Genomic DNA, 57,671 nt, shown 5'->3' on the forward strand with positions numbered 1-57,671 from the left:
GCGACCCTGAAAAGAATGAAAACGCCGTAAAATACAATTCTCTTTCTTTTGACGAAGTATTCGAGAAAAACCTTAAAGTGATGGATATGACCGCCTTTACTTTAAGCCACGAAAATAAGCTTCCGATCATTGTATTTGATATGAATAAGGCAGGAAATCTTGAAAAAATTGTAGAAGGAGAGAATGTTGGTACTTTAGTTGACCTATAAATCATGAGCCAAGCAGAAAGTCAAAAAAGAGCCAAGGTGATACGGTTGCATGCCGATATACTTTTAATTTTTTTCTTTTAACTTGAATCTTTAATACATGTGTAACCTATCAAATTTTTATTATATAATGGAAGAATTAGATCTTATATTAGAATCTGTAAAACAGGATATGGAAGCTGCTGTAAAGCACCTGGAACACGCTTTTCAGCGCATCAGAGCCGGAAGAGCATCCACGAATATGGTGCAGGATGTAATGGTTGAATATTATGGTGCCATGACACCGATCAACCAGGTAGCCAACGTTTCCGTTCCGGATGCTATGACGATTTCCATTCAGCCTTGGGACAGAAGTGCAATCAACGCCATTGAAAAAGCCATCATCAATTCCAATTTAGGCTTTGCTCCTTCCAATAACGGAGAAAATATCATCCTAAATGTACCGCCTTTAACGGAGGAAAGAAGAAGGGATCTGGCAAAACAGGCTAAAGGAGAAGTGGAACAGACCAAAGTAACCATCAGAAATGCAAGACAGGACGGTCTTAAAGAACTGAAAAGACTGGAAGGTGTTTCTGAAGATGTGGTTAAGGGAGTGGAAGCGGATATCCAGGAACTTACTGACAAATATGTTAAGCTTTGCGACGATCACCTTAAAACGAAGGAAGCTGAAATTATGAAAGTATAATTTCATTTCAGACCATACCATAAAGACGGCGGCTTCATACGGAGCCGCCGTTAATTTTTACAGGCATCCGATTTCCTTCTTTTCTTTTTCATGGCACATGATAGACTGGTACGTTGACATCAGGTCTTTAATGTTGCAGGGGACTTCTTTATTGGATACTGAATTCGGATCCTGATTGCGGGAGCCTTCAGATCTGATCGAATATTGCTTTTCAAGGCATAAAAGAGGTGTATTCGCATTCAGGTATATTCTCTTTTCTGTAATGTCATCTTTGGTAATGGGATGTTCAGGAGTTCCACCGTCAAAATTCCAGGAAGCATCCTGCTGGAAAATAAAAAAGACCTGGTTATTATGGATAAAATACTGCTCCGAAGAGGAGAAGTGGCTGTGCTCGGCATAAAAATGCTTTACGGACCTCAGCGCCCCTTTTTCATAATAGAAGACTACATCTCCGGTGATCTCATCATTGCAGCTGTAGCTGAATCCTGAAGAATCAAGATTTTTGAATTCCAGCAGACTGTTCAGCCGTGCATATTCCTTTTTAATACCTTCTACATCTGAAAGGTTTTTTGAAGCAGCAGCTGAATCATTTCTGATCTTTCTCTGCTGATTGGCATTGCCCATCGGAATATTTTTATTTTGTTGATGTTCGTTTTTCTGGCAGGAAAGGATTAGGACAAGGCTTAGTACAGGAAGGATGTTTTTTATTGGTAATCATGATTTGTAAGTTTCATGCAAATAGTGTGCAGACAAAAAAAGCGGACCCTGAAGGATCCGCTGATGCATATGGTGTCATTGATTATTTGCAGTTCTGGTTATAATCATAAATTACTTCATTGACAATCGAAAGGTTATCAGACATTGCATTATCAATTTCATTTTTGATGAATTTTCCTAATGCGGATCTCTTTTTCGTATCGTTCTTTAACGAACCGTAATCACCGGCAGCAATTTTTCCTTTTACTACCGGACAGTCTGCGACGATCGTCTTTGCCTTTGCTATAGTAAGTTCCTCCGGTTTACCGTTCTTTTTGGAATAGATATAGGACGGACTCTTTCTCAGCCTCTGTGTTTCCTCATCGGCAACGGCTACCTGGCTTCCGGCTGAAAAAGTAGTCGGATAACCATACAGTTTATAGATCTTGATCTTCCCATCTGTTACCACTTCTGCAAACTGTTCGCTTTTCGTCAGGTTATTAAATGCTTTTATCCCTCCGCTCAGTCCGGTAGTTGCCGTATTGAAACCTTCTTTTGTATTGGTATATTTAATGGATTCAAAAAACCTTTCCATATTATCGTCTACCGCCATATATCCTTTAAGGTCATCGGCATCATACGTCTTGAATTTCTGCCTCTTTTTAGACTTGTCGATATCCGTAGCCGCAATAAATTTCACCTTTTTCTGGTTCTGCCAGGGACTCATATCAGAGCCGTTCAGCCTAACGATACCTTCTGTTTTCTTACCGTTTTTCTCAATAATATATCCGTATTTTTCACCGGATCTTATTTCATAATCCGTATTGTCTTCCTGTGCATAAGACAGTGCAGAAATGCCTAGTAAAGCAATGAGTAGTAATTTCTTCATATATTGAATTTTAAATTTTCATAAAGATAATTTTTTTCAGGTAACAGCAGTTAGATATTACCCGAAAATGTGATTTTTTTAAATAATAAACGATATAAGGTGAATAACTTTACAACACCTGGCAGCTGGAACATACCCAGCGGGGCAATTAAAAAAGTCCGGAAACGTCCGGACTTTAATGTATTAATTGAATGATTATTACTGATACCTCTGATGCTCTTTACTCTTGGAGAACCTTTGTGTAATCGGCTTGAAGAATGCTTTGTACTTTTCGGCATCGAAGAGCTGCGAATCGGTAAGCGCTTTATACGTCATCCATACTCCGAACGGGAATAAAATCATATTAGGGATCCAGGCTGCTAGGTAAGGATTGATTTTCCCTGTCCAGGCAACATTCTCTATCCCAACATTAATCACGTAAAAAATAATGAAGATAACGATGGCAATAATCACCGGAAGGCCCATTCCCCCTTTCCTGATGATGGATCCAAGGCTCGCACCGATCAGGAAGAATATGATACAGGTGAAAGAGTAGGTAACGATCCTTTGCTGATAAATGATGACCTTACTGAAGTATTTTACATTCGGCGCTATGTCATTAACTTTATTATCTGCAGTTGTTTTAAGATTATCCAGTCTGTTATAAGCATTGTAAAGAATTTCCAGCTTTTTTTCGCTCTTAACGGTATCCAGTTTCAGCTGGGCTTTGGGAGCGGCTTTGGATTTATTCTTATCCATATAAGTGATTACCGAGTTGGTCTGGTTCAGCACATCACCTGTTACATTGTCAATGAACTTTACGTTTTCTTTTTTTGTTTTGGCAATGGTATTATTGAGCTCACTGTAACTCTGGAAACGGTAATCATCCGTAATCTGTTCCTGCTCAATGGCCCTGCTGATGATTTCACTGATATCAAAATGCGAAGTAAGCGTATCAAATTTAATCGCCTGGTCCGGCTGCTTCAGCCTTGCGTTTTCTCCCTTTCCAGCAAAATCGTCTTCAAACACATAGCCATTATATAAAACCAGCTTCAGGAACTGTTTGTTAGCTGCAGGTAAGAATTTTCCCTTCTCTGCCAAGATGGTCTGCTGGTTTTCATAGGTGCTTGCCTTTCTGTGTACGAATACCCCTTCTATGTTCTCCGCATTTTCCCCGTAAAGCTTGTCGAACTTCACCATATATCCGGGAATCTGGTCGATGAACTGTCCGGGTGTAAAATTCAGAGCAGGTTTTGTCTGTGCAATATTAAAGAGCATATTCCTTGCTTTCCGCTGGAAATCCGGGATAATGTTGTTCGAGAAAAAGTACAGCATGACCGAGAGGATGACGGTAACTCCCAGCAAAGGCATCATGACCCTGGTCAGGGAAATCCCCGCTGCTTTCATCGCCGCCAGCTCATACCGTTCCCCGAATTCACCGAAAGACATGATACTCGCCAGGAGGATGGTCAACGGAAGCACCATACTGATAACGCTGACCCCTAAATAAAACAGAAGCTTGATGATCTGCCAGTAGCTTAACCCTTTTCCCATAAACTGCCCCAGCTGAACCCAGATGATGTTTACGATAAAGATGAAAAACAGTACACTGAATATAAAGAAAAACGGTCCAAAGAAGGTTTTTATGATATATCGGTCTAGTATTTTTAACATGCGCCAAAATTAATCAAAAAAGCCACAAAGTGTACTTTGTGACTTTAATTTTATTATATTTTTATCAGTTTCAGCCGTAGGGATGCATCCGTGCATCTGCAGACTGTCCGCTGACTAAAGTTCGGTTACAATATAGTTTTTGTATTTGCTTTTATCAAAGGTAAACATACTGTCATCGATATTTTGGTTTTCCTTGTAATCCTTGATTGCAATTACCGCGACATCATTGTTGCTTCCGTGTTGCTCCAGCTTTACCATCTGCTTCTTCACCGGGTCTACGAAAAGGTACACATATTTGATCCCGTTGGATTTTACTGGGGTTAGCTTGATGAAATCCGTATTAACGCCATTAACGGATTTTCTACCGTTATAAGTGACGTTATAATCATTTCTGTAGGTGGAAAGATAGTTGATAGGGGAGAACATGGTGCTACTTCCGTTCGGTTTGGCAACCGTTACTTCCATATCGTCTGCATTGATATTGTAGATCTTGTTCCCGTCGAAGATCTGCTCCGTATCCATGATCTTCAGCTTATATTTATCTCCGGAGGCATAATAAATTCCGGGTTCCGTTTTGGTCACCTGGCCGTTGACACCGTTTCCGAAAGAAAATTTAAAGTAGGTGTTTTTCTTGGCCTTGTAATTGGCGGTCACCTCATCCAGTATTTTCTTGGCTTTCGCATCGATCTTCTGGGCATTAACAAGTGTAAGTGCGCCAATGGCAAAACTTCCGAATATGATTTTTGAAATAAAATGTTTCATTGCTTTTTAATGTTTAATACTATTTAGACAACGGGCGGATTCAAAAGTTAAATACGCTTTTTTTTATCTGCGCAGGTCTTCCAAAAACTGTTCCAAAGAATGAAGGTCGCTGATGATCACTTCCCTTGCTTTAGCGCCATTGAAACCGCCGACAATACCGCTGGCTTCAAGCTGGTCCATAATTCTACCCGCTCTGTTGTATCCCAGCTTAAGCTGTCGCTGAAGCATGGATGTGGAACCCTGTTGTGTAGAGACGATAATTCTTGCGGCTTCCTCAAACAGGGCATCTTTTTCGTTAGGGTCAAAAGCACCTACAGAACTGGAAGAATCCTCGGAAACATATTCAGGGAGCATAAATGCTGAAGCATATCCTTTCTGCTCACCAATATATTCCGCAACCCTTTCTACTTCAGGGGTATCTACAAAGGCGCATTGCAGCCTTAAAATTTCATTTCCGTTGAAATACAGCATGTCACCTTTACCAATTAGCTGGTCTGCTCCTGGAGAATCGAGGATCGTCCTTGAATCCACACTTGAAATCACCCTGAATGCTGCCCTTGCAGGAAAGTTCGCTTTGATCATCCCCGTAATTACATTCACGGACGGTCTCTGGGTAGCTACGATCAGGTGGATACCTACCGCCCTTGCCAGCTGCGCCAGTCGGGCAATCGGAAGTTCCACTTCTTTTCCGGCGGTCATGATCAGGTCTGCAAACTCGTCTACGACCAGAACGATATACGGCAGGTAACGGTGGCCGTTTTCAGGATTCAGCTTTCTTTCGGTGAATTTTTTATTGTATTCTTTCAGGTTCTTGCAGAACGCATTTTTCAGAAGGTCATACCGGGTATCCATCTCAATACAAAGGGAGTTCAGGGTGTTGATTACCTTATTGGTATCGGTGATGATCGCTTCATCCACATCCGGAAGCTTGGCCAGGTAATGCCTTTCGATCTTGGAATATAACGAAAGCTCTACCTTTTTAGGGTCTACCATGACGAATTTCAGTTCGCTCGGATGCTTTTTATACAATAGGGAAGTAAGGATGGCATTGATCCCGACTGATTTTCCCTGACCGGTAGCCCCTGCCATCAGAAGATGGGGCATTTTGGCCAGGTCAGCCATGAAAATTTCGTTGGAAATCGTCTTCCCGAAAACTACCGGAAGGTCCATATCCGAATTCTGGAATTTCTGTGATGAAATCACCGAACGCATGGATACCATAGTCGGATTTTTTCTCGGTACTTCGATCCCGATGGTGCCTTTCCCCGGCATTGGTGCAATAATCCTGATGCCTAATGCAGAAAGGTTCAGTGCAATGTCATCCTGCAGCTTTTTGATTGCCGCCACACGGATTCCCGCCTCAGGAACAATTTCGTACAGGGTAACGGTAGGTCCGATCGTTGCTTTGATCTCGGAGATTCCCACATTAAAGTTCTTCAGGAGACCAACGATCTTATTTTTGTTTTCCTCGAGTTCCTCTTTGTTGATCTGGATTTCCTCACTGCCGTAGTCTTTCAGCAGTTCAACCGTAGGCATCTGGAAGCCGGCCAGGTCCAGCTTATGGTCATAAAGACCATGCTTTTCCACCAGTTCCTGGGACTTTTTGTCCGAGTCGTCCAGGATGTCGATCACAGGAGCTACTTCTATATTGAATTTGATTTCTTCTTTTTCAGGAGACTTTGCAGGAATATCCATATCAAAAGCCTCGGCAGGCGTTGACATAGGAACAGCGGGCTTGGAGCTCAGTTTCATATCTATATTCAGCGGCTGCGAAAATGCATCTTTCTCCGGTTCGAATGACGTATTGTTAGGCGTTTCGATAGGAGCGAGGGTTGGAGCTACCGGAACCTCTGGGAAGCCTTTTGGCAGTTCCACGGGCTCCTGGATTTTTTCCGGCTGGGGAATATCGGTTACGGTCACATTCGGTGCGGCTTCCTCTGCTTCTTCAATCAGCTCATCATCAGCTTCAAAATTCTCCTCGGATTTAGGAAGCATGGATTTTACCTTTCCGATCGTATTTTCATTGATATCATCCAGCCTGGATTTGATGGAGCTCGGGCGAAGGTTGAATTCAAGGATAAAATACAGCAGGATGCTTGCGGCAAGCACCAACCAGAGCCCTACAATACCAATCAGTGAATTCAGCGTATCCATGATCTGGTAACCGTATACGCCGCCCAATACCCCTTGTCCTTTGGTGACAGCTCCGAAAAAGACAGGAAGCCAGCAGATAAAGAACAGGGAATGGCCAACGGTTTTCCATGGCTTGAACATTTTTTTCTTCAGGATAATCAGCCCTACCACCAGCAACAGGAATGCAATGATGAAAGAGGCGACGCCGATGCTTTCAAAAATAAAGATATTCCCCAGCCAGTCCCCGACTTTCCCAAAGACATTGGAGGACTGTATGGTTTTGTCCAGCATAGTCCCGGCCTGGCTCTGGTCTGCCTTCCAGTTCATCAGGTAGGAGACAAAAGAGAACGTCAGGACAATCGAAAAAAGAATGAACATGAGCCCGAAAAAAATTCGGGGTTTGGATAAAATTCTGCCCTTTTCAGGTGCTATGGTCTGTTTAGGTTGTGTCTTCTTATTCATAATATGGGTGTAGGCAAATTTAGCGTTTTTTGAATATTGACGCCATCTTTTTTCATGCAAAAAATAAGAGAAAAAAGCAGGCTGACGGGAGCTGCCAGACAATGTCTCAGCCCATGTTTAACCGAATCGCCGAAATTGACAAGTCAATGTACCCTGAAGTACTGTAAACCACTGGTTAAGGATGATTGTTTTCTTGCTGCCGGAAAACCCTTAATGATTTATTCCTGTTTGAAAAGCTGCTTTTAAGCCATAAACAACTGTAAGATCAGAAACACAATGGAAGGAGAATTGATCAGGGTGCTACAGGAAAGCCTTTCTATGCCCGAAGAAAAAGCCTTAGAGCTGATGGCGGCCGGCAGCATAATGACAGTAAAAAAAACGAAGAATTGATTTCACAGGAAGATCGCAGATCATCTGGCATTGATTATTCAAGACGCCATGCGATCTTACCTGATCAGTGAAAAAAGGAGAGGAGATGAATCTATTTCTACATCCGACCAGCTTTTTGTTTAGTGAAGCCTGATTTCAAACAGGCAAACCGTAGCATTGTCGTAATGAGCAGGAAGGCCTTTGGTATTCTTCAGTGTTAAAAGCCCGAGAAATTCGAACCCGCATTTTTCATAATAGCTGATCAGTCCTTTATTTTCCCCTACCGTATCCATCCTGATGAATTTCTTGTTGTTGCGGGATGCATACTCTTTGGCCCAGCGTACGATCTCCGCCACCAGGTTTTGTCCGCGAAAATCCGGATCGGTGGCTATCCGGTGGATATAGACGGCAGGATCTTCATTCCTTTCTTCCCAGATCTGCGGATCGCTGAACGTTGTAGCCCAGACACAGGCTGTTTTTCCGTCTATTTCGATTTTCCACTGGCGGTTTTCGAGGATTTCATTCCTGATCATCTGCCGGTCGAATTCCGGCCAGTGCACGGCTGCTTTTGCTTTCTGGAAATCTGTGGCTATGCGGTAAAGCCTGAAGATCTCATCAAGATCATCTGATGTGCTGTTTTGTATTGCGGTTGTCATAGAACAATCTGTGTTTTTTATTTAAAGGGTATATTTTTGAAATTCATTGATGTCGTGGTAACTGAAGACTTCAATCTCCGGATGCAAAGCGATCAGTGTACGGATCTTATCCAGCGTATGCCTGCGTAAATCATTGTCATCAGCGCTGGCTTCCGTTAATGCATTGACCGGGTGACCTGAATGGTCCAGTTCTTCCCGGAGATAATACGCATCGGCTGCATAGAGCATCCACTGCCCGTTGATCTTCAAAGCGACACCGCAGTGGCCCAGGGTATGCCCAAACATAGGGATGAGGAATATCTCTGTATTGACAGCAGCGGATACCTTTCTCGCTTCAAAGCCGAACCATTGCATATCGGATGTTCCATATGTTTTGATGACGGGACTATGGGATAAAGGTGTTTTCAGATAGCGGGGATTCCCGGACAAATAATTGTCATATTCCTCCTGGCCTACATGTACAATAGCATTCGGGAAATCTGCCAGTCCGCCGGTATGGTCATTATCCAGGTGGGAAATAATACAGTCACTGACCTCATCAGGATGAAAGCCCAAATGTTCGATCTGTCTGATGGCCGTCTGGTTTTCATCAAACCGGTAGCCTACCATATCAATAAGTTCTTTACCTATCCTTTCTTCGGGGTGTTGGATATCCTGGAGCCCTATACCGGTATCAATCAGGACAAGCCGGCAGTTCTCGCGGATCAGCAGGCAGTGCCCGCATACGTTTTCGCTGTAAGGAGAGACGATCCTTACACAATTCAGGTGAAATAATTCTGTCATAATGTGTTTAAATAATGCAGATAAAAATAAGTGTTTTTTCGCAGCTGCGAAAGAAATCCGGCTGTTTTTTCTGTGAGAACTTCGGGTAATAACCGATTCCTGTTTTTATATTTTACCCTCTTTACAACAAAGATAACTACACTATTAAGAATGATTCAAAATAAGGAATTATGCCCTCTGAAGTGATAAATAACAGGTTTTTTTATCCCCCCATTGATTTATCATCCTTATTTTTGCATGTCAAGTAAAACAATTCATGAAAAAACTTCAGGATATTCTTATTTCTACCAGGACAATGGCAGTGCTGTTGCTGGTGTACGCATTTTCAATGGCCTATGCCACTTTCCTAGAAAACGACTACGGAACCCCAACGGCAAAAGCCCTTATTTATGAAGCCAAATGGTTTGAACTGATCATGTTCCTGCTGATTCTCAACTTTGTAGGCAACATCGCACGGTACAGGCTTTGGAAAAAAGAAAAATGGCCGGTACTGGTATTTCACCTTGCCTTTATTCTTATTTTCATCGGGGGTGCCATCACACGGTACATCAGCTTCGAGGGAACGATGCACATCCGTGAGGGTGAAACTTCCAATGAGATCGTTACTGACAAAAACTTCTTTAAAATTAAAATCGAAGAAAACGGTGAAGCACTGGATTACAAAGATATTCCTTACCTGATGTCTCCGCTGCACAAGGATTTCAATGCAGTCTATGATTACCACGGGAAAAAGATCACGGTGGCTGCCAAAGAATACATCCAGCGTAAAAAAGACAGCCTTGTGGCAGATCCTAACGGATCAGAGTACCTGCACCTGGTTTCTACAGGACAGACGGGAAGGCAGAATATCTACATTAAACCGGGCGAAGCAAAATCCATCAACGGGACATTGGTTACGTTCAACAGAGCCATTGACGGAGCCGTTGAGTTTCGCAATGATAACGGGAAGCTGTTTATTAAAACCCCTGTGGATGCCAGTTATATGACCATGGCAACACAGGCTACCGGAAATACCATAAAAGACGAATTCCAGCCATTGGTATTGAGAAGCCTATACAGCATCAACGAGCTTAAACTTGTCGTTCCGGAAGGACTGAAAAAAGGGAAACTCCTGGCTTATGAAGGAGACCGAAAAAAGGATATGAGCGTTCCTGATATGCTTACGATTGAGATTCAGGGGCCTAAAACCAAACAGCTGGTATACCTTTCCGTAGAAAAAGGCAATCCTAACGCCTATAAGCAGGTGGCTATAGACGGCCTGAATATTATGGTAGGGTTCGGACCTAAGATTTACAACACCCCTTTCGCCCTGAAGCTGGATGACTTCATTATGGAAACATACCCGGGAAGTTCTTCACCCAGTGCTTACGAAAGCCATGTAGAGATTATTGATGAAGGGAAACAGACTCCTTATAAAATTTATATGAACCATGTCTTAAACCATAAAGGATACCGTTTTTTCCAGTCGAGCTTCGACCAGGACAGGATGGGAACCGTTCTTTCGGTTAACCATGATTTCTGGGGAACCCTTATTTCCTATATCGGGTATGCATTTTTGTTCATCGGAATGTTCGTGATTTTCTTCTGGAAAGGAACACATTTCTGGAAGCTGAATAAAATGCTTTCTGATGTCAATAAGAAAAAAACGGCATTGATGGTCCTTCTTCTATTGAGCTTCGGGCTGAATGCACAGAAAATTGAAACCCACGGAACCACAGACGGAAGCCGTGAGCATATCCATGTGGAAGGAGACGGACATCATCACGCTAAAGCATCTGATCCTGATATGGCCCAGACGCAGGCGCCCAAACAGAATTCCCTGGCGGCCCCTCTTACTAAAATGAGGTCCATTTCACCGGATGAAATTATTGCAAGAAACAAAATCAGCAAAGAGCATGCAGACAAATTCGGCTATCTTCTGGTACAGAATTATGAAGGAAGGATTGTGCCGATCAATACCGAAGCCCTGGATGTTTTAAGAAAGCTGTACAAAAAAGACGAATTTAAAGGTACGGACGGGAAATACCTGACTGCCAATCAATGGTTCCTTTCCGTGAATACCGATACCCCGAGCTGGACAATGGTTCCTATCATTAAAGTGGGGACAAAAGGCGGGGACGAATTAAAAAATAAAACCAAGGCTGACGAAGACGGCTATACTTCGCTGATGAACCTTTTCCCGGCTGATGCCAATGGAAATATGACCTATATTCTGGAACACGATTATAATATTGCATTCCGTAAGAAACCGGCAGAACAGACCAATTATGATAAAGAGGTCATTGCCGTAAACGAAAGGGTTCAGATCTTCAACGAATTTTTCAGCGGACAGTTTATGAGGATTGTACCGGTGAAAAATGATGCGAACCATACATGGCATTCGTGGCTTGACCAGAAATTCGAGCCGGATATGGAATCGCAGAAAGTAATGGGGCCATATTTCGCAGAAGTACTGTCTGCACAGCAGACCGGAAACTGGAGCAAAGCAGACAAAGAGCTGGAAAAACTTTCGGAATACCAGCAGAAGTGGGGTAAAAGCGTAGTCCCTTCCAAATCTAAAGTAGACCTGGAAGTGTTTATGAATACCCTGAATATCAACTTCAAGCTCCTTATTTTCTATACCATTATTGGTAGCTTATTATTGATCATCGGCTTTGTTGAATTGTTTAAGCCTAAAAAAGTTTTAAATAAAATTATTAAGGTAGTGATTGCCCTGGGAATCGTAGGGTATCTCTGTCACTTTCTTGGCCTGGTAGCCAGATGGTATATTTCCGGGCACGCTCCATGGAGTAACGGATATGAGGCAATCATCTTTATTTCATGGGTAGGAATTACTGCCGGATTGCTGTTGTACAGGAATTCCAATGCACTGATCCCGGCAGCAGGATTTATGGTGGCTGTTATTATGATGGGGTTTGCGCATGGAGGTTCTGCCCTTGATCCACAGATCACGCCGCTGGTGCCTGTCCTGAAATCGTACTGGCTGATCGTTCACGTAGCAATCATTACGTCGAGTTATGGTTTCTTTGCCCTTTCCATGATTATTGCCGTTATCAGTCTAGTGTTTTTCATTATCTCCAATAAGCAGACTTATGACCTGCATCACGATACGACGCTGAAAGAACTGGCCATTGTTTCGGAAATGTCGCTTACCATAGGTCTGTTTGCCTTAACCGTAGGAAACTTCCTGGGTGGGATCTGGGCCAATGAATCATGGGGAAGGTATTGGAGCTGGGATCCGAAAGAGACCTGGGCATTTATTTCCATTATGGTATATGCTTTCGTGCTCCATATGAGGCTGGTTCCGGGCTTAAGGAGCCGATGGGCTTTCCATGTAGCGACTATGTTTGCATTCTGCTCAATGGTCATGACCTACTTCGGGGTGAACTACTATTTAAGCGGACTTCACTCTTATGCTGCAGGTGATCCGGTTCCGGTTCCAGCATGGGTATACATCGGTCTGGCAACAATGATTCTTTTATCCGCTGCATCTTACTTTAAATTTAAAGTACTGACCAAAAAATAATATACGATCAATCTATATATGCAATCCCGGGAAACTTGTTTTCCGGGATTTTTGTTGAGTTAAACAGTATGACCACCAACTGCCAGATCACTTCATAACCCATAACTCATCACTAAAAAAGTTTGCGTATTAAAAAATTACTTAACTTTATGATATCAAAATAATATCATTTTAAAATTATATCTATGGAAAAATCATTAAAACCTATGTCCGGATACCTTACTCTGGTTATCTGCCTTGTGCTCTTTGCAGCTTCACTGTACCTTTTTATCATGAGTACTGAAGGAAGCATCACTTCAGCTGTTATAGCAATGCTGTGTTTCTTACTGTCCTGTTTTTTCCTGAAAGGGCTTATGATCATTCAGCCCAATCATTCCAGGATCCTGAACTTTTTCGGGAAATACGTCGGGACCGTTAAGGAAAACGGGCTCTTCTTTATCAACCCGTTATATTCATCCCAGAAGATGAGCCTGCGTTCTGAAAATATGCAGGGACAGACGTTGAAGGTGAATGATAAAATGGGGAACCCGATTGAGATTGCCGCCGTTATCGTCTGGAAAGTTGGGAATACTTACAAGGCAGCCTATGAAGTGGAACGTTATACCGATTATGTACGGATGCAGAGTGAAGCAGCCGTACGTCATCTGGCAGTAAGCTTTCCTTATGATAACCTGGAGGATGAGCATGCCAGTATCACACTGAGAGACGGTGGCGATCAGGTGAATAAAATCCTGGAACAGGAACTTACAGATCGTCTCGCTCCGGCAGGCATCGTCATTCAGGAAGCACGGATTACCCATCTTGCTTATGCCTCCGAAATTGCAGGCGCCATGCTCCAGAGGCAGCAGGCTACCGCTATCGTGGCGGCAAGGACCAAAATTGTGGAAGGTGCCGTAGGAATGGTGGACCTTGCTCTGAAAAAGCTTTCCGAGGACAATATCGTTGAGCTGGATGATGAACGCAAAGCAGCGATGGTGAGCAACCTGATGGTTGTACTGTGCGGTGAAAAAGCAGCGACACCCATCCTGAATGCCGGAACCTTATATAATTAAAAAACCGACTATTATTTACCTTTAAAATTGTCCAATGAAATCTGATTCCCCTAAAAACTCCCCAGGAAGCAAAGACAAAAAATCCTTCGTAATCAGGATTGATGAATCCACCTACAAGCTGCTGGAAAAGTGGGCCGGTGATGAATTCAGGAGTGTCAACGGACAGATTGAATACCTGCTGAATCAGAGCCTGCTCCAGTCTGGAAGGAAAAAGAAAGACTAACTTTCACTGCAAAAGTAAAAGATATGAATCTTGATATAACAATCCCTTCAAACTTTAGGTCTGAAGGGATTGTTTTGTGCCATTCCGGCTGAAATAATAAAAGCAGGATTTCCCTGCTTTTATATACTATATCAATATATTTAATCAAAAATGGTCGTAAAATAATTGCTGATCACCGTCCAGAAATTTTTTCCCAGAAAATAGATGAGCGTGGAGGTGATAATCCCCTTTACGGTAAAAAAAATGATGCCGCCAATCCCGAAACGCTTGACCCACTGTTTCCATCGGGAGCTTTTCTCTTCTGCAGGCTCATTCAAAGGCTGTTGGTTTTCCATTGCTGAAATTCGGATGATTACTATACAAAGATAAGCATGTTTATAATTAGTCCAAATAAAAAATATGTTAAAAAAATTAAATTTTGCGATTCGCATAATATTTTTAACTTTAGGGGCAAACGAAAAGTAATAGTGTATGTCTAAAAAAGTCAAAGATTTCGGAATTGAAAAAACGCTCAGGAATTTAGGGATAAAAGATGAAAATAAAGGAACATCCGTAGGAGGTGAATATTTTGCTTCCGGGAAAATGATAGAAAGTTTTTCTCCGGTAGACGGGGAATTGATTTCGAAAGTGGAAACCTCTGCTGAAAGTGATTATGACCGTGTCATTGAGACTGCTCAGAATGCATTCAAAGAATTCAGGCTGATCCCTGCTCCAAAGAGAGGGGAACTGGTACGTCAGCTTGGACAGAAACTCAGACAGTATAAAGACGACCTCGGAAAACTGGTTTCCTACGAAATGGGAAAATCCCTTCAGGAAGGACTGGGAGAGGTTCAGGAAATGATAGATATCTGCGATTTTGCCGTAGGCCTTTCCAGACAGCTTCACGGCTTTACCATGCATTCGGAAAGGCCCGGCCACAGGATGTATGAGCAGTACCATCCGCTGGGTATTGTAGGGATTATTACCGCATTCAACTTCCCGGTAGCAGTATGGTCATGGAATACCGCACTGGCCTGGATCTGCGGAAATGTAACCATCTGGAAACCGTCTGAGAAAACGCCGTTGTGCGCTATCGCCTGCCAGAACATCATGATTGAAGTACTGAAGGAAAATAATCTTCCTGAAGGCATTTCCAGTGTATTAGTGGCAGATCATGAGATCGGCCAGAAGATGGTGGATGATAAAAGGGTTTCCCTGGTCTCCTTCACCGGATCCACTAGGGTAGGAAGAATGGTTTCTTCCAAAGTAGCTGAAAGGTTCGGGAAATCAATCCTGGAACTGGGTGGTAACAATGCTATCATCATTTCTAAAGATGCCGATCTGGATATGTCAATCATCGGTGCCGTATTTGGTGCTGTTGGAACGGCCGGCCAAAGATGCACCAGCACCAGAAGGCTGATTATCCACGAAAGCGTGTATGACGAAGTTAAAAACAGGCTGGTAAAAGCATATGGCCAGCTGAAAATAGGCAATCCTCTGGACGAAAACAACCATGTAGGACCGCTGATTGACCGTGATGCTGTAGAACAGTACACAAAATCCATCGAAAAATGCAAACAGGAAGGCGGGAACTTCGTTGTGGAAGGGGCAGTCCTGGAAGGAGAAGAGTATGCATCGGGCTGTTATGTAAAGCCTTGTATTGCCGAAGTGGAAAATTCCTATGAAATCGTGCAGCATGAGACATTTGCCCCGATTTTATATCTGATCAAATACAGTACTCTGGAAGAAGCGATTGCGATTCAGAATGATGTCCCTCAGGGATTATCTTCAGCGATCATGACCCAGAACCTGAGAGAAGCTGAACTCTTCCTTTCCCATGCAGGTTCTGATTGTGGGATTGCCAATGTCAATATCGGTACGTCCGGTGCTGAAATCGGAGGCGCATTCGGAGGCGAAAAAGAAACCGGCGGCGGAAGGGAATCCGGTTCGGATGTCTGGAAATATTACATGAGAAGACAGACCAATACTATCAATTACACCGCTCAGCTTCCCTTAGCACAGGGAATCAAATTTGATTTATAGTTTTTTAAAATAATAGTGCCGCAGTGGGCTGTACATGCTCACTGCGGTAATTTTCGGAATCCTGAATTTCTTAATCATTTAAAATCACAAAAAATGCAACAGATCATCGATATACATCCTGATAAAGTAAAAGAAACCGTAGGAAGGCACGTACTGGCAGACGGCTTTGATTTTGTTATGGATATTGAAAAGTCCCACGGATCTTGGCTGTACGATAAGCTCACCGGCCGTGAATACCTGGATATGTTTTCCATGTTTGCCTCCGCATCCATAGGATACAACCATCCTTACCTGATGGAAAAATCAGCCTGGCTGGGAAAAATGGCCATTAACAAGCCTACGCTGGCCGATGTCTATTCAGAAGAATATGCAAAGTTCCTGGAAGTTTTTGAGCGAGTTGCCATTCCCGACGAGCTGCAATATGCATTCTTTATTGAAGGCGGTACTCTGGCTGTGGAAAATGCGATGAAGGCATGCTTCGACTGGAAGACCAGAAAGAACTTTGCTAAAGGACTGCAGACCGAAGCAGGAATATGCATCCATTTCAGGCAGGCATTCCACGGAAGGAGCGGATATACATTAAGCCTTACGAATACGGCCGACCCGAGGAAATACCAATATTTTCCGATGTTTGACTGGCCAAGGATCCTGAATCCTAAGCTGACTTTCCCGATTACGGAAGAAAACCTGGAGGAAACCATCAAAAATGAAAGAATGGCGCTGCTCCACATCGGGGAAGCCATCCTTTCCAACCCGGATAAAGTAGCCTGTGTCATCATTGAGCCGATCCAGGCTGAAGGCGGCGATAACCATTTCAGGGATGAATTCTTTACTGAGCTCAGGAAGCTGTGTGACGAAAATGAAATTTTGCTGATCTTTGATGAAGTGCAGACCGGAATCGGAATGACCGGCAAGATGTGGGCTTTCGAGCATTTTACGGCGAAACCGGATATCATTTCTTTCGGAAAGAAAACGCAGGTCTGCGGAATCCTGGCCAACCGTGAAAAATTTGATGAGGTTCCGGAAAATGTATTCAGGGAAAGTTCAAGGATCAATTCTACGTTTGGCGGTAATTTTATCGACATGCTCAGGTTCCAGCTGGTGATGGAAGTCATTGAAAAAGAAAACCTCGTAGACAATGCCCGTACCGTTGGAGGATACCTTCTGGAAAGACTGCATGAACTGGCACAGAAATATCCCGATAAAATTTCCAACGTACGCGGGAGAGGACTAATGTGTGCGATTGACCTGTCTTCCCATGAAGAAAGGAATACGCTGAGGGATGAACTTTTTAAGGACGGAATGATCATTTTAGGATGTGGTGAACAGTCGCTCCGCTTCAGGCCGCACCTCAATGTTTCCCCTGCGGAAATTGATCTTGCAATCGATATGATTGATCGTAATATGAACAAAATTTAAAATCGCGATTTGTAATTTTAAAAAAAATATTGTATTTTTAGATACTCAAAAAGGAAAGAAATATGGAAAGAAGTACAAGAGTATCAGTTTTTGAAAGTGATAAGCCGGCAGAAATTCAGCTGATAAAGTCGAAATTAGACGATGCACAGATCGAAAACAGCGTTGAAAACAACTACCTGACTTTCACTACAACCCCCACCGCCACTTCATTAAAAGTGATGGTAGACCTGGAAGATGAGAAAAAGGCATTCGAGGTCATCGATGCTTATCTTCAGCAAAACGAAAATTAATAAAAACAATTTCATAATTTTAAATTTTACTACTTCGAACCGAAAATTAATTAAATTAATTTTCGGTTTTTACTATTTCCCGGTACCATACAGAATCAATAATGATCTGTGAGTAAATGATTCAGCAGAATCTCTGCCGGAAATATGTTCTGTAAAACTAACGTTACACCATTCATATGCAGACGGAAATCACATTAAGAAAAGCACAGCAGGAAGATAAAGATATCATCTGGAGCATTTTGCAGCAGGCCATTGCCCGACGTAAAAAAGACGGCAGCAGCCAGTGGCAGCAGGGATATCCAAATGAAGGTACCGTAGAAACTGATATTGCCAACGGTTTCGGATATGTAATGACGGTGGACGGAGTGATCGCAGTTTATACGGCACTCATCCTTAATGATGAACCTGCTTACAGCACCATTGATGGGGCATGGCTCAGCGAAGGCGAATTTGTGGTTGTGCACAGGGTCGCTGTTGATGAGCGGTTTGCAGGACAGGGAATGGCGAAAAAGCTGTTTGACCATATTGAAGATTTTACCCGCTCCCACGGGATACAGAGCATTAAGGTAGATACCAATTTCGATAATCTGGCCATGCTGAAAATACTGGAAAGCAAAGGCTATTCTTATTGCGGTGAAGTCAGTCTGGCCGGTGGTATACGGAAAGCCTACGAAAAACTGATCCTATAATTTTCAGAAAGTTAAGACAGGCAGCAATTGAATTTATAAAACACAGTCTATTCACAAACTCTATCATATTTGTTCGTTTTGTTCCGAACTAATTTATAATTTTGGCAAAATTTTATACATGAATAAAAGGATAAAAATTGATCAGAAGATTTTCCAGGATGCTGTGAAATTCTATGGCATCATTTTTAATATACCACCTTTGGCTTCAAAGATTTACGCCTACCTTCTTTTTGATTTTGATAAGGAAGGTGTAACGTTTGATGAGTTTGTCGACATATTATCTGCAAGCAAGAGTTCGGTTTCCACGAACATTTCTCTGCTGCTGAACGCTGAACTTATCATAGATCACAATAAAATGGATGAAAGGAAACGGTATTTCTTCATCAATGATCAGTACAAAAAGATAAGGTTTGAAAAAATTGTCAAAAGGATGCATGACGAACTGGAATTGTTCGATGAACTGGACAGGTTTAAAGAACATCAGGGCTATCCGAAGCAGTGCGACGAAAAAATAGAAGAATACAAAAAACTTCTCAATAAAAATATAAAGAATATTCAGGAATCTCTTAATAAACTATAAAATGAATAACAAGTTACTCATACTTTCTGTTGCAGCTTTGTCATTGACAGCTTGTAAGAAAGAAGCCCCAAAGCAGGACGGTCCCAAGCCTTTTCCTGTTGTTTCCGTAGAGACTAAAAATGTTGTGGGTTACCAGACTTTCCCTGCTACCATTCAGGGCAGGGTAAACAATGATGTTCGGGCAAAAATCCAGGGGTATATTACCCAGGTACTGGTAGATGAAGGCCAGTATGTGACCAAAGGTCAGCCTTTATTCCGCCTGGAAACCAATATACTCAATGAGAATGCCGCTGCAGCCAAAGCAGGAATCGGCGCTGCTCAGTCCAGTATAGCTGCTGCTAAGGCTGCTGTTAATGCATCCGAGGTGGAAGTGAATAAGCTGAAGCCGCTGGTGGCTAAAAATATCATCAGCAATGTCCAGCTTCAGACGGCGCAGGCCAACCTTTCCCGTGCACAGGCAGAGTTGCAGCAGGCGATCGCCGCAAAACAGCAGGCTACTGCCAATTATAAAGGAGTTGAGGCCAATATTGAATACTCCATTATCCGTGCGCCTATTTCAGGTGTTGTAGGGAAACTTCCGCTTAAGGTGGGAAGCCTTGTAGGACCTTCCGACCAGACTCCGATTACCACTATTTCGGATACATCAGGAATTTTCGCATACTTTTCCATGAACGAAAAGGAGTATTTCGATTTCCTTGAGAAAGCGCCGGGAGCCAGCATGAAAGAAAAAATCAAAAACCTTCCGATGGTGGAGCTCCAGCTTGCCAATGGAAGCCTCTATCCTGAAAAAGGAAGGATTGAAGCCATTACCGGGCAGATAGACCCTACCACCGGAACCATCCAGTTCAGGGTAGCATTCACCAATGCACAGAAACTCCTGAGCAACGGAAACAGCGGAACGATTCGATTCCCTCAGCGTTATGATAACGTCCTGGTAATCCCGGAAAGCGCCACTTATGAGCAGCAGGGTATTGTTTACGCATATAAGGTTGATAAGGGAGATACCGCCAGAAATGTTGTGGTCAATGTGATCGAAAGGATAGACAATCTTGCCATTATCCAATCAGGACTTAACAAAGGCGAAACGGTAGTAGCTGCCGGTATCGGCGGGCTGAAGCCTGGAACTGCCATCAAAAAGCAGCCCGTGAAGATGGATAGCCTTGTTCAATCAATTAAACCGAAATTTTAAGATGATTAAGAATTTTATTAACAGACCGGTCCTCTCCACCGTAATATCCATCCTTATTGTGATACTCGGTGTTTTAGGATTAGTCTCGCTGCCGGTTACGCAGTACCCGGATATTGCACCGCCTACCGTAAGTGTAACGGCAAACTATACCGGAGCCAACGCAGAAACGGTAATGAAGAGTGTGGTAGTGCCATTGGAAGAACAGATCAATGGGGTAGAAGGGATGGATTATATTACTTCCTCAGCCGGTAACGACGGATCTGCCAACATCCAGATTTTCTTTAAACAGGGAATAGATCCGGATATTGCCGCCGTCAACGTACAGAACCGGGTATCCAGGGCGACCCCTTTGCTTCCGAGTGAGGTAACACGTTCCGGAGTAGTAACCCAGAAGCAGCAGACCAGTGCCCTGATGTATATGTCATTTTACTCTGAGAATAAGGACCTTGATGACGTATACCTTCAGAACTTCCTGAACATTAATGTAATCCCGAATCTGAAAAGGATCAACGGAGTAGGTGATGCCAACGTTTTCGGAGGTAAAAACTATTCCATGAGGGTGTGGCTGGATCCTGCGAAAATGGCAGCCTATGGAGTGACACCAACTGATGTTACCAATGCCATCAATGAGCAGAGCCGTGAAGCAGCAGCTGGTTCTATAGGACAGAACAGCGGAAGCTCCTTTGAATACATTATTAAGTATGTCGGTAAATTCAATGAGAAAGAACAGTACGACAATATTATTATCAAATCTCTGGCTGACGGACAGAACCTGATGCTGAAAGATGTGGCCAAGGTAGAACTGGCAGGTCTTTCATACACAGGGATCGGGGAAAACGGGAATTATCCTTCCATCAGTATGGGGATTTTCCAGACCCCGGGATCCAACGCCCAGGAGATCATTAAAAATATCAAATCCTATCTGAAGTCTGCGGAAAGTACATTTCCTCAGGGAATCAAATATACCTATAACTTCGATACCAATGAGTTCCTGGATGCCTCAATTGAAAAAGTGGTGCATACCCTGATCGAGGCATTCATCCTGGTGTTTATCGTGGTGTATATTTTCCTTCAGGATTTCAGGTCAACGCTGATTCCTGCGATTGCCGTTCCGGTATCCATTGTAGGGGCATTTTTCTTCCTGAACCTGTTTGGCTACTCCCTAAACCTCCTGACACTTTTTGCTTTGGTTCTTGCCATTGGTATTGTGGTAGATGACGCCATCGTCGTCGTCGAGGCCGTCCATGCCAAGATGGAACACGGGATTTCCGATGCCAAAAAAGCAACGGTTGAGGCTATGAATGAAATTACCGGAGCTATTATCTCCATTACCCTCGTAATGGCCTCCGTATTTATTCCGGTAACCTTCATTACAGGACCCACCGGGGTATTCTACCAGCAGTTCGGGGTAACCCTGATTGTGGCTATTTTCATTTCTGCCGTAAACGCATTAACGTTGAGCCCGGTATTGTGTTCCCTGTTCCTGAAACCGAATGAGCACCATCACGCAGAATACAAGAACATGAATTTCCTTCAGAAGTTTTTCTATAAATTCAATCTTGCATTCAAAACGACTACCGAACGGTATGGAAAGGGATTTGTTTTCCTTTTAAGGCATAAATGGGTAACCCTGATCATATTTGCCGTTACCGGAGGAATCCTGTATTGGGCAGGTTCCACCATGAAAAAAGGGTTTGTGCCTACGGAAGACCGTGGGATTATCTTTACCGATGTCCAGCTTCCGCCGGGAGCTTCCATGGAAAGGACGTATAATGCATTGAAGACCCTTCAGAAAAATGCCATGCAGATTCCGGGGGTACAGAATGTTACCATTTCCACCGGTAGAGGGTTCTTATCCGGAAACGGAAGCAACAATGGTCTGGCCTTTATCAAGCTGAAAACTTTTGAAGACCGTAAAAAAGGCGGGCTGAATTCCGAAGATATTACCAAGAAGCTTTTCGGGATTTCCGGGAAAGTACCGGATGCGAAAATCGTATTCTTCCAGCCACCGAGTGTACCCGGGTTCGGGAGCAGCGCCGGTTTTGAAATGGTACTGCTGGATAAATCCGGAGGCGAATATACCGATCTTGACAACAAGACCAATGAATTCATCGGAAAACTGATGCAACGACCGGAAATCGAATTTGCACAGACTTCCTTCAATACCAAGTACCCTCAGTACCAGATGGAAATCAATGTTCCGCTGGCAAAGAAGCTGGGAGTTTCCGTAAGTGATATCTTAAGCACGATGCAGGGGTACATCGGGGGAATCTACAGTGCCGACTTTACCAAATATGGAAAGCAGTTCAGGGTAATGGTCCAGGCACTTCCTGAAAACCGGAAAAGTATTGAAAACCTTAATGAACTGTATGTAAGGACGGGATCTGGTGTCATGTCGCCGATCTCACAATTCGTAACCCTTACCAAAGCTTACGGTCCGCAATCGGTGAGCCGGTATAACCTGTTTACCTCAGTGAAAATTACCGGGGCTAACTCTGCAGGCTACAGTTCCGGGGATGCTATTGCTGCGGTACAGCAGGTAGCCAGCGAGTCGCTGAACCAGAATTACGGAGTAGAATTTACCGGCTTATCCAGGGAAGAATTAGCCTCCGGTTCCCAGACCGCACTGATTTTTGCGCTCAGTCTGATCTTTGTTTATTTCATCTTATCTGCCCAGTATGAGAGTTATATCCTTCCGCTGGTCGTTGTGATCTCACTTCCGCTGGGGGTGATGGGAGCTTACTTCGGACAGAAAATTATGGGATTGGAAAACAACATCTATTTCCAGATTGCACTGATCATGCTTGTAGGGTTGCTGGCTAAAAATGCTATCCTGATTGTTGAGTTCGCCATCCAGAGAAGGCATCATGGTGAAAGCATCGTCATGGCAGCTATCAATGCGGCGAAGGCTAGGTTAAGACCGATCCTGATGACTTCATTTGCCTTCATCTTCGGACTATTGCCGCTGGTACTGGCGAGCGGGATCGGAGCGGTTGGAAACAGGTCTATTGCAACGGGAGCGGCGATCGGGTTGCTGATCGGAACCATCTTAGGGTTGTTCGTGATCCCGGTACTCTTTGTGATCTTCCAGACCCTTCAGGAAAAGGTAAAGCCTATCAAAAAAGAAGAGATCAGTTTAGCAGAATAAAAATTAACCCGGAAACTGCAGCCGTTGTTGTCAACCTGCAGTTTTCGTTTTCACAACGTGTAATTTTTTATCATGAAAAGTGTATTAAACATTATAAAAGGAATAACTTTTTCAGCAATCATTTTGGGAACCGTAGCATCCTGTATGGCAAGACGGGAATATGAAAGACCCAAAAATGTAGTTGATGAAAAGCTGTACCGCACCGATATGCTGTCGTCAGACAGTACCAATATCGCCAATATTCCATGGAAGGATATCTTTACCGATCCTATACTTCAGGGTCATATTTCAAAAGCCCTGGAAAACAATCTGGATATCAGGATTGCCCTGCAGAATATTGCTTCTGCCGAATCTTACCTGAAACAGAGCAAAGCTGCGTATCAGCCGACGCTCTCCGGGGGGCCTAACTATACTTTCCAGACCCAGTCCATCAATACGCAGTTCGGACAGATCATCGGGGAAAGAAGATACATCAACCAGTTTGACATTACAGCCAGCGTAGGCTGGGAAGCGGATATCTGGGGCAGGCTGAAAGCACAGGAAAAAGCACAGCTGGCTTCCTACCTGGGAACCGTAGCTGCCCACAAAGCAGTGAAGAGTGATCTGGTAGCATCCATTGCCACCTCATATTATCAGCTATTAACGTATGATGCCCAGAAAAAGATCATTACGGAAACCATTGCGCTCAGGGAGAAAAACCTGGAAACCACAAGAGCACTGAAAACTGCGGGAACGCTTACTGAAGTTGCCGTACAGCAGAGCGAAGCTCTTGTTTTCAATGCTAAATCTTTACTGATTGATATCGATACGCAGATACAGTTGCTGGAAAACACCATGAGTCTGCTGATGGGCGAGCCCTCTCAATCCATAGCAAGATCCACGCTGGAAAGCCAGAAGTTGCCGATTGATCTTAAGCTGGGGTATCCGGCTCAGCTCCTGGCCAACCGTCCGGATGTCATGAGAGCCGAATACAACCTGATGAATGCTTTTGAGCTGACCAATTCTGCAAAAGCACAGTTTTATCCTACCTTAAGGATTACCGGAAGTGGTGGGGTACAGTCAGTGGATATCGATCATCTCTTCAGTGTCAACTCACTGTTCGCGAACATCGTTTCAGGACTGGCTCAGCCGATCCTGAACAGGAGACAGATCAAAACCAATTATGAAGTGAGCCTTGCCAACCAAGAAAGTGCTTACCTGAATTTTAGAAAAGCTGTTCTTACGGCCGGTAAAGAAGTTTCGGATGCTATAAGAGTATTCTCCGTACAGGATTCTTATATTGAGCTGAAGCAGAAAGAACTGAATGCATACAAAAACTCAGTGGAGTATTCCCAGGAATTGGTTAACTACGGGATGGCCAACTATCTGGAAGTACTGAATGCAAGCGTTAATTCCCTGAATGCGGAGCTGAATATTGCCAATGCGGAGTACAGCAAAATGAGAGCTGCCGTTGAGCTGTATCAGGCTCTTGGCGGAGGATGGAAATAAGAATTAACCAATAAGATAACAACGTATGTCAGAAATGGCATACGTTTTTTGTTGTTAGAGGTTGTATATCAATGTTAAATTTTTTATAAATGTAAAGATCAGTTTGTATATACGTAGTTAACTACGTAGTTTTGAATACAAATAAGCGCATATGAAAATAAACATCCAACAGTTAGATAACACGTATTCTGATGAACTGATCAACTTAATTCTTACCATACAACAGAAGGAATTTAATGTACCCATCACGATAGATGATCAACCAGATCTTAAAAAGGTTGAGGAATTTTATATAGAATCAGGAGGGAATTTCTGGGGAGCTTTTATCAACGGCGAACTGGTAGGTTCAATAGCCCTGGTTAAATTTGATGATAAAGCAGGAGCCGTGAGAAAAATGTTTGTAAAAAAAGAATTCAGGGGAAAAGAGTTTAATATTGCACAGGAGCTCCTGGACGTTTTAATTTCTTTTTGTCGTAAAACTGGCATAGAAAAGATATATTTGGGAACTGTTGATATACTGAAGGCAGCCATACGGTTCTATGAACGCAATTATTTTTTAGAGACTAAAAAGGAAGATCTGCCGGCCCGATTCCCATTGATGAGTGCTGATAATGTTTTTTATTCTTTAAATGTAAACTAATAGGATGAATATAATAGATGAATCCGGCATTCTGGCCATATCGACGAGGCTGCAGCGCCTTAGTGAGCAATTGAGGAAAGATGGAGCCATGATCTACCAGTCTTTTGATATTGATTTTGAACCGAAGTGGTTTCCTGTGATCTTTACTCTTCATCACAAAAAGACAATGAGTGTTGTGGAAATTGCCAACGAAATAGGATATACCCATCCATCTACCATCAGCCTGCTGAAAGAACTTGAAAAACAAAAGTTTATTCAATCCAGAAAAGACAAACAGGATGAGCGCAGAAGATTGATTATATTGTCTCCGAAAGGTGTCCAGCTGGTTGAAAAAATGCAGCCGGTCTGGGAACTCATGTCAAAAGTGCTTGGCGAAATTGCAGATAATAAAAATAACCTTTTACAAGCGATTATTGAAGCAGAAGAAAAAATAGCTGAACAGTCTTTTTATCAGAGAGCATTGAAAACAAAAAAAGAACTTAACTGATTTGATTGCCAGTGGTTTACTCAATACAGGCTTCTTATTTTTATGTAAAAATACTTTAGTGCATCACGGCCGTGATAAAATAGTTAAAAAAAAACTGATAAAAAAGTGGAAAAATATTTGAAGATGCAGTTTAAATACTTACTTTTGTACCGCTTTAAGAAAGTAGGGGAATTAGCTCATCTGGCTAGAGCGTTAGACTGGCAGTCTAAAGGTGACGGGTTCGATCCCCGTATTCTCCACAGTGATAATAATAGAGTTGCATGATTTGAATCTGCAACTCTTTTTTTATGTAAAACCAATATGGATCAGGTTTGATCCTTCACTTTGAATATCCCATTTTGTAAACGTTCTTGTAAATGTACCGGACACAACTTACCCGGTGGTCTCTAAATTCAAATACCAGATAATATTTACGTTTATTTATCATCCCTATTCTATAGCTCCAGCGTTCCGGCAGTTGGGTGCGGGATTCATCAGGTCCCAGCATATTTTCTATTTCCATTCGGGTTTTTCCCGGGATTTCAGGATCTCTGATCAGATCTCTGACGTAGTATTTTCGTAAATCATGCCGGGTTTTCCAGATATGGCTTTTGAAATGCGGATGGAGCATGTACTGTACAGACTCTCTCAGGGCTTTGGCAATCACAATCTCATCATCAGTTTAAGATTATAAAAACATTTTTTTCCATTTTGTTACAGTATTCCGGCTCAGCTTAAAATGCTGGGCCAGCTGGCTGTTGTTCAGGCCGTTCTTTTTCTGGTACTCCAGGATTTCTAAAATAGTCTTCTGATCATAAGATTTAAGTTTCTGGTCGAAATGAGAATCAGTCCTGTTTTTTACACCGCTGATGATCCGGTCAAGTTTGACAACATCCATGATATTGATGACTTTTTTCATGAAGATTTTCTTGCAATCGCAAGCTTTCTCAGGATATTTCATAGTGATCATATCCATGTATATTCTTTTATAGTCTGGCTTTGCATTCATTGCATCAGTTCTTTTTATGGTGTTTACTGATCCATTTATAAATGGTGGTGCGGGGAATTCTGTACTGTAGTATGATTTCAGGTATGGTTTTCTCACCGGTTGTGATGAGTTCCAGGATGAAATCAACAATTTCCTTGGTATAGATATTCTTTCTGAAGACCGGAAGGCTGGAAAGTTTGTTGAGGGCAGACTTGTTTTCATCTGAGGCCGGAGGTGCATAAAGGATCATATGCTGGGTATACAGCCGGAAAAAATCATATTCCAGAAGTTTGCTCCAGCGCAGGAGAAGCTCGGTATCCAGCGATGGTGTCTTATACATTTGAGAGATCTGATCTTCCTCACAGCAGAGGAATTTGCAAATACGGGATATTTCTATTTCTTTTTCAGCAACTTTTTTTTCAATCAGGTTTCCGATATGGATGTTCTTAAAATTCATGGGATAAGATATAGTGTATACTGTTTAAAATCTGTATTAAAAAGTGGGTATACATTCGAAAAAACAAGTAGGTTGACCAGTAAAAGATTTTGATGCAGCAGCGAATAATGATACTCCGGATTTATTTTTAAAAGGATTATGCTGCTATTTTCCACAACAGTCTTACTGCACAGGCCGATTGCACATGCATGAATAAAAATATTTTGCGAATTGAGAATATAGGAGAAAAGAAAGAACAGGAAATCAATCCATGATTTACACTTCGATCTTAAAATAACACCTGAATTACTACCAATATCTATCACACCTTTAACGTCAACTAAAAATAACCGTATCCTGATGGACCGGACTATTTTCAACAAAGCTAGGCGAATGAATGACTATTTGTGAGCGGCAATTGCCTTTCTGCATCATTGGCTTTATATTGTACTGGTTTGGTCATTATTCCGGAGAAACCATGACTGATTAATCTTTAATTATAATATACATAACGTCTTTTATGGATGATATTTTTTCATTGCTTTTTTATTATGGACTGATATCAATAACTTTGATTGCCAATGTCATTGATCATTCCAAAAAAGATCCTGTTTAAAATCAAATTGTAAAAAGATTATTTGATTTCTCTACGATTATAGCCTTGTACATTAAAAAAAATAGGAATCTGAAAAAGAATGCAAGTTTTAAGATAAAATTTCTCAAATTAAAAAATATCCCTATATTTACGCCGTTTAAGGCAATTTGTGAATGATTGATGAGGCTTTAAGGTCGGCTTTGTCATCATGATACGGATTGGAGATTAAAAAATATAATGTCAACAAACTCATTATGGGCGTAATGCAAGCAGAACCGCTCATGAATATAAAATGTAACCCTCTATGAAGAAACTGTTTTTACTTTTTTTAACTGCTTTTACCCTGTTCAGCTGCAGCTCGGATGATGATACGATTTATGACTTCATAGGAACCTGGTCTGGAAGCTATGCCGGAAATGACAAAGGAACCTGGAATATTGTTGTGGCTACCGACGGAAAAGTGACCGGAACTATGCATTCTGACCAGAATAATGAAAATTATAACATTTCAGGGCATCTTACAGAGTCCGGTGAGTTGAGCGCTTCAGTAGGATTACCTTCAGACGGCGAATTCAGAGGGAATTTGGGAAGAGATAAAAAGGCAAGCGGTACCTGGAGGAATTCAGTGCCCAACCCGGATAGGGCTGGTGACTGGACCGGAGAAAAGAATAAATAATTACTGTATACAGCAAGGCTTCATGATCATGAGGCCTTTTTTATGCAGAATGGTCTTCAGACTTAACACGTCTTTATTTTGGCCAATGCTGAGTTTTATCAAAAAATCCGGTAATGGAGGATTCCTGTTATTCGATTCCGGTACCACAATTCAAATTTAAAATTTTATATTTGTACTGACCGTTTCCGTAATAAATACGAGATCACCTATGGAATTGAGATGGAGCAACAGAAAATTGGCCATACAGCACCTAAGCATTCTGATGATTGCATCTGTACTGGCTGTTTCATGCGGGAGTTCTAAAAATATGCCCGTAAAAAGAAAAAAAGTAACGGTAAACGTACCGAGGTCGGAAGAACTGAGGGCTTTAAATTCGGATTTCAGCGGTACCATTCCCAAGTCCGTTGCCGAACTGCTGAAAGATGCGGAAAAGTACCTTGGTGCTCCCTATAAATTCGGAGGCGATACGTCCTCAGGATTCGACTGCTCCGGACTCGCCCTTAAAGTTTTTGAAGAAAATGATTACAAGCTTCCAAGAAGGTCGGCAGACCAGGCAGAAACCGGAAAGCAAATCGATATCCGTGATGTAAAGCCCGGAGATCTGCTGTTTTTTGCTACCGCCGGAGGAAGCAGGGTTTCCCATGTAGGCATCGTCCATGATATCGGAAGAGACGGGGAAATAAAATTCATTCATTCTTCCACCAGCAAAGGGGTTATTATCTCTTCTTTAAACGAAAAATATTGGAATAAGGCCTATCTGCATGCCCAGAGGGTTCTGTAGTGTGCGGATGGGAACATGATCTTTCAGGATACCGCAGCAGTGAAAATATTTTGCTGAACTTTTTTGTATCTTTGGGCGCATAATTTTTTTAATATAAACTAGAAACATGTCGTTACAACAAACAATTGAAAATATCTGGGACAACAGGGACCTATTACAGAATGAAGACAGCCAGAAAGCCATCAGGGAAGTTATTGCTCTGGTTGACAAAGGAGAACTTCGTACGGCTGAACCTACAGGGAACGGATGGCAGGTGAATGAGTGGGTGAAAAAAGCAGTCGTCATGTATTTCCCGATCCAGAAGATGGAAACGATAGAGGTAGGCCCTTTTGAATTCCATGACAAAATGCCTCTGAAGAGGAACTATGCAGAAAAGGGAGTAAGAGTTGTGCCGCATGCAGTAGCCAGGGAAGGTGCATACATTGCCCCGGGAGTAATCATGATGCCTTCTTATGTAAATATCGGTGCTTATGTAGATTCCGGAACGATGGTAGATACCTGGGCAACCGTAGGAAGCTGTGCACAGATCGGCAAAAACGTTCACCTGAGCGGTGGCGTTGGAATCGGTGGTGTCCTTGAACCTTTACAGGCTGCTCCGGTAATTATTGAAGATGACTGTTTCATTGGTTCAAGATGTATTGTGGTAGAGGGGGTACATGTAGAAAAAGAAGCGGTTTTGGGAGCGAATGTGGTTCTTACCGCATCTACGAAAATCATCGATGTAACCGGTGATGAACCAGTTGAAATCAAGGGAAGGGTTCCGGCCCGTTCCGTAGTGATCCCGGGAAGCTATACCAAACAGTATCCTGCCGGAGAATACCAGGTGCCTTGCGCGCTGATCATCGGACAAAGAAAAGAGTCTACGGATAAAAAGACTTCTCTGAATGACGCTTTGAGAGAGAATAATGTAGCGGTTTAATTCAACCCACTAATATCCACGATCTTGAAAGAGAAATTGTTAAAAATAATCCTAAACCCTAAATATATATTTGGGGTTTATCTTATTATATCGGTGGTTACCGCTATTTCCAAATATTTCAGGGGAGATTATGCCATCAATAACTACCTGATATTTAAGAATGTTTTTCTGAACACTCTGCAACAGAAAAACCTGTTCATCCACTATCCGGACCTGTACTTTGACCTGAACCATTACGGTGTTTTTTTCAGCCTGCTGATTGCACCGTTTGCAGTGATGCCGGACTGGTTGGGAATCTCTCTCTGGAACCTGGCCAATACGTTTATCTTTGTCTATGCCATCCACAGGCTGCCGCTTTCCGATCCGAAAAAAGCTCTGTTTGCCTTGTTTTGCCTCCAGGAATACATTACGGCGGCATTAAGCCTGCAGTTCAATATAGCGCTTACCGGCCTGCTCATGCTTTCCGCAATCTTGATCTATGAAAGAAAAGAGGTACAGTCGGTTACAGCAATCCTGGTCGGCGTATTCGTTAAAATTTACGGGATTGTGGGGCTGTCACAGTTCTTCTTCATTAAAAATAAAATCAGGTTTATCGTAGCCGGGCTGGTGATTGCCGTGTTGTTTTTTGTGTTGCCGATGGTATACTCAAGCCCGCAGTTTGTCATTCAGAGCTATGCAGACTGGTTTCAGTCCATCATTGAAAAAAACAATGAAAACCAGGTTTTAGGCAATATGCAGGATATTTCTCTGATGGGCTTTTTCAGGAGGATCTTGGGGGATGCTTCTATTTCCAATCTGGTATTCCTGGCTTTTGGGCTGCCGCTTTTCGCTGCTCCGTACATACGGATCAGCCAGTACAAGCACTATGCATTCCAGCTGATGATTCTGGCTTCAACACTGTTGTTCCTGGTCCTTTTCAGCTCAAGTTCCGAGTCTCCGACGTATATCATCGCCGTAACGGGCGTAATGATCTGGTTTTTCCTTCAGAAGAAACGGAGCCCATGGATTATAGCCCTGCTTGTTTTTGTGATTATTTTCACCTGTTTTTCCACCTCAGACCTGTTTCCGAAAAATATCAGGCTGAATTATATCAAAAAATATTCTTTAAAAGCTGTACCTTGCATTATCGTTTGGCTGAGGGTTATGTATGAGCTCCTCACCAAAGATTTTGAAAAAAACTACAGTCTGAACACATAATATGAAGAAAATTTCCATCGTTATTCCTGCCTACAACGAAGAGGGAAATGTTGCCATGATCCACCGGAAAATACAGGATGTATTTTCGGGGCTCAGGAATTATGATTTTGAAATCATATTCGTTAACGACGGCAGCCGGGATAATACACAGGAACAGTTGGAAGAACTTTCACAGCAGCATCATTCTGAGGTGAAGTTCATAGAATTTTCAAGGAATTTCGGGCATCAGCCGGCGGTAAAAGCAGGGATGGACCATGCTCACGGAAACGCTGTCATTTCTATGGACGGTGACCTTCAGCATCCGCCGGAACTCATTCCGGAAATGATCAGGAAATGGGAAGAAGGTTATGATGTAGTCTATACCATAAGGACGTATCCTAAACAGATTTCTTATTTCAAGAGAAAGACCTCCGATTTCTTCTATAAAATCCTGTCCGGATTATCTGATGTTGACCTGACCAAAGGCGGCGGTTCTGACTTCAGGCTACTGGATGCCAACGCGGTAGAAGTGATGAGGAGCTTCAATGAAGACGATTTGTTTTTAAGAGGGCTCACCAGCTGGATGGGCTTTAAACAGACCGGAATTGAATTTACTGCTAATGAACGGCTTTCCGGACAGAGCAGTTACAACCTTAAAAAAATGATCACCTTTGCCTTTACAGGGATTACGGCCTTCAGTGTCAAACCTTTGTATATTGCAGCCTATCTTGGGTTTCTTTTTTCCGGGATCTCCGTGATCGGATACGTGCTGTATGTCATCTATTCCTTTGTTGCCAGGACAGAAATTTCCGGTTGGGCCTCATTGATTATGACCATCGTTTTCTTTGGCGGATTACAGCTGATTATTTTGGGGATTATCGGAATCTATTTGGGAAAAATATTCAAACAGGTAAAAGACCGCCCGAATTACATCATCAAAAACAAAAATTTTTAACATGGTTTTATTGAGTTTTGACATCGAAGAATTTGATATGCCATTGGAATATCAGGGTGAAATTCCCTTCGGAAAACAGATTTCCGTTTCTCAGACCGGCCTTGAAAGGATTTTAGACCTCCTTAAAAAACACCAGGTAAAAGCTACGTTCTTTTCAACCGTGGTTTTCGCAGAACACAGCAGGCCGCTTATTGAACGATTGCTGAAGGAAGGGCACGAACTGGCCTCTCATACCTGGTTCCATTCCGAATTTGAGGAAAAGCATCTGAAAGAGTCTAAAGATAGGCTGGAAGAACTGTTTTCTACACGGGTAACCGGTTTAAGGATGCCCCGGATGATGCCGGTGAGCAAAAATGCAGTGGAAGAAGCGGGCTATTCCTACAATTCATCCATAAATCCTACATTCCTGCCGGGAAGGTATAATAATTTAAACGTTTCAAGAACCTATTTCAAAGAAGGAAATGTTACCCAGGTTCCCGCTTCGGTTTCCCCGAATTTCAGGATTCCGCTTTTCTGGCTGAGTTTCCATAATTTCCCGTTATCATTTTATAAAAAGCTGGCTGCAGATACCCTTAAAAAGGATCGTTATCTCAATGTCTATTTCCATCCGTGGGAATTTGCTGAAATCAAAGACAAAGCGTATAAACTGCCGGGATTTACGGTTAAACATTCAGGCAGGGAAATGGTAGAACGATTTGAGGAATTTATCATATGGCTTAAACAGAAGAGCCATGCCTTCGGGACTTTTCAGGAATTTCAAAAACAGATCGGATCATGAAGATAGCATACGATGCCAAGAGGTTCTTTCATAACAGTTCAGGGCTGGGAAATTATTCCCGCGACCTGGTCCGTATACTGGCCCGGTATTTCCCTGAAAACGAATACCTGCTCCTCAATAAAAACAAATCTGAAAGAGGTAAAGACATCCTTCATCAGCCTAATGTCCGGTTCGTTGAAACTTCAAAAGGAAGCTTATCAAGACAGCTTAAAATGGGGAAGGATGCCCAGGACCAGCATGCGGATATCTTCCATGGACTGTCCGGTGAGCTGCCGTTACAGTGGAACAGCAGGCCCATCAAAAAAGTAGTGACCATCCATGACCTGATCTTCCTGCGTTATCCCCAGTATTACTCGTTTTTCGACCGTAAGATCCATTTATGGAAGTTTAAGAAAGCAGCGAATGCGGCAGACAGGATCATTGCGATTTCCGAGCAGACGAAACAGGATATCATTCAGTTTTTAAAAGTTCCTGAACATAAAATCGACGTGGTGTACCAGGGCTGCCATCAGGCATTCAAGGAGCAGCAGTCCGGTGAATTCATCCAATCCGTTAGAAGCAAATACAGCCTTCCTGAAAGGTTCATCCTGAATGTGGGCACTATTGAAGAGCGCAAAAACCTGCTCAGCATTATTAAAAGCATCAAAGATTCGTCAATCCCGCTGGTCGTGGTTGGCAGGAAGACAAAATATGCCGCAAAAGCAGAAGCTTTTATCCGCAAAAACAAAATGGAGCAGCAGGTCTGTTTCCTGGAAGGCGTATCAATGGATGAACTGGCAGTCCTGTATAAGCTTGCGGATATTTTCGTATATCCCAGCTTTTTCGAAGGCTTCGGGATTCCTGTGATAGAAGCGCTGTTCTCAAAAACCGTGGTAGTTACCAGCAGTACCAGCTGCCTTCCCGAGGCAGGCGGTCCGGATTCTGTCTACATTGATCCCGGAAATGAACTGGATCTCAAAGCGAAAATCACTTTTTTATGGAACAGCGAGGCTGAGCGTGAACGCCGTGCTGATAAGGGTTTTGAGTTCGTCCAGAAATTCAATGACCGGCCGATTGCCGGACAGCTCATGAGCCTGTATCAGAAAATACTGTAAAAAAAATTTGCAGGTCTAAAAAATAATGCATTACCTTTGCAGTACAAATTTCAACAATGAAACCGAATTTTTTAACAGTACATCATTATCATCATCATCTCTGCTAAGACGGAATTGATTGATCGATACTACATGTTAAAAATCAAAATAATTAAGAACCGTCTGAGTAAATAGACGGTTTTTTTGTTTCTGACGATCCCGGGAATTTTCCTTTACAATTCAACCAGTTTTTATTTACTCAGGCCCAAAACCATCAAAATGAGTATATTAAAAATTGCCATTCAGAAAAGCGGCCGCCTGTACGAGGACTCGCTCCAGCTTCTCCGGGACTGCGGCATTGATACCAATAACGGAAAAGACCAGCTGAAGGTTTCCGTAAACAATTTCCCGATGGAAATCATGTACCTGCGCAACTCGGATATTCCGCAATACCTGGAAGACGGTGTGGTGGATGTGGCTATTGTAGGCGAAAACCTGTTGGCCGAGAAGCAGAGAAACAACAGCGTTGTCCAGAAACTGGGATTTTCAAAATGCCGCGTGTCATTAGCCGTTCCTAAAGAGGTGGACACTGATGAACTGGGCTATTTCCAGGGAAAGAAAATTGCAACCTCTTATCCCAATACCTTAAAAAGATTTCTGGATGAACAGGGAATTACCGCTGATATCCACGTCATTTCCGGATCCGTGGAGATTGCCCCGAATATCGGACTGGCAGACGGGATCTGTGATATCGTCAGCTCAGGAAGCACCCTTTTTAAAAACGGATTAAGGGAAACTCTTACACTGTTACAGTCTGAAGCCGTCCTGGCGAAAAATACCCGTCTGGACAATGAAAAAGAAGTGATCCTTGAAAAATTCCTTTTCAGGATCAGAGCTGTTCTGAAAGCAAAAAATTCAAAATATATCCTGATGAATGTACCGGATGGTAAAATCGCAGAAATTTCCTCTGTGCTTCCGGTCCTGAAAAGCCCAACGGTAATTCCCCTGGCTGAAAAGGGCTGGAGCAGCATCCATTCTGTTATTGATGAAGACCGGTTCTGGGATGTTATTGACGAACTCAAAGAAAATGGAGCCCAGGATATTTTAATCATTCCAATCGATAAAATGGTGATCTAATGAAAACATACCGATACCCGGAAAAATCAGCATGGAAAACCATGACCCGACGTCCCGTTATCCAAAGGGAAGAACTCTCGGATCTTGTTCAGGATATCTTTGAGCAGGTACAGCGCGACGGTGATCAGGCTCTAGTTGAATTCAGCCGGAAATTTGACCGTGCCAGCCTTGAAACCGTGGCTGTTTCAGAAGCTGAAATCAAAGCCGCTGAAAAGACAGTAAGTAAGGAATTGAAAGCCGCTATTATACAGGCTAAAGACAATATTACACGCTTCCATGCAGCACAGCAAAATAGGATTGAAAAAATTGAAACTACTGCAGGAGTCGTATGCTGGAGGGAAAGCCGGGCGATTGAAAAAGTAGGCATCTATATTCCCGGCGGCACGGCACCCCTTTTCTCTACGGTTTTAATGCTGGCCATTCCGGCACAGCTTGCCGGATGCAGTAAGATTATCCTTTGTACACCGCCTGATCAGGATGGAAATATCAATCCTGCCATCCTGTATGCCGCTCAGCTTTGCGGAGTCAGCCAGGTTTTTAAAGCAGGCGGAGCTCAGGCTGTTGCTGCGATGACTTTCGGAACAGAAAGCATTCCTTCGGTAAACAAGATCTTCGGGCCCGGTAACCAATACGTAGTCGCAGCCAAAGAATACGCCCAGCGTTTCGGTGTTGCTATGGATATGCCGGCAGGTCCCAGCGAAGTGCTCGTGATAGCTGATGAAAGCGCCATTCCTGAATTCTGTGCGGCTGACCTTCTTTCCCAGGCGGAACACGGCAGCGACAGTCAGGTCGTATTCATCACCACGGATGAGCAAATCTTTAACAGAACAATAGAAGAAACGGAAAAGCAGCTGAAAGCACTTCCCAGAAATGAACTCGCGGCACAAGCCTTGGCAAACAGCCACTTTATTATACTGAACAGCATTGAAGAAGCCCTGGAATTCAGCAACCTGTATGCTCCCGAACACCTTATTCTGGCTATAAATAATTTTGAATATTATATATCTAAGATTGAGAATGCCGGTTCGGTATTCCTCGGGAATTACTCCTGCGAAAGTGCCGGAGATTATGCCAGCGGAACCAATCATACACTTCCAACCAATGGGTTTGCCAGTAATTACAGCGGCGTTTCGCTCGACAGTTTCGTGAAAAAAATCACTTTTCAGCACCTTACGGAAGAAGGACTGAACAACCTGGGACCAACCATAGAGCTGATGGCAGAAGCCGAAGAGCTGATGGCCCACAAAAATGCCGTAACCATCCGTTTAAAATCATGACAATGACAACATTTACCATCAACAATTTAGTGCGGGAAAATATCCTCCAGCTTCAGCCTTACATAAGCTACAGAGATCAGAAATCCCCTGAAAACGCAGTTTTGCTGGATGCCAATGAAAGCCCGTTCGGTACCTGTAACCGCTACCCGGATTCTACCCAGAGCAAGCTTAAGAACAAACTGGCTGAATACAAAAATATAGCTCAGCAATGTATTGCCGTTGGGAACGGCAGTGACGAACTGATCGACCTGATCATCAAAATTTTCTGTGAGCCTAAAAAAGATGCGATTCTGGTGATGAATCCTTCTTTTGCCATGTACGGGTTTTATGCTGCCATCAATGAAAACGAAGTCATCAGGCTGAACCTTGATCGTAACTTTGAAATACGAAAAGAAGATTTCATTGCAGCAACAGAAAAGACTGTTTCAAAAGTATTTTTTATCTGTTCGCCTAACAATCCTACAGGAAACAGTGTGGATGACCTGGAATTTTTCATCCGGAACTATAACGGTATTGTCGTGGTGGACGAAGCATACATCGAATTTTCCGAAAGAAAATCTGCTTTGCGGCTCCTGGGAAAATATCCTAACCTGATCGTGCTGCAGACGTTTTCAAAAGCCTGGGGAATGGCCGGAGCCAGGGTAGGCGTTGCCTATGCTTCCGAAGAAATTATTACCCTCATCAATACCGTCAAGGCTCCGTATAATGTTAACAGCATCAGCCAGGAACTGATCATCACCATGCTTGAGGATGAAAGCCTTTTTAATAAAAATCTGAGAAGTATCCTTGATGAAAAAGAATGGTTGAAAAGGGAATTAATGAATTTGGAATGCATTGATACCGTATATCCTACCGATGCCAATTTTTTCCTGATCCGATTCAATAATGCGGAAACCATCTACCGGGCATTGCTTACTGAAAATATTTTCACCAGCAAAAGGGCACCGCAGATCCCGCAATGCATACGCATCAATGTCGGCAGCAGGGAAGAAAACCAAAAGCTTATCAATGTTTTAAAAAATGTGAAGTCATGAAGAACGTATTATTGATAGACCGTGACGGTACGCTGATCAGGGAGCCTGAAGACTTTCAGATCGATACGCTGGAAAAGCTGGAGTTTTATCCGGGAGTATTCCAGAACCTGTCCAGGATTGTCCGTGAACTCGACTACGAACTCGTGATGGTGACCAATCAGGACGGCTTGGGCACTGCAAGTTTTCCGCTGGAAGATTTTACCGGCCCCCAAGAAAAGATGCTTACTGCGTTCGGGAATGAGGGGATCGTTTTCCAGGATATCCTCATCGACAGGAGTTTTGAACATGAAAACCTGCCGACCCGAAAGCCTGGTGTGGGAATGCTCAGCCGATATATTTACGGTGATTACGACCTCGAAAATTCTTTTGTCATCGGAGATCGGGTTACAGATATTAAGCTGGCAGGGAATTTAGGCGCAAAGGCTATCTTTATTGGTACTACGGAGAATCAGGATGCTGTCTTAAGCACCGAAAGCTGGGAAGATATTTACCGGTTCCTGAAACAAATTCCTAGGAAGGCGAAGGTATTCCGGAAAACCAATGAAACAGAAATTGAAATAGAAATTAATCTCGATGGGAAAGGAACATCCGATATCTCTACCGGGCTGCATTTCTTTGACCATATGCTGGAACAGATCTCCAGGCACGGAAACCTTGATCTGACAGTTAAAGTCAATGGAGACCTGCATGTTGATGAGCACCATACCATCGAAGATACCGGCATTGTTTTAGGAGAAGCCATCCTGAAAGCGCTGGGTAAGAAAAAAGGGATTGAGCGGTACGGATTCTTATTACCGATGGATGACTGCCTGGCCCAGGTTGCCTTAGACTTCGGGGGACGTCCGTGGCTGGTATGGGACGCGGTATTCAAAAGGGAAAAAATAGGCGATGTACCGTCAGAAATGTTCTTTCACTTTTTTAAATCCTTAACCGATTCTGCCAGATGCAACCTGAATATCAAAGCGGAAGGCGACAATGAACACCATAAGATAGAATCCGTTTTCAAAGCTTTTGCCAAAGCCCTGAAAATGGCCGTTCAGCAAACTGATGCCAATTTTAATATTCCTTCAACCAAAGGAAGCTTATAGAACCTATGATTGCGATTATAAAATACAACGGAGGGAATGTGAACTCCGTACAGAATGCGCTCAACCGCCTCAATGCCCATTCCGTAGTTACCGATGATTTTGAAACCATCCGTCATGCCGATAAGGTTATTTTTCCCGGGGTAGGCGAAGCTTCGTCCACGATGATGCTCTTACGAGAGAAGGGACTCGATCAATTTATTCCTACTTTACAGCAGCCTGTTTTAGGCATATGCCTCGGCATGCAGCTGATGTGCGGAAATAATGAAGAAGGTAATACTCAAGGAATGGGAATTTTCGACCTTGAAGTTAAAAGATTCCCTCCTGATGACCTGGTTCCGCATATGGGATGGAACACCTTCCAAAGGAGTAGTGGCTCGCCGCTTTTTACAGGGCTTGAAGAGAAAAACGACTGCTATTTTGTACACAGTTATTATTGTGAGCTATCGGAATATACCACATCGGTCTGCGATTATATCCTGCCATTCAGCGCATCACTGCAGAAAGATAATTTCTTTGCAGTACAGTTCCATCCGGAGAAATCCGGATCAGCCGGCAATGAAATCCTGAAGAACTTTTTAAACGGATCAGTATGAAAATTATTCCTGCCATCGATATTATCGATGGAAAATGCGTAAGGCTGTCAAAAGGCGACTACGATACCAAGAAAATCTATAATGAAAATCCGGTAGAAATCGCAAAGGCTTTTGAAGACCACGGCATCTGCTACCTGCACCTCGTAGACCTTGACGGAGCAAAGTCCAGGCACATCGTTAATCAGGATGTGCTTGAAAGAATTGCTGCTGAAACAAATCTCAAGATCGACTTTGGCGGCGGCCTGAAAACGCTTGAAGACATTGAAATTGCTTTCAGCGCCGGGGCCAGCCAGGTTACCATCGGCAGTATTGCCGTTCAGGATCCTGAATTCTGTTTTAAACTGATCGGACAGTTCGGCCCGGAAAAGATTATTCTCGGTGCCGATTGTGACCGCCGTAAAATAAAAACTTCGGGCTGGATGGAGGAAAGCCAGCTGGATGTTATTGATTTTATCCTTCAATATCAGGAAAAGGGCATCACCCATGTGATCTGTACGGATATTGCCAAAGACGGAATGCTGGAAGGCCCTTCTGCCTTGTTGTATGAGGAAATTTTAAACCGTACATCTGTGCAACTGACGGCAAGCGGTGGTATTTCATGCATGAAAGATGTATATGCAATGAAGGAAATCGGCTGTTCGGGAACCATTATAGGGAAAGCCATTTATGAAGGTAAAATAAGCCTGGATGAACTGCGGGACTTTATCGAATTTGAAGGAACTTATATTTAACCACAACAGTCACAAAAGCTTTTTAACACATAAGAGTCATGAAGAGAACAGCTTTGAAAACAGAAGAACACATGAGTTTTTAAAACCTGCGGTTTTATGTGCATGTAAAATCTCCAGAGCTTGTGGAAATACCAGCTTCAAAATTCCCCTCCCTTGGAGGGGTGGCAAAATTCAGAGAATTTTTGACGGGGTGGTTTTAATAACGATTAAACATATAAACCACAATAGTCACAAAAGTTTTTTAACACATAAGAATCATGAAGAGAACAGCTTTGAAAACAGAAGAACACATGAGTTTTTAAAAATCTACGATTTTTTTTTAAATGCTTTAAAAGTATCAGCGTGATCTGGCGATCTGCGAGAGAATACAACCACAATAGTCACAAAAGTTTTTTAACACATAAGAGTCATGAAGAGAACAGCTTTGAAAACAGAAGAACACATGAGTTTTAAAAATCTACGATTTTTTTTTAAATGCTTTAAAAGTATCAGCGCGATCTGGCGATCTGCGAGAGAATACAACCACAATAGTCACAAAAGTTTTTTAACACATAAGAACCATGAAGAGAACAGCTTTGAAAACAGAAGAACACATTAGTTTTTAAAAACCTGCGGTTTTATGTGCATGTAAAATCTCCAGAGCTTGTGGAAATACCAGCTTCAAAATTCCCCTCCCTTGGAGGGGTGGCAAAATTCAGAGAATTTTTGACGGGGTGGTTTTAATAACGATTAAAAATATAAACCACAATAGTCACAAAAGTTTTTAACACATAAGAGTCATGAAGAGAACAGCTTTAAAAACAGAAGAGCACATGAGTTTTAAAAATCTACGATTTTTTTTAAGATGCTTGAAAAAGATCTGCGTGATCTGCCGATCTGCGAGAGAATACAACTACAGCAGCCACAAAAGTTTTTAACAAATAAGAATTTTTAAGATGATAGCTTTGAAAATAAGAAGAACACATAAGTTATAAAAACCTGCGGTTTTTATGGTGTATATAAATCTGTATGGCCTTAGTAATCTGTTAGATAATAAGACTGAAAACCAAAGGTTTAATGCGTCTAAAACTGATAAAAGCTTAAACAACACATTAAAAAATGCTAAAGAAAAGAATCATACCCTGCCTGGATATCAAAGACGGAACCACCGTGAAGGGAATCAATTTTGAAGGGCTCCGGAATGCCGGTGACCCTGTAGCGCTGGCAAAAAAATACGAGCAGGACGGTGCAGATGAACTGGTTTTTCTGGATATTACCGCTACTGTGGAAGAACGGAAGACATTTGCCGGACTGGTCCATACCATTGCTGCAGAACTCAGCATTCCTTTTACGGTAGGCGGAGGAATTTCTTCTCCCGAAGATGTCAGGCTGCTACTGGAAGCGGGAGCGGATAAAATCAGCATCAATTCATCAGCTGTACGGAATCCGGATCTGATTTCCGTACTGGCCAAAGAATTTGGCAGCCAGTGCATCGTGGTAGCCGTAGACACCCGATGGGTCAACGGTGCCGATTGGGTACACATCAAAGGCGGAAGGGAGATCACTCAGCTGAACACACTCGATTGGGTACGTCAGGCTGAAGAAGCGGGCGCCGGGGAAATCCTGCTGACTTCCATGGATGGCGACGGGACTAAAAACGGGTTTGACATCAGGATTACAGAACAGGTAGCCGGACAGATCGGTATTCCGGTCATTGCTTCCGGAGGGGCCGGAAATGCACAGGATTTTGAACAGGTGTTTCTTGAAACGAAAGCTACCGGAGCTCTGGCCGCCAGTATATTCCACTTTGGAGAAATCGGGATCCAGGATCTGAAAAAAGAATTACAATCAAAAAATATAGCTGTACGATGAAGATTAATTTTAATAAAAGTAATGACGGACTGGTGCCGGTGATTATCCAGGATGACAGGACCCTCCAGGTGCTGATGTTAGGGTACATGAATGCCGAAGCGTTTGAAAAAACGTCGCAGGAGAAGACCGTGACATTTTTCAGCCGTTCGAAAAACCGGCTCTGGACAAAAGGAGAGGAGTCCGGAAATTTCCTTGCCGTAAAAAGCATTGCGTCCGACTGCGACAACGATACGATCCTGATCCGGGCAGTCCCGAAGAATACGGTTTGCCATACCGGAAGTTTCAGCTGCTTCGGAGATAAGCACCCCAAAGGTTTCCTGTATGAACTGGAAGCAACCATCAGCCGGCGCATTGATGAAAAGGCAGAAAACTCTTATACCTATGCTTTATTTCAGAAAGGCATTAATAAAATGGCCCAGAAAGTAGGCGAGGAGGCTGTAGAACTCGTGATTGAAGCGAAGGATAATCAGGATGAACTGTTCAAAAATGAAGCAGCGGATCTTTTATACCATTATCTGATCCTGCTTAAAGCTAAAGGAATGTCCATGCAGGACATCGAAAAAGTACTGATGGACAGGTCAGAATAAATGCTTAGAATATATATAGATGAAAAGTCCGGAAATGATCCGGACTTTTTCTTATAGTCTCAATGATGATTACCTTCCTACCAGGATCTTTCTTACGACGATCTGGTCATTGGCTTTCAGCGTTCCGAGATAAGCTCCGTTGCTTAGCTCCGAGATATTGATTTTCTTTTCATTTTCCGTTTTCAGCAGCAGCTTGCCGGAAAGGTCTGTCAGTTCAAAACTGAAATTTTTTACTGCCGGATCCGCAAGGTCTATATAGAGCATATCTTTCGCCGGGTTAGGATAAATTTTTACGGAAGATTCCAGCGTCTTCTGTGCACCTGCTTCCTTAACCGCCAGCGTGGAAGTGGCTACGGCAAAATGCTGAAGCGCACCTACGGCAGCTTTGCCTGCATTGTAAACGTATACCGGATCCACATTGGCAAACGTATCATTCACCGTATGTTCATTAAAGCTCCTGACATTTTCGTAGAAACCTGTAATCACATCACCGTTCTGCTCGAAAGGCATGTAATCTGATGAGTAAGCATTGGACATAACGGTCTGCAAAGGCGAATATAAGGTGGTGCAGGTAGCCAGTTGCTGGGTAATGGCACTGGAAGCCGCATTATTGCCGGTCTGGCCACTCTGGTCGCTCTCGCATTTGATTGCCGTATTGTTATTTCCTATTTTACCGCCTACCTGGTCTATATTGAATACCAGCTTAATGTTGAGCTGCCTTACGCCGTTCTGGAAGACAACATTATTGGCATAATGGCTGCTTCCAAGTAATCCCTGCTCTTCCCCTGAAAAATGGATGAACTTTACGGAGTATTCTGTTGGGACATCCTTTAGTATCCGTGCCGCTTCCAGGATGATGGAAGTGCCGCTTCCATTGTCGCTCACTCCCGGACCGGTAATGGTATCATAATGGCCGCAGATGATCACATAGACATTAGGGTAAACGGTTCCGGTTTTGGTAATGATCAGGTTTTTAGCAGTGCTGTTACCATACGTGAATGTATCTTCCTGCATCTGGCTTATGGAATATCCATACGACTGGTATTTTGCTTTCAGCCAGTTCAGGGCATTCGTGTTATTGGCGGATCCGGTGGTCTTGACACCGAGATTCCCGAACTCCTGCAGGTTCCCGGTAATATTGGTCTGTGAAACCTGGTTGGCCCTATTCTGGTATGCCTGGATAAAAGTCTGTGCTGTGAAACTGTATGCCGCAGCAACAGTCAGAAGGAATGCGCTTAATTTTTTCACCTTTTCACTTAATTTAGTGTTTCTTTACAAGAGAATTAACGATATGTCCGCAAATGTAACAATAAAAAAATCCCGGGCAAAACCCGGGACTATATTGATAACAAAAAATTCTACATTATTTTACTTGATCTACAACAGCTTTGAAAGCTTCAGGGTGATTCATCGCTAAATCAGCTAAAACTTTTCTGTTCAATTCGATGTTGTTCTTCTTAAGAGTCCCCATAAACTGAGAATAAGACATTCCGTGCTCTCTGGCTCCTGCATTGATACGGGTGATCCAAAGGGCTCTGAAATTTCTCTTTTTCTCTTTTCTACCACGGTAAGCATATTGCATTGCTTTTTCTACCGCGTTTTTAGCTACCGTCCAAACGTTCTTTCTTCTTCCGAAATAACCTTTAGCGTGCTTAAAAATTTTCTTTCTGCGAGCTCTTGAAGCTACGGAGTTTACTGATCTTGGCATAATTTAAATTGTTTTTTTTGAAAAGGGCGACAATCTTTTTCATTGTGCTTAGCTGCTCCGTTTCAGGGTTAAATTTTTGAATTTGAATTCTTATAAACCGGATATAGATTTATAAAAACTACTTGATGGCTAATTGACGCTGAACGCTTTTTTCATCCACTTTAGCTACGTAAGAAGTAGTAGTAAGATTTCTCTTCTGCTTCGTTTCTTTCTTAGTCAAGATGTGGCTTTTATAAGCATTTTTTCTTTTGATCTTACCGGTTCCGGTAAGAGCAAAACGCTTTTTAGCACCTGATTTCGTTTTTAATTTTGGCATTGTTTTGCTTTTTTATTATTTTGTTATCAATATCTGTTTTGGCTCCTCATGATATATGAGGATAATAGGCTGCAAAATTACGGAAAATTATTGAAACTGAAAAGGATTTCCTGAATAGACTAGAGGATGATGCTGAATTCAGTAGTTGGCAACCTTACAAAAGATAAAAATTATTCTTACAGATAACTTTTCATTAATGTGATACCTATCTTACAGAGCCGGACCATCAACCTTGTCAGGGTTCCAAACCCTGATAAGGTTCACGAGTAAAATAAAACCCGGTAATAAGATTAATACAATACGTGAAAATAAAAGATTCTCACAGAACTTCTGTTATTCTTACTTTCAAACTATCCATCTTAAAGATTCTTACGTGTTAAAGCTTTTATGTTTTGTTCTCTCTCAGATCATTAGATTATGCAGATTTTTCACATTCCCAAAAATCGTAGATTTTTGAAACTTCTGTGTTCTTTTATTTTCAAAGCTATCATCTTCATGATTCTTATGTGTCAAAATCTTTTGTGGCTTTTATGGTTTTATCTTCATGATTCTTAAATGACAAAAGCTGTTGTGGTTGTATTCTCTCACAGATCATTAAGATCACGCAGATTTTTCATACTCCTAAAAACCGTAGGTTTTAAAAACTTCTGTGCTCTTTTCTTTTCAAAGCCATCATCTTAAAGATTCTTAAGTGTTAAAAAAAATTGTGACTGTTGTGGTTTTTATTCTTTCAAATCATTCAGATTTTGCAGATTTTTTAAAACTTATGTGTTCTTCTTATTTTCAAGCTATCATCTTAAAGAATCCTACGTATAAAAATCTTTATGGGTTGAAGGTCATCATTCACCAAAAAACAAAAACCTCAAATTGCTTTGAGGTTATATGGATGTCAGATTTCGTAAAATCTGCCGATTGATTATTTAGCTGGTTTTTTAGGACTCATCATCATGATCATTCTTTTCCCTTCCAGTTTAGGAAGCTGGTCTACTTTTCCTACATGTTCAAGATCCTGAGCAAGTTTAAGGAGTAAGATTTCTCCCTGATCCTTGAAGATAATGGAACGTCCTTTAAAAAATACGTAGGTTTTCAGCTTGGAACCTTCTTCCAGGAACTTTTCGGCGTGCTTCTTCTTGAATTCGTAATCGTGCTCATCGGTCTGAGGTCCGAAACGGATCTCTTTAACCACCACTTTTACCTGCTTCGCCTTAAGCTCTTTCTGTTTCTTTTTTTGCTCATACAGGAATTTTTTATATTCCAGTACTCTTGCAATAAACGGTTCGGCTTTGTCGGAAATTACAACTAAGTCAAGATCCTGTTCTGCAGCGATCTGTCTTGCTTTATCAATAGGATAAATTCCCGGCTCTACGTTATCGCCCACCAAACGAAGCTCTCTCACACGAATTTTATCGTTGATCAAGTGTAAGTCCTCCTGTACAGGACGTCTTTGTGGGCCCCTGTTGTTAAATCTTTGTGCTATTGTATTATAATTTTATGGGTTAATATCTAATTAAGTTCAATTGAAAGGTTGAAGCATTTGAAAATTTAATGAGATAAAGATGCTTTCAATAAAAGCTCCAATCTTTTAATTCTTCAATCTCTCAATTTTTTTTGATCTTTCAATCTTAAAATTTTATCGCTGCCTCTTTTTTAAAGTAGGTAACGAAATCATCCATTTTCATGACCCCAAGATCTCCTTCACCACGTCTTCTAACAGAAATTGTGCCATCCTTTTCTTCATTTTCCCCGATGATAAGCATAAACGGTATTTTATTCAATTCGGCATCACGGATTTTTTTACCCGTCTTTTCATTTCTGTTGTCAATCTGGCCGCTAATATCGTGATTTTCCAAAAATTGTGAAACTTTTTTGGCATAATCTGCATATTTTTCGCTGATCGGAAGGATGATGTACTGTTCCGGGCTCAGCCAAAGAGGGAAGTCACCGGCCGTATTTTCCAGAAGGATCGCAATAAACCGTTCCATGGAACCGAAAGGTGCCCTATGGATCATGACCGGTCTGTGCTTCTCATTATCATTACCGATATAGTGAAGGTCAAATCGTTCAGGAAGATTGTAATCTACCTGGATGGTTCCCAGCTGCCATCTTCTTCCCAAAGCATCTTTCACCATGAAGTCAAGCTTCGGTCCGTAGAATGCTGCTTCACCGTATTCTACGACGGTCCTCAGTCCTTTGTTCTTGGCTGCTGTGATAATCGCGCTTTCCGCTTTCTCCCAGTTTTCATCGGAACCGATGTATTTTTGTTTATTGTCAGGATCCCTTAATGAAACCTGAGTCACGAAATCTTCAAAACCTAACGACTGGAATACATAAAGGACAAGGTCGATCACACTTTCAAACTCCTCCAGAAGCTGGTCTGGAGTACAGAAAAGGTGGGCATCATCCTGGGTAAACCCACGTACCCTGGTAAGGCCGTGAAGTTCACCGGACTGTTCGTACCTGTACACAGTCCCGAATTCCGCATACCTTTTCGGCAGGTCCCTGTAGCTCCATTGGGAAGTCTTGTAGATTTCACAGTGGTGCGGGCAGTTCATAGGCTTCAGCAGGAATTCTTCCCCTTCATTCGGGGTTTTTATCGGCTGGAAGCTGTCTTCACCATACTTATCCCAGTGTCCTGAAGTTACGTACAGTTCTTTGGCACCGATGTGCGGGGACATCACGAATTCATAGCCTCCTTTCTTCTGAGCATCGGTAAGGAAGTTTTCCAGCTTTCTTCTTAAAGCGGTTCCTTTAGGCAACCATAACGGAAGTCCGGCACCCACTTTTTCAGAGAAGGCAAAAATGCCAAGCTCTTTTCCAAGCTTTCTGTGGTCCCTTCTTTTCGCTTCCTCCAGTCTTTCAAGATATTCGGTAAGGTCTTTCTGTTTAGGGAAAGAAATTCCGTATACCCTGGTCAGCTGAGGGTTTTTCTCATTTCCTCTCCAATATGCTCCTGCTGCATTCAGGATCTTTACGGCTTTTACGATTCCGGTATTCGGGATATGCCCGCCGCGGCAGAGGTCGGTAAAGTTATCATGGGTAACGAAAGTGATTTCCCCGTCGTTAAGATTGGAGATCAGCTCCACCTTGTAAGGGTTATCAGCATACGTTTTCAGGGCTTCTTCTTTGGAAACCGGATATAATGAGAACGTTGAGCCTTTTTTTGCATTTTCAAGGACCTTCTTTTCAATCTTTTCAAAGTCTTTTTCAGACAATGACGCGTCGCCGAAATCCACATCATAGTAGAATCCGCTTTCGATGGCCGGTCCTATGGTCAGCTTAGCATCAGGATAAAATTCAAGGATGGCCTGCGCCAGAAGGTGGGCCGAAGAATGCCAGAATGCTTTCTTTCCGAGATCATCATTCCAGGTTAACAGCTGTACCGTAGAATCCGTGGTGATAGGGGTGGTTACCTCTACCTGTTTATCATTTACAACTGCGGAGATGGTATTTCTAGCCAATCCCTCGCTGATAGATTTTGCCACGTCCAGAGGAGTAACCCCCGGATCGAATTCTCTGACACTATTGTCTGGAAGTGTAATTTTTATCATTGTTTACTAAGAAATTTTAAAAAGCAAAAATACGGAATTTTTAGATAATATGCTATATAAGCGTATATTTGAATTGAGAATTAATAATGCCGGGCAGCAAGCATCAGGGAAGTATATCAAAACATCCTGTAGCGTTAGGGTTGTGTATGGCTGGATTTTTAGTTCTTATCCTTCCATCATTAAAACCAATTCATACGCGTATGGAAAGTACTTTTAACATCGATCTGCACTGTGACCTGCTTGCTTACCTGCTGAAAGCCAATACTTCAGCTGATGACGGACAACCGGGCTGCTCTCTGCCATATCTCAGGGAAGGCCACGTCAGGCTCCAGGTAATGGCCATTTACGCTTCCACCGCACCCGGAAGTATTGATAAAGGAATACGGCAGAGTGATTATTTTAAAGAATTCCTGAACAGCCCTGATTTCTTCCTGTTTGATGAACAGAGTAGCCACGCTCCTGAACATGCTGACCGCATTGGTGTCTTTGCCGCGATAGAAAATGCTTCTGTTTTCTGTGAGGAAGACATGCATCTTGACACGGGATTTAAAAACCTGGAAACAATCATTCAGAATACCCGGAAGATCTTCTACCTTGGAATCACACATCATACAGAAAACCGCTTCGGCGGAGGCAATTTTACAGATATCGGGCTCAAGGATGACGGAAAAATCCTGATTGACTATATCACAGGCCGCAAAATAGCCATCGATCTTGCCCATACCAGTGACCAACTTGCGTATGATATCCTGGATTATATAGACCGTAAAAATTATGATGTTCCTATACTGGCCAGCCATTCCAATTACAGGAGGGTCTATGAAAATCAGCGTAACCTTCCGGATGAGCTGGTTCAGGAGCTGATCAGAAGAAAAGGACTGATCGGACTTAATTTCATTAAGGATTATATAGACCACCATCACCCTGAGCGGCTGTACGAACATATACAGTACGCCCTGTCTCTGGGAGCGGAAAACTGTATCGCCTACGGAGGCGATTTCTTTTACGATAAAGATCACCCCGAGCAATCAAGAATCCCTTTTTTCTTTGATGAATTTAAGGATGCAACAGCGTATAACATGATTAACAGAAGGGTATCAGAAGATTTCTCTCCGGAAGTCATGCGAAAGATAAGCCATCAGAACGTCTTGGATTTTCTCAGCAGAAATGGCTTTTAATCTTTAAGGCGCCTTGTATACCTTACTTTCCTCTTGATGATTTCAATGACGTCCACGTGCTGGACCTTGGATTTTACCCATCCGTGGATGTCTATATAAAGTAAGGATCTTCTATAATACTGGTTTTCCGAAAATGATTCAAGCTTTTGATCGAATGCTTCAAATGCCTTCTGTTGTTTGCTTAAAACCAATCCGTTAAGATTTTTAAAGAAATCAATGCTTTCAAAGTGGAAGGCTTCCGGTTTTTTCATCTTCGTGGCAAACTTTGATGTTGCTTTAATGAACTCATCGTAATCTTCATCATTGCCTGATTCATGTTTGGACATCAGGATCAGGATCCTTGTATGGAACAGCAAATCCTCCTGAACGTTCTTTTTGGATTCTATAATCTTCATGGCATATTCTATAGCTTCCCCGTATTTTTTGCTCCCGAAAAACATAGCTGCCATCTTCAGATAAAGGATCATAAAATGGTGTTCATCGATCTTATCCCGGAACTTATTCATTTTAAGTTCGATCCCCGGGATCACTTTTGTTCCCTGGAAAAATTCGCCTTTGATAAAATGAATGTTCATCAGGGTATTGGAATGGGTCAGAAAAATAAGCGCCTGCAGGTTTTCATTCTGCAGGAAGTTCTGGGAATGTACTCTTTCATTAAAATTACTGAAATGTTCGTCCAGCGTCTCTACATTGCCGTACAGGAATAATATTTTCAGAAGATATGTATTTCCTTTGATATACCATACCGGATGGTTCAGGATCATATCAGGGTTCTTATGGAACAGATCTACCCACAGATAAGCATATTTAAGGGTATACTTATACTCCTGTAGCAATTGGTTTTTCCATACATGCGCTTTATAATACCAGAGCTTTTCCGTGAATTTCAGCTTATGAAAGTTGATTTTCTTAATCTGGGTACTGAATATCTCGAGGATCTTCAGGCGGTCTTCATCATTTTTTACATAGCCATGGCTCAACATTTCACTGTATAGCTTTAGCGAAAGGTTAGAAAGGTCAGTCGTATACTGGTTCTGTTTGCTGATGGCTTTCGACTGGCGGATCAGTTCATCTGCCCGGCCTTCAATACTCCGGGTGATGTATTGGGATTCGATGACTTTTTCAAGGTCGATAATCTCCATGGCAATACTTTTCTCATCCAGGTCCAGCGCTGTCTGTTTTGTTTTGTCCAGAATCTTCAGTGCCTGTTTATACAGTCCTTTCTGATACAGGATATTGGCAAAATCAAGCTGTTCCCGGAGCTGGATCCTGTTGTTCTGGAGGCTGGGGTTCATCCTGAGGCTGACCAGGATTTGCTTATACAGGTGGGCTTTCAGGTTGGAAAGCTGTTGTTTGGTAGAAATTTTCTTTGCCAGGATGCTGTTTTCATCATATTCCTTCATCCTGTCCATTTCAGAAAACAGCAAAAGAAATTTAGCATCCGTATTAATGCCGAGCCGGTTCACGAACAAGCGGAACTGCCGCTTTTCGGACGTTGTCATCGATTTAATCAGGACAAATAAAAAATCTTTGTGCAATTCTGCCATTGTAAATTTATGGTATTTATAATATTGATTTTTAGATGGTTAAAACTTTTATTTGATTTGTCGAGCATTGTAATTTTCAGGAAAAGCGAATGGTAGGACACAAATGCAAATCATAGTTTTGAATCAAAATTAGGTAAAAATACGATTATGAATTCGGAAAAAGTTGAAATTTTTGATACGACCTTACGGGATGGAGAACAGGTTCCGGGATGTAAACTCAATACGGAACAGAAGCTGATTATCGCCGAAAGGCTTGATGATCTAGGGATTGACATCATTGAAGCCGGCTTTCCGGTTTCCAGTCCGGGAGACTTTCATTCCGTATCGGAAATTTCCAAGCTGGTGAGGAATGCTACGGTTTGCGGATTGACAAGAGCTAATCAGAAAGATATTGAAGTGGCAGCCGAAGCCCTGAAATTTGCCAGGAAACCCAGGATCCATACCGGAATAGGCACTTCCGATTCCCATATCAAATATAAATTCAATTCTACCCGTGAAGAAATTATAGAACGTGCCATAAAAGCGGTGAAATATTCCAAAACCTTTGTGGAGGATGTGGAATTCTATGCGGAAGATGCGGGGAGGACTGATAATGAATACCTTGCCCGGGTCTGCGAAGCAGTGATCAAAGCGGGCGCTACCGTGATCAATATTCCCGATACCACCGGCTACTGCCTGCCGGAAGAGTACGGTGCCAAGATCAGGTACCTTAAAGAAAATGTGAAGGGAATTGAGAAAGCGGTGATTTCCTGCCACTGCCACAATGACCTCGGCCTGGCTACCGCCAATTCAGTTGCCGGAGCGATTAACGGAGCAAGGCAGATTGAATGTACCATCAATGGCCTGGGAGAACGAGCAGGCAATACCGCACTGGAAGAAGTCGTCATGATCTTCAACCAGCATAAAGACCTGCATCTGCATACCGATGTACATTCCAGGATGCTGAACCCGATGAGTGCGTTGGTTTCCGAACTGATGGGAATGCCTGTACAGCCTAACAAAGCTATTGTAGGTGCCAATGCATTTGCTCACAGCTCAGGGATCCATCAGGATGGGGTCATCAAAAACAGGGAAACTTATGAGATCATCGATCCGGAAGAAGTGGGCGTAAGTTCATCATCTATTGTTCTGACCGCAAGGAGCGGAAGGTCTGCACTGGCATACCGGTTCAAGCATATTGGTTTTGAAGTCACCAAAAATGAGCTGGACATCCTGTATCAGGAATTCCTGAAAGTAGCCGACCGTAAAAAAGAAGTCGATAATGACGACCTGAATATGATGATGGAAGTTTTCGCCAGAAAAATAGGATAAGATGACAAAAATGAACAATAATAGGAAAACACTTTTTGATAAAGTCTGGGATGCCCATGTGGTAGAAACTGTCCCGGACGGACCGCAAATCATTTATATCGACAAGCACCTCATTCACGAAGTGACGAGTCCTCAGGCTTTTGCCGAGCTGGAAGCCAGAAACCTGAAAGTATTCAGGCCCGAACAGATTGTAGCGACTGCCGATCATAATGTTCCTACCCAACACCAGGAACTGCCGATCCGGGATGAACTGTCCAGGAACCAGGTGGAACAGCTTACCGAAAACTGTGTAAAAAACGGTATCGAGCTTTTCGGATTAGGGCATCCGTATCAGGGAATTGTCCATATCATTGCCCCGGAGCTGGGAATAACCCAGCCGGGGATGAGCATTGTCTGCGGGGACAGCCATACCTCGACCCATGGAGCATTCGGTGCCATCGCATTCGGAATAGGGACCAGCCAGGTAGCACAGGTTTTTGCCAGCCAGTGCCTGCTGCTGAACAAACCAAAATCTATGAGGATCACAGTTAACGGAACCCTTAATAAAGACGTTCAGCCGAAGGATGTGATCTTATACATTATTTCCAAAGTAGGAACAGATGGCGGAACCGGCTTCTTCTGCGAATATGCAGGGGATGTATTTGAAAATATGTCAATGGAAGGGCGGATGACGGTCTGTAATATGAGCATTGAGATGGGTGCCCGCGGAGGCATGATTGCTCCTGATGCCGTTACTTTTGATTACGTTAAAGGCCGGGCTTTTGCACCGGAAGGAGAGGATTGGGAAGAGAAGGTAGCATACTGGAAAACCCTGAAAACAGATGAAGGGGCAGTCTTTGATGCTGAGTTTACCTTTGATGCTTCCGAGATCCAGCCTATGGTTACTTACGGCACCAACCCGGGAATGGGGATTTCTGTTCATGAAAGCATCCCTGCACCACGGAATGAATCTGAAGCCAAAGCTTTGCAGTATATGGGATTACAGGCGGGACAGTCCATGTCTGATATCCGGGTCAATTATGTATTCATCGGCAGCTGCACCAATGCAAGGATCGAAGATTTCCGTTCGGTAGCGGAATATATCAAAGGAAAAAGCAGATCCGGCCATGTACATGCCCTTATTGTACCGGGTTCACAACAGGTGGTGAAGCAGATGTACGAGGAAGGCCTGGATGCAGTGTTCAGAGAGGCCGGTTTTGAGATCAGGCAGCCGGGATGTTCCGCATGCCTCGCCATGAATGATGATAAGATCCCGGAAGGGGAATACTGTGTTTCAACATCCAACAGGAATTTTGAAGGCCGGCAGGGACAGGGCGCAAGAACAATACTCGCCAGTCCTTTAACAGCTGCAAAAGTAGCCGTAGAAGGCAAAATTTCAATCCTCCAACATTTAAATTAAACCATGAAGAAATTAATTACCATACAATCGAGGGCCATTCCCTTACCAGCGGAAAATATTGATACAGACCAGATTATCCCGGCCCGTTTCTTAAAGAGCATAGACCGGAAGGGTTTCGGGAACAACCTCTTCCGGGACTGGAGATTTAACGTCCATACAGGAGAACCGAATCCTGAATTTGTATTGAATAAACCTGAGTTCACCGGTGAAATCCTGGTGGCCGGAAATAATTTCGGTTGTGGAAGCAGCCGCGAGCATGCCGCCTGGGCGCTCACCGATTATGGATTCAAAGTGATTGTATCCAGTTATTTTGCAGATATCTTCAAAGGCAATGCCCTGAATAATGGCTTGCTTCCCGTTAAGGTTTCCGAAGATTTCCTTAAAGCGATCCTGGAGGGGATCACAAATGATCCTCAGCTGGAAATCAAAGTGGATGTCGAACAGCAGTCGGTAACATGTAATGGAAAGACGGAAAACTTTGAACTGGATTCGTATAAAAAAATATGCCTGCTGAACGGATATGACGATATAGATTTCCTGATCAGCAGGAAAAAAGCGATACAGGAGTTTGAACTTAAAACACAAGAAATATATGAGCGATAATACTTTTAAAATAGCCGTTTTACCGGGAGACGGAATCGGGCCTGAAGTGGTAGCGGAAAGCATCAAAATACTGGATGCCATCGGCGAAGCTTTTCAGTATAGTTTCCGGTACCGGTATGCATTGATGGGCGCTGATGCCATTTACAAAACAGGCAGTCCGCTTCCGGATGAAACACTGGCCATCTGCCGGGAATCTGATGCCGTGCTTTTTGGTGCCATTGGTGACCCTGCCTTTGACAATAACCCTGATGCTAAGGTGAGGCCTGAACAGGGATTGCTGAAGCTCCGCAAGGAACTGGGCCTTTTTGCCAACATCCGTCCTCTGAAGACTTATGCTTCACTGATTGAGAAAAGCCCTCTGAAAAAGGAAATCATAGAAGGAACCGATATCCAGATTTTCAGGGAACTGGTGAGCGGGATTTATTTCGGAGAAAAATTTACGGAAGAAAACGCTGCCTATGCCTATGATGTCTGCCGGTACAGCAGGGAAGATATCCTCCCGATTACCCACATGGCATTTAAGGAAGCACAGAAACGGCGCAAAAAGCTCACTCTGATTGATAAAGCGAATGTGCTGGACACCTCCAGGCTGTGGAGGAAAATCGTTCAGGAAATTGCCGCAGAATATCCTGATGTGCAGCTGGACTATATGTTTGTAGACAATGCAGCGATGCAGCTGATCCTCAATCCGAAGCAGTTTGATGTCATCCTGACCGAAAATATGTTCGGGGATATAATTTCTGATGAAGCCAGCGTTATCGGGGGTTCTATCGGTCTGTTGCCTTCAGCTTCCGTCGGTAAAGAAAACGCGCTGTTTGAGCCGATCCACGGATCTTATCCGCAGGCCAAAGGGAAAGGCATCGCCAATCCTATCGCATCTATTTTGAGTACCGCTATGATGCTGGATTACCTGCAGCTTGACCAGGCAGCCGATAAATTAAGGGAATCTGTAGAACACGCCATTGAAAACCGGTATGTAACGGTAGATCTTAATGCGGAACAGCCAAGTTCAACGGCTGAGGCAGGAAGCTTCATTGCCGATTATATCAAATATTCCGAAAAGTCTTACTATAATTTTGAAAATGTGAAAATAGGGAAGTCAACCATTGTCTGACCGATAATGGAAATGTCTTTTTTACCAGTAGTATGATTATATATTAAGTGATGCTTATTAAAAAAGTTCAGGGCCTTTGGTCCTGAACTTTCCGTATGAAGATTATTCTTCTGTATTATCTGTTTTGCCTGACTCGTTGTTTTCGGATGATTTCTTTACATCCTCTTTATCAACATCAGACGGATTGGTCTTTTCGGATGCCGCAGGTATACCCCTGAAGTCCTCATTTTGTTTTTTGGTCTCTGCAGAATTCGCAGATTCGTGATCCTTATTTTTCTCTTTTGGGTCCATCGCTGTATATTTATGTACTAAATACATTCAAAGCGTTTGCCAAAATAATTCAGATCCTATTATTTCTTTTTAAAGAGGAAGGACTCCTATTTTTCCGGTCTGGTCCTCAATCGTATAGTTCAGGGCTTTTGCCAGCACAAAAATCTGGTTGAGGTTGTCCATCAGCTGCTGATGGCCTTCTTTTCTCAGCCGGTTCTGGTCTATAGACTGGATGGCTGTTGTTTTGGCCTTCTGTGTTACATTTTTGATGTCTTTTTCAGAAATCCTGTTGAAAAAAGAATCGTCCAGCGACTGGACTTCCACGCTTGGCGTAATCCTGATATCAGCGTCGGGCAATTCTGTAATGACCAGCTTTTTATTCACCGAATCCACCACCATTTTCATCTTGTTCAGGTCGTATGAGACCTGTGCGTTGGTTTTGGTATAGGTCACAATATTGTTGCTGGACATTTCTTTCCCGAAAAGCTCATAGCTCATCTTGGTTTTCTGCATGCTGGACACATCCTGTTCCATCACCACCATTTTATTCATCTTGGAGATCTGGTTGGTCAGGATGTAGTAATCCGACTGTTCCTTTTTTTCCACAGGACTGAGATTCAGGCACGATCTTACCCCAAAAAACAGCATCAGCATGACCAATGCTCCTGCTACGAACGCTAATGGTAATCTATACTTTTTCAAACTTATTTAAATATTTCTTTAATAACAGACTGGTCATCTTTTTTCAGGATTTCCACCAGGTCCCTCTCAATATACCCTGTAGTAGGCATTTCGATAATCCTCCCAATTTCCTTTCCATACTTCTGAACGATAATCGTAGGTACTTTCTGGATGTTGTAGGTGGCTTCTTCTCCCGAAGGCGATTCCTTTTTGCGGTTGACAGCAATGATCGTCATTTTTCCTTCCGGGTATTTCAGCTCCTCCAGGATTTTCATAAGTCTCGGGAAATCCCTGTGGCTGTCTTCGCACCATGTACCCATAAACACAATCAGGTTGTATGAATTTATTTTCTGCTTTCTGAGCTCGCTGATTGCTTTCTGGTCCAGAGCATATTCATCATGTTCTTTGGTATACCAGTCAGCATATGGTGCTTTCGTGAACTGGTCTTTCATCTGAACTCCCAGCAGCATTTTCCCGTCATTCTGCGTTTCTACCTCACGGTTGACCACTACTTTCTGGGCGCTGACCTGTTGCATTGAACCTGTAAAAACGGCTGCAAAAAATATATGGGTAATAAATTTTTTCATATTGGGTTAATCTTCAATAATTGATTTTAAATCGGCAGGAGAGTAGTATTTGTTCTTAAGCACTTTATGGTCAGCTTTCCGGTAAACATTGTATTTTTCTCCTGACTTTTCATAAAATGACTCTACACCTTTTTCCTGGTAAAAAGCTACGGTTTCCTGTGCCTGTTCTTCATTGTCACATGCTTTCGACATATTCGACCGCTGAACTTCGTCGAATAACGTTACAAATTTACTGCCAAGCCCGAATTCCAGTACGGCACCGCTCAGTACATACTGGAGGTCGCATAGAGCATCTGCAATTTCAACCAGGTTGTTATCTTCTATCGCCTGTTTAAGCTCATTCAGTTCTTCCTGTAGTAAGGCTACCCTGAGGTTGCAACGGTCTTCGGAAGGGATTTGAGGGGTTTCGAGAATGGGCGCTTTGAAAGTAGTATGGAATTCCGCTACTTGGTTCAGGCTGTCAATTTTATCCATGAGTAAGTTTATTAAAGGACAAATATAAAATTTTAAGGAATGAGATACCAGAAATTGGGTATTAGTTTTCGCTATTTGTTGTTGAATGGTATCATTCATCTTCCGGTAAGCTGATTTTTTTAAGTATGAATTTAAAATTTAAAATCTACAATCTAAAATTCAATACCCGTCGTCTATTATCTTTCCGTCTCTCATCTTTCATCTTTCATCTAAGATCTATAATTTAGAATCTAA

Annotated in this window: 56 protein-coding genes and 1 tRNA gene (1 of these 57 only partly in view); 36 read left to right on the forward strand and 21 right to left on the reverse strand. The window is 42.7% G+C overall.

The window, feature by feature from the left end:
- A protein-coding gene (gene pyrH, locus CGB83_RS01500; protein WP_100074182.1) for a UMP kinase crosses the window boundary here: on the forward strand, positions 1-209 show its 3' end. 499 nt of this gene lie to the left of the window's left edge; only the last 209 of its 708 coding nucleotides appear in the window; its start codon lies off the left edge, out of view; the stop codon is at positions 207-209.
- A gap of 127 nt (positions 210-336) precedes the next feature.
- Positions 337-891 (forward strand): ribosome recycling factor, encoded by a 555-nt coding sequence (gene frr / locus CGB83_RS01505; protein WP_100074183.1) that lies wholly within the window; start codon positions 337-339, stop codon positions 889-891.
- A gap of 57 nt (positions 892-948) precedes the next feature.
- Here the strand turns inward: frr and CGB83_RS01510 are convergent, their stop codons facing one another.
- From CGB83_RS01510 to CGB83_RS01540, 7 genes are all read right to left on the reverse strand, one after another.
- Positions 949-1,515, reverse strand: coding sequence for a hypothetical protein (locus CGB83_RS01510; RefSeq protein ID WP_100074184.1), 567 nt, complete (start codon positions 1,513-1,515; stop codon positions 949-951).
- Between the two features lie 175 nt (positions 1,516-1,690).
- Positions 1,691-2,476, reverse strand: coding sequence for a hypothetical protein (locus CGB83_RS01515; protein WP_100074185.1), 786 nt, complete (start codon positions 2,474-2,476; stop codon positions 1,691-1,693).
- Between the two features lie 198 nt (positions 2,477-2,674).
- Positions 2,675-4,129: an LptF/LptG family permease gene (locus CGB83_RS01520; RefSeq protein WP_100074186.1), complete on the reverse strand. Its 1,455-nt coding sequence runs from the start codon at positions 4,127-4,129 to the stop codon at positions 2,675-2,677.
- Between the two features lie 114 nt (positions 4,130-4,243).
- Positions 4,244-4,891 carry an outer membrane lipoprotein periplasmic chaperone LolA1 gene (gene lolA1, locus CGB83_RS01525; RefSeq protein WP_100074187.1) on the reverse strand — a complete coding sequence of 216 codons (648 nt, stop codon included), beginning with the start codon at positions 4,889-4,891 and terminating at the stop codon, positions 4,244-4,246.
- 63 nt (positions 4,892-4,954) lie between these two features.
- Positions 4,955-7,486 (reverse strand): FtsK/SpoIIIE family DNA translocase, encoded by a 2,532-nt coding sequence (locus CGB83_RS01530; protein WP_100074188.1) that lies wholly within the window; start codon positions 7,484-7,486, stop codon positions 4,955-4,957.
- Between the two features lie 509 nt (positions 7,487-7,995).
- Positions 7,996-8,511, reverse strand: a complete 516-nt coding sequence (locus CGB83_RS01535; protein WP_100074189.1) for a GNAT family N-acetyltransferase — start codon at positions 8,509-8,511, stop codon at positions 7,996-7,998.
- A gap of 21 nt (positions 8,512-8,532) precedes the next feature.
- Positions 8,533-9,294, reverse strand: coding sequence for an MBL fold metallo-hydrolase (locus CGB83_RS01540; RefSeq protein ID WP_100074190.1), 762 nt, complete (start codon positions 9,292-9,294; stop codon positions 8,533-8,535).
- A 256-nt stretch (positions 9,295-9,550) separates the two neighbouring features.
- On the opposite strand from CGB83_RS01540, the gene CGB83_RS01545 reads away from it, so the two are divergent.
- The 3 genes from CGB83_RS01545 to CGB83_RS01555 all read left to right on the forward strand — a co-directional run bounded on the left by CGB83_RS01545 (position 9,551) and on the right by CGB83_RS01555 (position 14,095).
- Complete coding sequence (locus CGB83_RS01545; protein WP_100074191.1) at positions 9,551-12,820, forward strand: cytochrome c biogenesis protein CcsA; 3,270 nt, start codon at positions 9,551-9,553, stop codon at positions 12,818-12,820.
- A 185-nt stretch (positions 12,821-13,005) separates the two neighbouring features.
- Positions 13,006-13,872, forward strand: coding sequence for an SPFH domain-containing protein (locus CGB83_RS01550; protein WP_100074192.1), 867 nt, complete (start codon positions 13,006-13,008; stop codon positions 13,870-13,872).
- 34 nt (positions 13,873-13,906) lie between these two features.
- The gene (locus CGB83_RS01555; protein ID WP_100074193.1) at positions 13,907-14,095 is read left to right on the forward strand and encodes a type II toxin-antitoxin system antitoxin; all 189 of its coding nucleotides are present in this window, start codon (positions 13,907-13,909) and stop codon (positions 14,093-14,095) included.
- A gap of 140 nt (positions 14,096-14,235) precedes the next feature.
- On the opposite strand, the gene CGB83_RS01560 is transcribed toward CGB83_RS01555, so the two are convergent.
- On the reverse strand, positions 14,236-14,430 hold the full coding sequence (locus CGB83_RS01560) for a hypothetical protein (protein WP_100074194.1): 195 nt from the start codon (positions 14,428-14,430) through the stop codon (positions 14,236-14,238).
- Positions 14,431-14,566: 136 nt separating this feature from the next.
- Between CGB83_RS01560 and amaB the strand changes: the two genes are divergently transcribed.
- The 11 genes from amaB to CGB83_RS01615 all read left to right on the forward strand — a co-directional run bounded on the left by amaB (position 14,567) and on the right by CGB83_RS01615 (position 26,286).
- Entirely contained in the window at positions 14,567-16,117 is a 1,551-nt protein-coding gene (amaB, locus tag CGB83_RS01565; protein WP_100074195.1) for an L-piperidine-6-carboxylate dehydrogenase, read from the forward strand.
- 93 nt (positions 16,118-16,210) lie between these two features.
- Positions 16,211-17,536, forward strand: coding sequence for an L-lysine 6-transaminase (gene lat, locus CGB83_RS01570; RefSeq protein WP_100074196.1), 1,326 nt, complete (start codon positions 16,211-16,213; stop codon positions 17,534-17,536).
- A 62-nt stretch (positions 17,537-17,598) separates the two neighbouring features.
- Positions 17,599-17,826: a DUF2007 domain-containing protein gene (locus CGB83_RS01575; RefSeq protein ID WP_100074197.1), complete on the forward strand. Its 228-nt coding sequence runs from the start codon at positions 17,599-17,601 to the stop codon at positions 17,824-17,826.
- Positions 17,827-18,002: 176 nt separating this feature from the next.
- Entirely contained in the window at positions 18,003-18,515 is a 513-nt protein-coding gene (locus tag CGB83_RS01580) for a GNAT family N-acetyltransferase (protein ID WP_100074198.1), read from the forward strand.
- 118 nt (positions 18,516-18,633) lie between these two features.
- Positions 18,634-19,095: a GbsR/MarR family transcriptional regulator gene (locus CGB83_RS01585; RefSeq protein ID WP_100074199.1), complete on the forward strand. Its 462-nt coding sequence runs from the start codon at positions 18,634-18,636 to the stop codon at positions 19,093-19,095.
- A 1-nt stretch (position 19,096) separates the two neighbouring features.
- A complete protein-coding gene (locus CGB83_RS01590; RefSeq protein ID WP_100074200.1) occupies positions 19,097-20,284 on the forward strand; it encodes an efflux RND transporter periplasmic adaptor subunit in 1,188 nt (395 codons plus the stop codon).
- 1 nt (position 20,285) lies between these two features.
- Positions 20,286-23,432, forward strand: a complete 3,147-nt coding sequence (locus tag CGB83_RS01595; protein ID WP_100074201.1) for an efflux RND transporter permease subunit — start codon at positions 20,286-20,288, stop codon at positions 23,430-23,432.
- A 72-nt stretch (positions 23,433-23,504) separates the two neighbouring features.
- Positions 23,505-24,920, forward strand: a complete 1,416-nt coding sequence (locus CGB83_RS01600; RefSeq protein WP_100074202.1) for a TolC family protein — start codon at positions 23,505-23,507, stop codon at positions 24,918-24,920.
- 151 nt (positions 24,921-25,071) lie between these two features.
- Positions 25,072-25,560, forward strand: a complete 489-nt coding sequence (locus CGB83_RS01605) for a GNAT family N-acetyltransferase (protein ID WP_100074203.1) — start codon at positions 25,072-25,074, stop codon at positions 25,558-25,560.
- Positions 25,561-25,564: 4 nt separating this feature from the next.
- A complete protein-coding gene (locus tag CGB83_RS01610; protein WP_100074204.1) occupies positions 25,565-26,047 on the forward strand; it encodes a MarR family winged helix-turn-helix transcriptional regulator in 483 nt (160 codons plus the stop codon).
- A gap of 165 nt (positions 26,048-26,212) precedes the next feature.
- Positions 26,213-26,286 (forward strand) — tRNA-Ala (locus CGB83_RS01615).
- Positions 26,287-26,366: 80 nt separating this feature from the next.
- Here the strand turns inward: CGB83_RS01615 and CGB83_RS01620 are convergent.
- The 3 genes from CGB83_RS01620 to CGB83_RS01630 all read right to left on the reverse strand — a co-directional run bounded on the left by CGB83_RS01620 (position 26,367) and on the right by CGB83_RS01630 (position 27,471).
- Positions 26,367-26,693 carry a hypothetical protein gene (locus CGB83_RS01620; RefSeq protein WP_100074205.1) on the reverse strand — a complete coding sequence of 109 codons (327 nt, stop codon included), beginning with the start codon at positions 26,691-26,693 and terminating at the stop codon, positions 26,367-26,369.
- A gap of 21 nt (positions 26,694-26,714) precedes the next feature.
- A complete protein-coding gene (locus tag CGB83_RS01625; protein ID WP_228420045.1) occupies positions 26,715-26,945 on the reverse strand; it encodes a helix-turn-helix domain-containing protein in 231 nt (76 codons plus the stop codon).
- A 94-nt stretch (positions 26,946-27,039) separates the two neighbouring features.
- Entirely contained in the window at positions 27,040-27,471 is a 432-nt protein-coding gene (locus tag CGB83_RS01630) for a transposase (protein ID WP_100074207.1), read from the reverse strand.
- Positions 27,472-28,349: 878 nt separating this feature from the next.
- Between CGB83_RS01630 and CGB83_RS01635 the strand changes: the two genes are divergently transcribed.
- The 15 genes from CGB83_RS01635 (at position 28,350) to hisIE (ending at position 42,701) form a co-directional block, all read left to right on the forward strand.
- Complete coding sequence (locus tag CGB83_RS01635) at positions 28,350-28,721, forward strand: hypothetical protein (protein ID WP_100074208.1); 372 nt, start codon at positions 28,350-28,352, stop codon at positions 28,719-28,721.
- Positions 28,722-28,929: 208 nt separating this feature from the next.
- A complete protein-coding gene (locus tag CGB83_RS01640; RefSeq protein ID WP_100074209.1) occupies positions 28,930-29,502 on the forward strand; it encodes a C40 family peptidase in 573 nt (190 codons plus the stop codon).
- 106 nt (positions 29,503-29,608) lie between these two features.
- Entirely contained in the window at positions 29,609-30,421 is an 813-nt protein-coding gene (locus CGB83_RS01645) for a 2,3,4,5-tetrahydropyridine-2,6-dicarboxylate N-succinyltransferase (protein ID WP_100074210.1), read from the forward strand.
- 24 nt (positions 30,422-30,445) lie between these two features.
- Positions 30,446-31,618 (forward strand): glycosyltransferase family 87 protein, encoded by a 1,173-nt coding sequence (locus CGB83_RS01650; RefSeq protein ID WP_100074211.1) that lies wholly within the window; start codon positions 30,446-30,448, stop codon positions 31,616-31,618.
- Between the two features lies 1 nt (position 31,619).
- Positions 31,620-32,552, forward strand: a complete 933-nt coding sequence (locus tag CGB83_RS01655) for a glycosyltransferase family 2 protein (RefSeq protein ID WP_100074212.1) — start codon at positions 31,620-31,622, stop codon at positions 32,550-32,552.
- 1 nt (position 32,553) lies between these two features.
- Positions 32,554-33,330 carry a polysaccharide deacetylase family protein gene (locus tag CGB83_RS01660; protein WP_100074213.1) on the forward strand — a complete coding sequence of 259 codons (777 nt, stop codon included), beginning with the start codon at positions 32,554-32,556 and terminating at the stop codon, positions 33,328-33,330.
- Positions 33,327-34,424, forward strand: coding sequence for a glycosyltransferase family 4 protein (locus CGB83_RS01665; protein ID WP_100074214.1), 1,098 nt, complete (start codon positions 33,327-33,329; stop codon positions 34,422-34,424). The genes CGB83_RS01660 and CGB83_RS01665 overlap by 4 nt, the downstream gene beginning before the upstream one ends.
- Positions 34,425-34,682: 258 nt before the next feature.
- Complete coding sequence (hisG, locus tag CGB83_RS01670; protein ID WP_100077450.1) at positions 34,683-35,540, forward strand: ATP phosphoribosyltransferase; 858 nt, start codon at positions 34,683-34,685, stop codon at positions 35,538-35,540.
- Positions 35,540-36,817: a histidinol dehydrogenase gene (gene hisD / locus CGB83_RS01675; RefSeq protein WP_100074215.1), complete on the forward strand. Its 1,278-nt coding sequence runs from the start codon at positions 35,540-35,542 to the stop codon at positions 36,815-36,817. The genes hisG and hisD overlap by 1 nt, the downstream gene beginning before the upstream one ends.
- A gap of 2 nt (positions 36,818-36,819) precedes the next feature.
- The gene (gene hisC / locus CGB83_RS01680) at positions 36,820-37,851 is read left to right on the forward strand and encodes a histidinol-phosphate transaminase (protein ID WP_100074216.1); all 1,032 of its coding nucleotides are present in this window, start codon (positions 36,820-36,822) and stop codon (positions 37,849-37,851) included.
- Positions 37,848-38,939 (forward strand): bifunctional histidinol-phosphatase/imidazoleglycerol-phosphate dehydratase HisB, encoded by a 1,092-nt coding sequence (gene hisB, locus CGB83_RS01685; protein WP_100074217.1) that lies wholly within the window; start codon positions 37,848-37,850, stop codon positions 38,937-38,939. The genes hisC and hisB overlap by 4 nt, the downstream gene beginning before the upstream one ends.
- 5 nt (positions 38,940-38,944) lie before the next feature.
- Positions 38,945-39,532, forward strand: a complete 588-nt coding sequence (gene hisH / locus CGB83_RS01690; protein WP_100074218.1) for an imidazole glycerol phosphate synthase subunit HisH — start codon at positions 38,945-38,947, stop codon at positions 39,530-39,532.
- On the forward strand, positions 39,529-40,263 hold the full coding sequence (gene hisA, locus CGB83_RS01695; RefSeq protein ID WP_100074219.1) for a 1-(5-phosphoribosyl)-5-[(5-phosphoribosylamino)methylideneamino]imidazole-4-carboxamide isomerase: 735 nt from the start codon (positions 39,529-39,531) through the stop codon (positions 40,261-40,263). The genes hisH and hisA overlap by 4 nt, the downstream gene beginning before the upstream one ends.
- Before the next feature lie 1,098 nt (positions 40,264-41,361).
- Positions 41,362-42,114 carry an imidazole glycerol phosphate synthase subunit HisF gene (hisF, locus tag CGB83_RS01705; RefSeq protein ID WP_100074221.1) on the forward strand — a complete coding sequence of 251 codons (753 nt, stop codon included), beginning with the start codon at positions 41,362-41,364 and terminating at the stop codon, positions 42,112-42,114.
- Positions 42,111-42,701, forward strand: coding sequence for a bifunctional phosphoribosyl-AMP cyclohydrolase/phosphoribosyl-ATP diphosphatase HisIE (gene hisIE / locus CGB83_RS01710; RefSeq protein ID WP_100074222.1), 591 nt, complete (start codon positions 42,111-42,113; stop codon positions 42,699-42,701). The genes hisF and hisIE overlap by 4 nt, the downstream gene beginning before the upstream one ends.
- 69 nt (positions 42,702-42,770) lie before the next feature.
- On the opposite strand, the gene CGB83_RS01715 is transcribed toward hisIE, so the two are convergent.
- The 5 genes from CGB83_RS01715 to thrS all read right to left on the reverse strand — a co-directional run bounded on the left by CGB83_RS01715 (position 42,771) and on the right by thrS (position 48,273).
- Positions 42,771-43,949 carry a M28 family peptidase gene (locus CGB83_RS01715; RefSeq protein ID WP_100074223.1) on the reverse strand — a complete coding sequence of 393 codons (1,179 nt, stop codon included), beginning with the start codon at positions 43,947-43,949 and terminating at the stop codon, positions 42,771-42,773.
- Between the two features lie 115 nt (positions 43,950-44,064).
- Positions 44,065-44,409, reverse strand: coding sequence for a 50S ribosomal protein L20 (gene rplT / locus CGB83_RS01720; protein ID WP_100074224.1), 345 nt, complete (start codon positions 44,407-44,409; stop codon positions 44,065-44,067).
- 118 nt (positions 44,410-44,527) lie between these two features.
- Positions 44,528-44,725, reverse strand: a complete 198-nt coding sequence (gene rpmI, locus CGB83_RS01725) for a 50S ribosomal protein L35 (RefSeq protein ID WP_034676300.1) — start codon at positions 44,723-44,725, stop codon at positions 44,528-44,530.
- A 916-nt stretch (positions 44,726-45,641) separates the two neighbouring features.
- Positions 45,642-46,142, reverse strand: a complete 501-nt coding sequence (gene infC / locus CGB83_RS01735) for a translation initiation factor IF-3 (RefSeq protein ID WP_157761265.1) — start codon at positions 46,140-46,142, stop codon at positions 45,642-45,644.
- A 205-nt stretch (positions 46,143-46,347) separates the two neighbouring features.
- Complete coding sequence (gene thrS, locus CGB83_RS01740) at positions 46,348-48,273, reverse strand: threonine--tRNA ligase (protein ID WP_100074227.1); 1,926 nt, start codon at positions 48,271-48,273, stop codon at positions 46,348-46,350.
- Between the two features lie 200 nt (positions 48,274-48,473).
- Here thrS and CGB83_RS01745 point away from each other — a divergent pair, with 200 nt between their 5' ends.
- Positions 48,474-49,451, forward strand: a complete 978-nt coding sequence (locus tag CGB83_RS01745; protein ID WP_100074228.1) for a dipeptidase — start codon at positions 48,474-48,476, stop codon at positions 49,449-49,451.
- Here CGB83_RS01745 and CGB83_RS01750 read toward each other — a convergent pair.
- Complete coding sequence (locus CGB83_RS01750; protein WP_100074229.1) at positions 49,448-50,998, reverse strand: hypothetical protein; 1,551 nt, start codon at positions 50,996-50,998, stop codon at positions 49,448-49,450. The two genes, CGB83_RS01745 and CGB83_RS01750, sit on opposite strands and share 4 nt — an antisense overlap.
- A gap of 147 nt (positions 50,999-51,145) precedes the next feature.
- Between CGB83_RS01750 and CGB83_RS01755 the strand changes: the two genes are divergently transcribed.
- Genes CGB83_RS01755 through leuB form a run of 4 tightly spaced genes read left to right on the forward strand, consistent with a single transcriptional unit; the run spans position 51,146 to position 55,425 of the window.
- On the forward strand, positions 51,146-52,309 hold the full coding sequence (locus CGB83_RS01755; RefSeq protein ID WP_100074230.1) for a 2-isopropylmalate synthase: 1,164 nt from the start codon (positions 51,146-51,148) through the stop codon (positions 52,307-52,309).
- A gap of 10 nt (positions 52,310-52,319) precedes the next feature.
- On the forward strand, positions 52,320-53,708 hold the full coding sequence (gene leuC, locus CGB83_RS01760) for a 3-isopropylmalate dehydratase large subunit (RefSeq protein ID WP_100077451.1): 1,389 nt from the start codon (positions 52,320-52,322) through the stop codon (positions 53,706-53,708).
- 3 nt (positions 53,709-53,711) lie between these two features.
- Positions 53,712-54,311 carry a 3-isopropylmalate dehydratase small subunit gene (gene leuD, locus CGB83_RS01765; RefSeq protein WP_100074231.1) on the forward strand — a complete coding sequence of 200 codons (600 nt, stop codon included), beginning with the start codon at positions 53,712-53,714 and terminating at the stop codon, positions 54,309-54,311.
- On the forward strand, positions 54,301-55,425 hold the full coding sequence (gene leuB / locus CGB83_RS01770) for a 3-isopropylmalate dehydrogenase (protein ID WP_100074232.1): 1,125 nt from the start codon (positions 54,301-54,303) through the stop codon (positions 55,423-55,425). Before leuD ends, leuB begins: the two co-directional genes overlap by 11 nt.
- A 102-nt stretch (positions 55,426-55,527) precedes the next feature.
- On the opposite strand, the gene CGB83_RS01775 is transcribed toward leuB, so the two are convergent.
- From CGB83_RS01775 to CGB83_RS01790, 4 genes are all read right to left on the reverse strand, one after another.
- Positions 55,528-55,716: a hypothetical protein gene (locus CGB83_RS01775; protein ID WP_100074233.1), complete on the reverse strand. Its 189-nt coding sequence runs from the start codon at positions 55,714-55,716 to the stop codon at positions 55,528-55,530.
- A 69-nt stretch (positions 55,717-55,785) separates the two neighbouring features.
- A complete protein-coding gene (locus CGB83_RS01780) occupies positions 55,786-56,397 on the reverse strand; it encodes a DUF4230 domain-containing protein (protein WP_100074234.1) in 612 nt (203 codons plus the stop codon).
- A 2-nt stretch (positions 56,398-56,399) separates the two neighbouring features.
- A complete protein-coding gene (locus CGB83_RS01785) occupies positions 56,400-56,963 on the reverse strand; it encodes a TlpA family protein disulfide reductase (protein ID WP_100074235.1) in 564 nt (187 codons plus the stop codon).
- A 6-nt stretch (positions 56,964-56,969) separates the two neighbouring features.
- Entirely contained in the window at positions 56,970-57,437 is a 468-nt protein-coding gene (locus CGB83_RS01790; protein ID WP_100074236.1) for a pyrophosphohydrolase domain-containing protein, read from the reverse strand.
- Positions 57,438-57,671: the final 234 nt, after the last annotated feature.

The organism is Chryseobacterium camelliae, assembly GCF_002770595.1.
Classification (GTDB): domain Bacteria; phylum Bacteroidota; class Bacteroidia; order Flavobacteriales; family Weeksellaceae; genus Chryseobacterium; species Chryseobacterium camelliae.

What these genes read in the sequence shown, in the direction of transcription:
- frr (WP_100074183.1), top strand. Translation starts at nt 337, where the DNA reads ATGGAAGAATTAGATCTTATATTAGAATCTGTAAAACAGGATATGGAA.
- CGB83_RS01510 (WP_100074184.1), bottom strand. Translation starts at nt 1,515, where the DNA reads ATGGGCAATGCCAATCAGCAGAGAAAGATCAGAAATGATTCAGCTGCT.
- CGB83_RS01515 (WP_100074185.1), bottom strand. Translation starts at nt 2,476, where the DNA reads ATGAAGAAATTACTACTCATTGCTTTACTAGGCATTTCTGCACTGTCT.
- CGB83_RS01520 (WP_100074186.1), bottom strand. Translation starts at nt 4,129, where the DNA reads ATGTTAAAAATACTAGACCGATATATCATAAAAACCTTCTTTGGACCG.
- lolA1 (WP_100074187.1), bottom strand. Translation starts at nt 4,891, where the DNA reads ATGAAACATTTTATTTCAAAAATCATATTCGGAAGTTTTGCCATTGGC.
- CGB83_RS01530 (WP_100074188.1), bottom strand. Translation starts at nt 7,486, where the DNA reads ATGAATAAGAAGACACAACCTAAACAGACCATAGCACCTGAAAAGGGC.
- CGB83_RS01535 (WP_100074189.1), bottom strand. Translation starts at nt 8,511, where the DNA reads ATGACAACCGCAATACAAAACAGCACATCAGATGATCTTGATGAGATC.
- CGB83_RS01540 (WP_100074190.1), bottom strand. Translation starts at nt 9,294, where the DNA reads ATGACAGAATTATTTCACCTGAATTGTGTAAGGATCGTCTCTCCTTAC.
- CGB83_RS01545 (WP_100074191.1), top strand. Translation starts at nt 9,551, where the DNA reads ATGAAAAAACTTCAGGATATTCTTATTTCTACCAGGACAATGGCAGTG.
- CGB83_RS01550 (WP_100074192.1), top strand. Translation starts at nt 13,006, where the DNA reads ATGGAAAAATCATTAAAACCTATGTCCGGATACCTTACTCTGGTTATC.
- CGB83_RS01555 (WP_100074193.1), top strand. Translation starts at nt 13,907, where the DNA reads ATGAAATCTGATTCCCCTAAAAACTCCCCAGGAAGCAAAGACAAAAAA.
- CGB83_RS01560 (WP_100074194.1), bottom strand. Translation starts at nt 14,430, where the DNA reads ATGGAAAACCAACAGCCTTTGAATGAGCCTGCAGAAGAGAAAAGCTCC.
- amaB (WP_100074195.1), top strand. Translation starts at nt 14,567, where the DNA reads ATGTCTAAAAAAGTCAAAGATTTCGGAATTGAAAAAACGCTCAGGAAT.
- lat (WP_100074196.1), top strand. Translation starts at nt 16,211, where the DNA reads ATGCAACAGATCATCGATATACATCCTGATAAAGTAAAAGAAACCGTA.
- CGB83_RS01575 (WP_100074197.1), top strand. Translation starts at nt 17,599, where the DNA reads ATGGAAAGAAGTACAAGAGTATCAGTTTTTGAAAGTGATAAGCCGGCA.
- CGB83_RS01580 (WP_100074198.1), top strand. Translation starts at nt 18,003, where the DNA reads ATGCAGACGGAAATCACATTAAGAAAAGCACAGCAGGAAGATAAAGAT.
- CGB83_RS01585 (WP_100074199.1), top strand. Translation starts at nt 18,634, where the DNA reads ATGAATAAAAGGATAAAAATTGATCAGAAGATTTTCCAGGATGCTGTG.
- CGB83_RS01590 (WP_100074200.1), top strand. Translation starts at nt 19,097, where the DNA reads ATGAATAACAAGTTACTCATACTTTCTGTTGCAGCTTTGTCATTGACA.
- CGB83_RS01595 (WP_100074201.1), top strand. Translation starts at nt 20,286, where the DNA reads ATGATTAAGAATTTTATTAACAGACCGGTCCTCTCCACCGTAATATCC.
- CGB83_RS01600 (WP_100074202.1), top strand. Translation starts at nt 23,505, where the DNA reads ATGAAAAGTGTATTAAACATTATAAAAGGAATAACTTTTTCAGCAATC.
- CGB83_RS01605 (WP_100074203.1), top strand. Translation starts at nt 25,072, where the DNA reads ATGAAAATAAACATCCAACAGTTAGATAACACGTATTCTGATGAACTG.
- CGB83_RS01610 (WP_100074204.1), top strand. Translation starts at nt 25,565, where the DNA reads ATGAATATAATAGATGAATCCGGCATTCTGGCCATATCGACGAGGCTG.
- CGB83_RS01625 (WP_228420045.1), bottom strand. Translation starts at nt 26,945, where the DNA reads ATGAAAAAAGTCATCAATATCATGGATGTTGTCAAACTTGACCGGATC.
- CGB83_RS01630 (WP_100074207.1), bottom strand. Translation starts at nt 27,471, where the DNA reads ATGAATTTTAAGAACATCCATATCGGAAACCTGATTGAAAAAAAAGTT.
- CGB83_RS01635 (WP_100074208.1), top strand. Translation starts at nt 28,350, where the DNA reads ATGAAGAAACTGTTTTTACTTTTTTTAACTGCTTTTACCCTGTTCAGC.
- CGB83_RS01640 (WP_100074209.1), top strand. Translation starts at nt 28,930, where the DNA reads ATGGAATTGAGATGGAGCAACAGAAAATTGGCCATACAGCACCTAAGC.
- CGB83_RS01645 (WP_100074210.1), top strand. Translation starts at nt 29,609, where the DNA reads ATGTCGTTACAACAAACAATTGAAAATATCTGGGACAACAGGGACCTA.
- CGB83_RS01655 (WP_100074212.1), top strand. Translation starts at nt 31,620, where the DNA reads ATGAAGAAAATTTCCATCGTTATTCCTGCCTACAACGAAGAGGGAAAT.
- CGB83_RS01660 (WP_100074213.1), top strand. Translation starts at nt 32,554, where the DNA reads ATGGTTTTATTGAGTTTTGACATCGAAGAATTTGATATGCCATTGGAA.
- CGB83_RS01665 (WP_100074214.1), top strand. Translation starts at nt 33,327, where the DNA reads ATGAAGATAGCATACGATGCCAAGAGGTTCTTTCATAACAGTTCAGGG.
- hisG (WP_100077450.1), top strand. Translation starts at nt 34,683, where the DNA reads ATGAGTATATTAAAAATTGCCATTCAGAAAAGCGGCCGCCTGTACGAG.
- hisD (WP_100074215.1), top strand. Translation starts at nt 35,540, where the DNA reads ATGAAAACATACCGATACCCGGAAAAATCAGCATGGAAAACCATGACC.
- hisC (WP_100074216.1), top strand. Translation starts at nt 36,820, where the DNA reads ATGACAACATTTACCATCAACAATTTAGTGCGGGAAAATATCCTCCAG.
- hisB (WP_100074217.1), top strand. Translation starts at nt 37,848, where the DNA reads ATGAAGAACGTATTATTGATAGACCGTGACGGTACGCTGATCAGGGAG.
- hisH (WP_100074218.1), top strand. Translation starts at nt 38,945, where the DNA reads ATGATTGCGATTATAAAATACAACGGAGGGAATGTGAACTCCGTACAG.
- hisA (WP_100074219.1), top strand. Translation starts at nt 39,529, where the DNA reads ATGAAAATTATTCCTGCCATCGATATTATCGATGGAAAATGCGTAAGG.
- hisF (WP_100074221.1), top strand. Translation starts at nt 41,362, where the DNA reads ATGCTAAAGAAAAGAATCATACCCTGCCTGGATATCAAAGACGGAACC.
- hisIE (WP_100074222.1), top strand. Translation starts at nt 42,111, where the DNA reads ATGAAGATTAATTTTAATAAAAGTAATGACGGACTGGTGCCGGTGATT.
- rplT (WP_100074224.1), bottom strand. Translation starts at nt 44,409, where the DNA reads ATGCCAAGATCAGTAAACTCCGTAGCTTCAAGAGCTCGCAGAAAGAAA.
- rpmI (WP_034676300.1), bottom strand. Translation starts at nt 44,725, where the DNA reads ATGCCAAAATTAAAAACGAAATCAGGTGCTAAAAAGCGTTTTGCTCTT.
- thrS (WP_100074227.1), bottom strand. Translation starts at nt 48,273, where the DNA reads ATGATAAAAATTACACTTCCAGACAATAGTGTCAGAGAATTCGATCCG.
- CGB83_RS01745 (WP_100074228.1), top strand. Translation starts at nt 48,474, where the DNA reads ATGGAAAGTACTTTTAACATCGATCTGCACTGTGACCTGCTTGCTTAC.
- CGB83_RS01750 (WP_100074229.1), bottom strand. Translation starts at nt 50,998, where the DNA reads ATGGCAGAATTGCACAAAGATTTTTTATTTGTCCTGATTAAATCGATG.
- CGB83_RS01755 (WP_100074230.1), top strand. Translation starts at nt 51,146, where the DNA reads ATGAATTCGGAAAAAGTTGAAATTTTTGATACGACCTTACGGGATGGA.
- leuC (WP_100077451.1), top strand. Translation starts at nt 52,320, where the DNA reads ATGAACAATAATAGGAAAACACTTTTTGATAAAGTCTGGGATGCCCAT.
- leuD (WP_100074231.1), top strand. Translation starts at nt 53,712, where the DNA reads ATGAAGAAATTAATTACCATACAATCGAGGGCCATTCCCTTACCAGCG.
- leuB (WP_100074232.1), top strand. Translation starts at nt 54,301, where the DNA reads ATGAGCGATAATACTTTTAAAATAGCCGTTTTACCGGGAGACGGAATC.
- CGB83_RS01775 (WP_100074233.1), bottom strand. Translation starts at nt 55,716, where the DNA reads ATGGACCCAAAAGAGAAAAATAAGGATCACGAATCTGCGAATTCTGCA.
- CGB83_RS01785 (WP_100074235.1), bottom strand. Translation starts at nt 56,963, where the DNA reads ATGAAAAAATTTATTACCCATATATTTTTTGCAGCCGTTTTTACAGGT.
- CGB83_RS01790 (WP_100074236.1), bottom strand. Translation starts at nt 57,437, where the DNA reads ATGGATAAAATTGACAGCCTGAACCAAGTAGCGGAATTCCATACTACT.